Here is a 57,671-nt window from a genome sequence, read left to right as displayed (position 1 = left end):
GCGTACAGGGCGCGGGTCGCGGCCGTGAGTCCGGACCCGGGCCGGGCCGCGGCGATACGGACCGCGTCCTGCCACAGCGTCAGCTCGGCCACGGGGTCACGGCCCGTGGTGAGCAGCGCGTGCGCGCGGGCGGCGGCGTCGGTCGCCAACTGGTCGAGCGCGAACGTGTCCGGGCCCCCGGGCACGCCCGGGTAGGTCGGCGGCTGCTCGGGGTGCGCGGGCGGCGGCAGCGGTGCGGGGAGCGGCGGCAGGGCGCGTGTCGCGAGCAGGTCGCGAGCACGCACGCCGGGGACGGGTGCCGGTTCCTGTTCCTGGGCGGCGCGGGCCGCGCGGGCCGCGCTGCGCTGGGACAGCGCGTCGAGCAGCTCGCGCTCGCCACGACCGCGCAGCAGGAGCAGGACGAACGGGTCCTCGTCCAGCAGACGCGCCGCCTGGTAGCAGAGGGCGGCGGCGTGCTTGCAGGGATGGCCGGAGTCGGGGCAGCTGCACCGCGGTTCCAGCTCGCCGGGGCCGGGGAGCAGCGCGACCCCGCACTCCGCGAGCGACCTGGGCATCTGCTGGTCGAGCAGCGCTGCGATGTGTCCGGGTCGCTCGGCCGCGGCGTCCAGGAAACGGTCCCAGTCCTCGTCCGACAGCGTCCGGACCCTGACCTGCACGCGATACGGCCGCGGGCGCGTGCCGTGCACGTACGCGAGCACCAGGCCCGGAGTGACGGTGATGGCGTCCACGTGTCCGTGTCCCGCGTACGTCCGCCCGCGTGCCAGCCGTGCCGCGTCCAGTGCCCCTTCCTCCAGAGCGTTGACCCACGCGTTGCCCCACCATGTCTCCGCGAAGGCGTCGGTCTCCGACACCCGCGCCGGGAAGGCCGGAAACGTACGGCGCAGCTCGCCGTCGCGCCCCGGGGACGCCATGGAACGGGGCAGCCGGTCGCCCGTGAGCGCGGCCCGGTCCACGATTCCAGGGCGCGCCTCGCGTGCGTCGGCCGATCCGCCGTGCCCGGAGCCGTGACGCGCGGTACGGCCGCCGCGCGACGGCTCGCTCCGGTCGCCCGGTTCTCCGGACGGCGGGTCCTCGGGCGCCCCGTACCGAGCGCCGCTTCCGGCCGTGTCCACGGCCCGCGGCGTCTCGTCCTCGTCGCCCGGCTGCCCAGGCGTGGGGGGCGGGGCCGCCGGGAGCGGACCCCCGGGCAGCGCGGAGCGGCCACGGCGCCCTCCGGCGTCCACGTCCCCCGCTTCTCCGGGGACGGCGTCCGGGGCCTTCGGCGGCAGGTCCGAGGGGCGCGCGGGGTGCCCGGCCGCGGGCTCGCGGCCCGCGGCCCGAGGCCGTGCGTGCGGCCGCTCCGAGGGCGCGTACGTGTCCTCGGTGCCGTCGGCGTCGTCGGTGGGCATCCGGAACGCCCCGGCGAGCAGCTCCCGCAGTTCGCGGGCCCTCGGCTCCGGGTCCGGGCGGCGCCGTCCGCGCGAGGCCGCCCGGCGACCGGCCGTCGACTCGGCGAACCGGCCCCCTTCCTCAACTCCCTTGGAAACAGGGGCGATTGACCTTCGCCTCCCGGGTCCTGCCTCATCTGCCGCGGCATCCGCGCGGGCTCGTCGCGCCTCGTCCCGCGCCGCACGCAACGCTTCACGCGCCACGTCGCCGGGGCGCGCGGCGCCTGCGGCGGCGCTGTCCGCCGGACGGGGTCCGTGCCCGCCCGCCGCACGCACCGAACCCGATCCGTCGGCCCCGCCGGGCTCGGAGGGTTCGGAGGATTCGGAGGGTTCGGAGAGTGACGCGGCGCCCGGGGAGGCCGCGGCGTCCGAGGAGGTCTCGGAACCGGACGAAGCCGCGGCATCCGAGGAGCTCTGAGGCCCCGAGGGGTTCTCAGCGTCTGAGGGGCTCTCCGGGCCTGAGGGGTTCTTCGGGTCTGAGGGGCTCTTCGGGTCTGAGAGGTTCTTCGGGTCTGAGGGGCTCTTCGGGTCTGAGAGGTTCTTCGGGTCTGAGAGGTTCTTCGGGCCTGAGGGGTGCCCGACATGCGCGCCCGCAGCCCGCGCGCGACTCGCGGCCGTCGCACGCCGAAGGGCTTCGCGGGCCGCCTGGGCCGGCCCGGACGCGGGACGCGGCGCGGAAGCAGGGTCCGGCTCGGACGCGGAGTCCGACGCGGGTGCATGGCCGGGCGAGGAAGCGCGGCCCGGCCCGGACACGGCACCCGACGCGGACGCGGGCCCCAGTGCCGAAGCAGAGTCCGGTGCCGAAGCAAGGCCCGACACAGACGCGGCATCCGAACCAGAGTCAAGGGCCGGCGCAGGAGCAAACCCTCGCGCAGACCCGGGCCCCGTCCCGGAAGTGGGACCCGACGCAGACGAGCGACCCAGTCCGGAAGCGGGACCCGACCCAGACATGGGCCCCGTCCCGGGAGCGGAACCCCCCGCCGACGCGGAACCCGGCCCGGGAGCGGAAGCAGGGTCCGGCGTGGGAACCGGGGCCGATGTCGCTCCGTCGTCCGGCGCCGGAGCCGAGGCAGGCCCCGCTCCCCCGTCGGCCCCGGTGACGTCCCCCGGCGCGGAGGGCTCGCCCCGCACCGATGTGGCGCCCTGCGTCGAGGGCAGCTCGTCCCGGCCGATACCGGACGCCGAGGACAGCTCGTCCCGGCCGATACCGGACGCCGAGGACAGCTCGTCCCGGCCGGTACCGGACGCCGTGGACAGCTCGTCCCGGCCGATACCGGACGCCGAGGACAGCTCGTCCCCGTCGGTGCCGGACGGTGCGGGTGCGGATGCAGGGGGTTTCGCCCCGGCCCCCCTCGCCCCCCGCTCCCGCGCGGCCCGCAGGGCACGGCGGGCCTCGTCGGCGGGGCGCGCGCCGGCCACCGGGCGGGGGTCCCGCGCCGCGTCGGTCGTCGGCCGCTCTTCGGCTGCGCCACCGGTCATGCGGACCTCCGCAGCGACACCAGGTCCGACAGCTCGCGGTCGGTCAGTTCGGTCAGGGACGCCTCGCCGGAGCCGAGGATCGCGTCGGCCAGCGCCCGCTTCGCTTCGAGCATCTCGGCGATGCGGTCCTCCACCGTGCCCTCGGTGATGAGGCGGTGGACCTGCACGGGCTGGGTCTGGCCGATGCGGTAGGCGCGGTCGGTGGCCTGTTCCTCGACGGCCGGGTTCCACCAGCGGTCGAAGTGCACCACGTGCCCGGCCCGGGTGAGGTTCAGGCCGGTGCCCGCGGCCTTGAGGGAGAGCACCAGGACCGGCGTCGCCCCGCTCTGGAAGCGGTCCACCATGCGCTCGCGGTCGGCGACCGGGGTCCCGCCGTGCAGCAGCTCCACCGGGACGGCACGGGCCGTGAGATGGGCCGTGATCAGCCGGGCCATGCCGACGTACTGCGTGAAGACCAGGGCCGAACCGTCCTCGGCGAGCAGCGTGTCCAGCAACTCGTCGAGCAGGGCCAGCTTGCCGGAGCGGGCAAAGGGCCCGTGGGCGGCGGAGCGTGCCTCCTCCTTGAGGTACAGCGCCGGGTGGTTGCAGATCTGCTTGAGCGAGGTGAGCAGTTTCAGGACCAGACCCCGGCGGGCCATGCCCTCGGACGTCTCGATCGCCAGCATCGACTCCCGGACCACCGCTTCGTAGAGGGACGCCTGTTCGCGGGTCAGCGGTACGGGGTGGTCCGTCTCCGTCTTCGGCGGGAGCTCGGGGACGATGCCGGGGTCCGACTTCTTGCGGCGGAGCAGGAAGGGGCGGATCAGCCGGGCCAGACGGGCCACCGCCTCCTCGTCCTCGCCGTTCTCCACCGCGCGGGCGTGCCGGGCGCGGAAGGACTTGAGGGGGCCGAGCAGGCCGGGGGTCGTCCAGTCGAGCAGGGCCCACAGTTCGGAGAGGTTGTTCTCCACGGGAGTGCCGGTGAGCGCCACGCGCGCGGGGGCCGGGACGGTGCGCAGGGCCTTCGCCGTCGCCGAGTACGGGTTCTTGACGTGCTGTGCCTCGTCCGCGACGACCATGCCCCACTTCTGCTGGGCGAGCAGGGGCGCGGTGGACCGCATGGTGCCGTACGTCGTCAGGACGAAGCCGCCGTCGAGGCCGTCCAGGGTGCGGTCGGGGCCGTGGAAGCGGCGCACGGGGACTCCGGGCGCGAAACGGGTGATCTCCCGCTGCCAGTTGCCCAGCAACGATGCGGGGCAGACGACCAGGGTGGGCTCGCCGCGGGCGCGCCGCAGGTGCAGCGCGATGACGGTGACGGTCTTGCCGAGCCCCATGTCGTCGGCGAGGCAGCCGCCGAGCCCCAGGGAGGTCATGAGGTCGAGCCAGGCGAGGCCGCGCAGTTGGTAGTCCCGCAGGCGGGCCTGGAGGCCGGGTGGCGGCTCGACCGGTCCCACGCCCGCGGTCAGGCGGTCGCGCAGCACGGCCAGCGCGCCGACCGGCACCGCGTCGACGGTCTCGCCGTCGACCTCGGCGCTGCCGGTGAGGGCGACGGACAGTGCGTCGACCGGGTCGAGGAGGCCCAGCTCGCGCTTGCGTGCCTTGCGGACGAGGGCCGGGTCGACGAGCACCCACTGGTCGCGCAGCCGTACGACGGGGCGGTGGGCCTCGGCCAGGGTGTCCATCTCGGCCTCGGTGAGCGGATCTCCGCCGAGTGCCAGCTGCCAGCGGAACTGGAGGAGGTCCTCGCTCTCGAAGAATCCCGTGCCGTCCGTCGCCGACCCGGGCGCCGGGCGCACCACGGCGGCGGCGCTGAGGTCGTGGGCGAGGTCGCGGGGCCAGTGCACGGCGACCCCGGCGGCGCCGAGCCGGGTCGCCGCGATGCCGAGCAGATCGGACAGCTCCTCCTCGGAGAGGGCGAGCACGTCGGGCACGTCCTGCTCGGAGAGCCGGTCCAAGGGGGGCCAGACGCGGGCGGCGCGGCGCACGGCCAGGGCCGCGTCGACGCGCGCGCGGGGCCCGAACGTCGTGTCGGCGTCTCCCGCCCACAGGGCCGTGGCGTCCACGACGAGCGTGGGGTCGGCGAGGCTGTGCACCTGGACGATGGCCGCGCCGGCCCGGCGGGCGCCCTCGCCGTCGTCGAAGAGCTGGTACGCGGACAGGTCGAGGCGGAGCGAGATCCGCACGCCGGCGTCCATGCCCGCGGCGACCTCGGCGGCCCAGTCGTGGGCACCGGGCAGCCGCTGGGGCTCCCGGGCGGCGAAGGGCTTGCCCGAGGTGTGGGGGGCCGCCGGGGTGCGGGGCAGGGTGTCGGCGACCGCGTCCAGGAAGGCCCGCACCAGGGCTTCCGGTTCCGGCAGACGCAGGGGGCCCTTGCCGGGGAGGGGGACGGCGTGCCCCTCGTACGGCAGGGCGGCGGCCACGGCCCGCAGGTGGGCGATGTCGTCCTGGTCGAGGGGGCCGGCCCGCCAGGCGTCGAACCCGTCGGGGGTCAGGCCCGGCAGCAGCCGGCCGCGTGCGACGAGCCGCAGCGCGTGCAGCGCCGCGGCGCCCCAGCAGGCGGTGGCGGGATGGGCGGCGGGGTCGCGGCGCGCCCCGGCCAGCAGGGGCAGTGCCTCGGCGACCGACAGGGTCACCGCGGGGACGGTGCCTCTGCGGACGCCGGTGCCGTGCGGCCGTACGACCGTGAGGTCGGTCCGGGGGTCCGGGGGTGTGCCGTCGGCGGGCCCGGTGCCGGGGGCCGGTGTGCCGTCCGGGTCCCAGAAGGCGATCCGCCCCTCGCGCGGCAGCGGCGCCGGGAGGAAGACGGCGGCGAGCCGCACGGACGGCGCCTGCCCGGTCGCCGTGACCACCCCGTCCCCCATACGTCCTGCCACCTCCCGCCCGTCGGTCGAATCAGTTGTCTTCGACTCTACGGGCGGCCTCTGACAATCGGCCTCGCCGGCCGCGTCGCGCCGGACGGGGCCGGGGCTCGGTCACGGTCACGGTCACGGTCACGGTCACGGAATGGTGCGCGAGACCACGTACACCATGGGGTGCTCGGGTGTGCTCCAGTTCACGACGATGTCCTGGGTGGGTGCGGGGTCCTTCTGCTTGTGGACCAGGCCGGCCCAGGGGCCGGGTCCGGTGAACTCCCAGCCGACGACCTGCTGGTTGCGGGCGCTGATCGTGATGTCGTCCTTCTTCAGGGCGTCACGGCTGGTGCCGACGTCCTTGAGGAAGGTGTCCAGACCCGCCGGGGTGGTGCCGAACTGCACGTAGAGACGGCTGGTCTTCCAGTTGTTCGTCTCGTAGTAGGCGACGTCGGTGGAGTTCGTCGGGATCGGCACCTGGTAGAGGCGGCGCTGGACGCGCGAGGGCCAGCCGGCGGTGAGGCCGGTCGCCGAGTACTTCGCCTCCTTGTCCTTGCCGCTGTTGCGACTCTGGTTGGCGGAGATCACCAGGTAGCCGGCCGGCACGCCGATGAGCAGCACGATGATGAGCAGCGTCAGGGCACGGCGGTGGAACTTGTGGCGCGGGTCCTCGGGTGGCCGCTGCGGCTCGTCCGGCGGGGACGCCTGGCGCGGCAGCGAGGCGGTCACAGGGACCCCTGGGTGGTGCGGCGGGACTCGGCGTAGCGCTCGTACCGCTCGTAGCGCTCCACGCGGCGGCGCTTGGCGCGGCGGAAGCGGCGGGCGACGAGGCGGGCGAGGTCGGCCGCGCCGACCATGCCGGCCTCGGGGCCGAGCTGGGCGCGGGCGATACGGGCCTCGGGGCGGTAGCCGCGGCCCGTGAGGTGCCGGCGGAAGGCGTCCCGGGCGGGGCCGATGAGCAGGTCGTCGGCCGCGCTGACGCCGCCGCCGATGACGAAGCAGGAGGGGTCCAGGGCGGCGGCCAGGTTGGCGATGCCGACGCCGAGCCACTGCCCGATGTCCTGGAGCAGCTCGATGCACATGGCGTCGCCCTCGCGGGCCAGCTCGGTGATCATCGGGCCGGTGATGTCGCCGACGCTGCCCTTGACGTGCTCGATGATGCCGTACGCCACCGGGGAGTCGGCCGCGGCGAGTTCGCGGGCCTCGCGGACCAGGGCGTTGCCCGAGCTGTACTGCTCCCAGCAGCCGCGGTTGCCGCACGGGCAGCGGTGGCCGCCGGGCACGACCTGCATGTGCCCGAACTCGCCCGCGACGCCGAACTTGCCGCGCTTGACCTGGCCGTCCTCCAGGATCGCGCCGCCGATGCCGGTGCCGAGCGTGATCATCACCAGGTGGTCCTCGCCGCGGCCGGCGCCGAAGCGCCACTCGGCCCAGGCGGCGGTGTTGGCGTCGTTGTCGACGAGCACCGGGACGGACAGCCGGCCGGAGAGCCGGTCCCGCAGCGGTTCGTTGCGCCACGACAGGTGCGGGGCGAACAGGACACGATTGCGTTCCGCGTCGACCCAGCCCGCGGCGCCGATGCCGACGGCGTGCACGTCGTGCCGGTCGGAGAGGTCCAGGACCAGTTCGACGATGGTGTCCTCGACGACCTTGGGGCTCTTGGACTTGTCCGGCGTCTCGGCGCGGACCTTCTCCAGGATGTTGCCGTCGGCGTCCACGACGCCCGCCATCACCTTGGTGCCGCCGATGTCGATGCCGACGGTGGGGACGCGGGGCGCCGTCAGGTGCGATCGGCGCTCACGCGTCCCCACGGTCCGCAGGACGGTGGCCCGCGCGGAGCCGCGGTGTGCGAGGTCGCGGTAGGTGCTCATCGCGCCGATTCTGCCCTAAGCCCCGGCGGGGCTGCACCGCGGGAGCGCGGGGCGGCCGGTGCGCCGGGGCCCGTGTGCGGCCGGTCGCACCGTGCCGCGTACCCGGGAAGGGGTGCTTCCTAGGCGCCGCGTTCCAGCTCGTGACGGAGATCGTCCAGCTCGCTGCCCCCGGCCATCTGGCGGGTGAGCTCGTCGAGGGTGATCCCGTCGCGGGTGTGGCTGCCGGACATCGTCCCGCGCTTCAGCAGGACGAAACGATCACCCACCAGGTACGCGTGATGCGGATTGTGGGTGATCAATACAACACCCAGTCCCGCGTCCCGGGCGGCGGCCACATATTTGAGGACCACACCGGACTGCTTGACGCCGAGGGCGGCGGTGGGCTCGTCAAGGACGAGGACCTTGGCACCGAAGTGGACGGCGCGGGCGATCGCCACGCACTGGCGTTCGCCGCCGGAGAGGGTGCCGATGGGCTGGTCCACGTCACGCAGGTCGATGCCCATGCGCAGCAGCTCCGCGTGGGTCGTCCTGCGCATGTGCTCGACGTCCAGACGGCGGAAGGGGGCGACGCCCTTGCGCGGCTCGGAGCCGAGGAAGAAGTTCCGCCACACCGGCATCAGCGGGACGACGGCCAGGTCCTGGTAGACCGTGGCGATCCCGCGGTCCAGTGCCTCGCGCGGGGAGCCGAGCCGGGTCTCCTCGCCCTCGATGCGGAGGGTGCCCGCGTCGTGCTGGTGCCGACCCGCGATGATCTTGATGAGGGTGGACTTGCCCGCGCCGTTGTCGCCGAGGACGCAGGTGATCTCACCGGCGTGGACCTCCAGCGAGACCCCTTCGAGGGCGCGGATGTTCCCGTAGTACTTGCTGACGTCGTCGAGCTCGACGAGTGCCGTACGTTCCGGGGCGGCCCGACCGGCCGTCGTGTTCGCGTCGGTCGTCACTTCGTCGCCTCCGCCCGCTTGCGGACCCAGTGGTTGAGCAGGGTGGCCAGGAGCAGCATCACCCCGAGGAAGAACTTGAACCAGTCCGGGTTCCACTCGGCGAAGACGATGCCCTTGCTGACCATGCCGAAGATCAGCGCGCCGACCGCCGCGCCGACGGCGGAGCCGTAGCCGCCGGTGATCAGACAGCCGCCGATGACGGCCGCGATGATGTAGATCAGCTCGTTGCCGACGCCTTCGCCGGACTGCACGACGTCGAACGAGAACAGCAGGTGCTGGCCGGAGATCCAGGCGCCGAAGGCGACACCCATGTAGAGCCCGATCTTGGTCTTGTCGACCGGGACGCCCACCGCGCGGGCGGCCTCCTCGCCGCCGCCGACGGCGTAGATCCAGTTGCCGACACGGGTGCGCAGCAGGATCCAGGTGGCGACGGCGACCAGGGCCAGCCACCACACAATGGTGATCTTGAAGCCGACACCGCCGACGGTGATCGTGGAGGCGAAGACGTCCTTGGCGGAGGAGAAGCCCTCCATGTCGGAGATCGACTTCGTGGAGACCGTGCCGCTGATCAGCTTGGTGAAGCCGAGGTTCATGCCGGTCAGCATCAGGAACGTGCCGAGCGTGATGATGAAGCTCGGCGGGTCGGTGCGGGTCAGCATGACGCCGTTGAAGACGCCGATCGCCAGGGTCACGATCAGCGAGACGAGGACGCCGACCCAGACGTTGGCGGTCATCTGGTAGCTGAACATCGAGGAGACCAGCGCGGAGCTGGTCACCATGACGCCCGCGGACAGGTCGAACTCGCCGCCGATCATCAGGAGCGCGACCGGGACGGCCATGATGCCGATGGTGGAGGCGGCGTAGAGGACGGTGCTGAGGCTCGACGCCCGGACGAAGCTGTCGGCGAAGACGGCGAAGAAGACGAACACCGCGATCGCGCCGACCACGGACCCGAGCTCGGGCCGGTTCAGCAGCCTGCGCAGGCTCGAGGTCTTCAGGAGGCGCTCGTCGGTCCTCTCGCCGGGCGACGGCGTGGGGGCGGGTGCCGTCGTGCTCATCGGGTGCCCCGCTTCGCGTAGTCCTCCAGCTCGGCGGCCTGGTCCTTGGTGATGATCTGGGGGCCGGTGAGGACCGGCTTGCCGCCGCCGAGGACGTCGGCGTTGTACTTGTACAGCCAGAGCAGGTCGACGGCCTCGTACCCCTGGAGGTAGGGCTGCTGGTCGACGGCGAAGCCGAGCGTGCCGTTCTTCAGCTCGGCGGCCACCTTCTCGTTCAGGTCGAAGGTGTCGATCTCGGCCTTGCTGCCCGCGTCGTCCTTCGCCTTGACCGCGGTGTCGGCGAAGGGCGCGCCGAGGGTGACGACCGAGTCGATGGACTTGTCGGCCTGGAGCTTGGCGCCGATGGAGGCCTGGACGTCGGGCATGCTCGTGCCCTGGACGTACAGGTTCTGCACGTCGCCGTCGAAGGTCTTCCTGATGCCGGCGCAGCGCTGCTCGTGGCCGACGTTGCCCTGCTCGTGCAGCACGCACAGGGCCTTCTTGCGGCCGCGCTTGTTCAGCTCCTCGCCGACCGCCTCGCCGGCGATGGTCTCGTCCTGGCCGATGTGCGTGAGCGCGCCGAACGCCTTCGACTCCTCGGAGCCGGAGTTCACCGTGATCACGGGGATGCCGGCCTTCTCGGCGCGCGCGACGGCCGCCTTCATGGCGTCGGGCTTCGCGAGCGTGACGATGATGCCGTCGACCTTCTTGTCGACCGCGGCGTCCACGAGCTGCGCCTGCTGCTGCGCCTCGGCGTTGTGCGAGTACAGGAAGTTGATGTTGTCCTTGACGGCGGCCTGCTTGGCGCCGTTCTGGACGATGTCCCAGAACGTGTCGCCATCGCCCGAGTGGGTGATCATCGCGAACGTCCACTTGGGCGTGTTCACCGCGGCCCTGCCCTGGGCCGCCGCCGCCTTGCGGGCGTCCTCGGCCCGCTTCCCGCCGGTGCTGCTGCATCCCGCGAGGGACACCCCCAGCGCCCCTGCGAGCGCGATGCTTACCCAGGTCCGAGTCCGTGCCACGAGGCCGTGCCCTTCTTGCTGTGCTCCTTGTGCGCCGGGCCTTGCGGACCGGGCCGGGGGCCCTCCGTCAGGCCCTCGCGAGCCGGCGTCGCACCGGCCCAAAAGCCCAAGTATCAATCACGGGGATCATCCACCCCACCAGCGGGTCCCGCGCGTGGTGGGCCCGGCGGGTGGCCGTACGGCCTCTCCGGCGGGGTCGGCCGGGCGGCGGGGGCCCTCCTCGCGCGGCGGATCCAGGGCGCCGTTGACGGCTTCCGGAGCGGGCGAGGAGCGGGCGGCGAGGGGCTGGAGCGCGGTGCCCGGAGTGCCGGGCGCGACGGAGGGCGCGGGCGAGGGGCACGAGCGACGGACGCGGCCTACGCGGAGCCGGAGGCGGCTGCGGGCCGGCGCCGGGTCTCAGGGACGTACGAGGAGCTGGAACTCGAAGGAGTAGCGCGAGGCGCGGTAGATGTGGGTGCCGAACTCGACGGCGCGGCCGGTGTCGTCGAACGTCGTGCGCTGCATGGTGAGCAGGGGTGCCCCGGCCGGCTCGCCGAGCCGCTCACCCTCCTCGGCGGTGGCGGCACGGGCGCCGACGGACTGGCGGGCGCTGTGCAGCGTGATGCCGGCCGTGCGCATCAGCCGGTACAGCCCCGTGGCCTCCATCCGGTCGCTGTCCAGCTCCAGGAGGTCGGGGGGCAGGAAGTTGCAGAGGTACGCCATCGGCTCGCCGTGGGCGAGCCGCAGCCGCTCCACCCGGTGCACCGCGCTGCCCTCGGTGACGCCGAGCGCGGCGGCGACCTCCGTCGAGGCCTCCTCGACGGTGTTGACGAGCACCCGGGTGGCGGGGCGCTGCCCGGCCGACTCCAGGTCGTCGTAGAGGCTGCTCAGCTCCAGGGGGCGCTTCACCTGGCTGTGCACGACCTGGGTGCCGACACCGCGGCGGCGCACCAGCAGGCCCTTGTCGACGAGGGACTGGATGGCCTGGCGGACCGTGGGCCGGGACAGGCCGAGCCGTCCGGCGAGCTCGATCTCGTTGCCCAGCAGACTGCCCGGGGTCAGCGCTCCGTGCTCGATGGCGGCCTCCAGCTGCTGGGAGAGCTGGAAGTAGAGCGGGACCGGGCTGCTGCGGTCGACGCTGAGCTGGAGCGAGACGGTCGGATCCACATCTGGTTTCGGCACGGCCCGAGCGTAGCTCCGGGAAATGTTGACGGGAAGTTGTGAAGTTCGATTGTCCGGACAAAGCATTGACAGGGTGCCGGGTACGCCCTCAGTTTGTTCCCATGCGCATCGGACTCATCGGAGCGGGTCGTATCGGTACATTTCACGCGGCCACTCTCAGTCGTCATCGCGAGGTCGGCGGCTCGCTGATCATCACCGACGCGGACACCGCGCGGGCCCGCCGGCTGGCGGACCGGCTGGGGGCGACGGCGGCGCCCAGCGTGGACGAGATCTTCACCTGGGGCGTGGACGCGGTGGTGGTCACGGCGGCGACGTCGGCCCACTCCGAACTGATCGGTCGGGCAGCGCGCTCCGGGCTCCCCGTCTTCTGCGAGAAGCCCATCGCCCTCGATCTGGCGGGCACGCTGGACGCGCTGGCCGAGGTCGACGCCGCCGGAACGGTTCTGCAGCTGGGCTTCCAGCGCCGCTTCGACGTGGGCTACACGACGGCCCGGGAAGCCGTCCGTTCGGGACGGCTGGGCCGGCTGCACACCGTCCGAGCGATGACGTCCGACCAGGCACCGCCCCCGGCCGACTACCTGCCGCACTCCGGCGGGATCTTCCGCGACTGCCTGATCCACGACTTCGACGCGCTCCGCTGGGTCACCGGCCACGAGGTCGTCGAGGTCTACGCGACCGGGTCCGACGCCGGACCGTCGATGTTCCGCGCGGCGGGCGACGTCGACACCGCCGCGGCCGTGCTCACCTTCGACGACGGCACGCTCGCCGGCGCGACGGCCGCCCGGATCAACGGCGCGGGCTACGACGTCCGCATGGAGCTCGCCGGCGAGCTCGACCAGATCGCCGTCGGGCTCGACGACCGCACGCCGATCGCCTCCACGGAACCGGCCGGACCGCCGCCCGCCGACAAGCCGTGGACGGGCTTCCTGGAGCGCTTCGGCCCCGCCTACGAGGCCGAACTCGTCGCCTTCGTCGAGGTCGTCCGCGGCGAACGCGCCAACCCCTGCGACGGACGTGAGGCCCTGGAGGCGCTGCGCATCGCCGAGGCCTGCGAACTGTCCCGGCACGAGCGGCGGCCGGTGCGCCTCGCGGAGATCCCGGACGGGCGGATCTGAGCGCGGCGCCCGCCGGCGCTCCCTCACGTCGGCGGGCCGGGCGCCGCGACGGGCGCGGTGGTGTCTCACACCAGCAGGCGCACCGACGGGCTGCGGGTGTCGGCCGCGAGTTCGCGGTCGCAGTGCTTGCACGTCAGTCGGTGCGGCCGCACCAGATTGGTCTGGATGCTCGCGGTGCCCGACTCCTTGGCGCGCGGGCAGTGGTAGCCGAGATGCAGCCGGACCCAGGGATGACTGGTGGGCGCCGCGGACCTGTGGCCGTCGCGGGTGTCCGTGAAGGGCGCCCACCAGAAGTCGACCACGGCCCGCACCCCCATGCGGTCCCGGCCGCTCGTGGTGTCGAAAGCGGCGAGCCGCGCGGCCGTGTGGTGGCGCCCGAAGCCGCTGCGGCTGCCCGAGCACAACGCCCGCTCGGCGCCGCGCTCGAAGACGGTCGTACGGCCGACCCGCTCACAGACGAAGCAGTCAAGCGAGCACTCCAGCGTGCCGCGCCAGTACAGCTGGTGGGATTCCTCACCGCGTTGCTCCTCGCGGCTCAGCTCCGCGGTGATCTCGGCCGTACGCAGCACGGGCGACGCTCCTCTCGCCGGGGTCCGCTCGCGCACCCCTCGTCGGACGGCACCGGGCCGCTCACCAGCGCACCGGCAGGCTGCGCACGCCCCGCATCAGCATGCCGGGCAGCCAGCCGCCGGGCGGTCCGTCGAGCGCCAGGTCCGGGCAGCGCTCCAGGAGCGAGCGCAGCGCCACACGCGCCTCCAGCCGGGCCAGCGGCGCGCCCAGACAGTAGTGGATGCCGTGACCGAAGGCGACATGGCCGCGGGTGTCGCGCCGGATGTCGAAGCGGTCGGGCGCCGGGAAGCGCGTGCCGTCGCGGTCGGCGGCGGTGAGGCCGATCATCACCGGGTCACCGGCCCCGATCGGTGTGCCGCCGATGTCGAGCGGCTCGACGGCGTACCGGAACGTCGCGTTCTCCACCGGTCCCTCGTAGCGCAGCATCTCCTCCACCGCACCGTCGAGAAGTGTCATGTCGGCGCGCAGCGCGGCGAGTTCGCCGGGGTGGGTGAGCAGTGCGCGCACCCCGCTCGACAGGAGGTTGACCGTCGTCTCGTGACCGGCGATGAGCAGGACGAAGGCCATGCCGCGCAGTTCCTCCGGGGACAGCCGGTCACCGTCCTCCGCCGTGGTCCGGATCAGGCCGCTGAGCAGGTCGTCGCCCGGCGCGGCGCACCGCTTGTCCTCGATCAGCTCGGTGAGGTAGTCGGCAAGGCGGACGAACGCGTCGTACTCGCTCTCCGCGCTGGTGGGCGCGACCGCCTCGGTGGACATCTCGCGGAAGGCGGCCCGGTCCATCTCCGGCACCCCGAGCAGTTCGCAGATCACGGTCAGCGGCAGCGGGTGCGCGAACGACGCCACGAGGTCGGCGCGCCCGCGCGGCAGCATCGCGTCGAGCAGCTCGTCGGTGATCTCCTTCACGCGCGGCCGGAGCGTCTCCACCCGGCGCGTCGTGAACTCGCGTGCGACGAGGGCGCGCAGCCGTGTGTGCTGCGGCGGGTCCGCGACGAGCAGGTACTTGCCGATCAGCTCCTCGTCGAGGAACGTGAGCCCGATCTTCTGCCCGTCCTTGGCCAGTCGCGGGTCGGCGAGTGCCGCGCGTGCCTCCTCGTAACCGACGACGAGCCAGGTCTCGTGGTGCGCGTCGGCGCCCGGCAGCCGTACCCGATGCACCGGCCCGCGCTCGCGCAGCTCGGCGTACACGGGATGCGGGTCCTCGGTGAACCGCTTCCCGAACTCCCCGAGATCGATCATCTCTGCTCCTTCCCCCGTCCCCCGTCCCTCTGCTCAACGACAGCGGCCGCCGTTCGGTGCCCGCCCGGCGCGGAGGCCCGGGCCGGTGCCGCGTCGTGCCGCCGACCGGGGACCGCGGCCCGGTGGCCGGGGACCGCGGGCCGTCATGCCGACGGGCCGCGAAACCGTCACTTCCCGTCGTCCTCGAGCAGCCCGGCGTCGTACGTCAGCAGGGCGATCTGCACACGGTTGTTGAGGCCGAGCTTGGCGAGGATGCGGGAGACGTGGGTCTTGACCGTGGCGACGCTCATGAACAGCGACCCGGCGATCTCCGCGTTGGACCCGCCCTGTCCCACGGCGACGGCCACCTCGCGCTCGCGGTCGTTCAGGGCCGCGATCCGGGTACGGGCCGCGGACCGGCGGGCGTCGAGCGTCGAGCCCGCCGCGTGCTCGATCAACTGGCGGGTCACCGCGGGCGACAGCACCGGGTCGCCGGCCGCCACGCGCCGCACCGCCTGAAGGATCTCGGCCGGCGGGGTGTCCTTCAGGACGAATCCGGCCGCCCCCGCGCCCAGCGCCCGCAGCACCTGGTCGTCGGCGTGGAAGGTGGTCAGCACGATCACCTGGGGCGCTTCCTCCCGGCCGCGGAGCCTCTCCGTGGCGGTGAGTCCGTCGACCGTCGGCATCCGGATGTCCATCAGGACGACGTCGGGCCGGGTGCGGTCGACGAGGGCCTCCACCTCGCCGCCGTCGGCCGCCTCGCCGACGATCTCGATGTCGTCGGCACCGCCCAGCATGAGGGACAGGCCGGCTCTCACCAGGGGGTCGTCGTCCACGAGCAGCAGTCGGATCGCAGTCATGGCGTCCACCTAACCAGGTCGGGCGCCCCCGGCCGGGCCGCCGTCCTCCCCCACCGGGCCACAACCGCCCCCGTGCGAGGGCGACCTGACTGACTTCCCGGGCATCTGACGGACTGCGCCGGCCGTCCTCCCGCCCGACGCCGGGCCCGCGCAGACTCGCCAGTGCGTCGTCGGCCGACAACGCGTCCAGGGCTCCCCGGTGGAGCTCACAGATGCCTTCCCGTGTTTCGAAGAGAGGTTTGCCCGATGGCTAGCAGCGTCCTTCCCACGCCGCCCGGTTCCGACCCGGAGTGGCAGACGGAACTGCTCGATCTCGACGCCTACTTGGCCCGTATCGGATACGACGGGCCGCGCACCCCCACCCTGGAGACCCTGCGCCGGCTGCACCGCGCGCACGCCGACGCCATCAGCTGGGAGATCGTGGACTCGGCCGTGGGCCGGCGCATCGCGCTCGACATCGAGAGCGTGCAGGAGAAGATCGTGGTCCGCGGCCAGGGCGGCTGCTGCCTGGAGAGCAATCTGCTGTTCGCGGCGGCCCTCGACCGGCTGGGCTTCTCGCTGGTGCGCCACCTCGCCCGGGTGCGCCGCGGCACCCGGACCATCCGTACCCGTTCCCACGCCGTCATGCTGGTGGAGGTCGAGGGCCAACTCTGGTTCGCCGACCCCGGCTTCGGCGACGAGAGCCCGCTGGAGCCGCTGCCGTTCACGCACGACGGCACCGTGACCGTCGGCGACTGGACCTGGCGTCTGCAGCGCGACGGCGAGGACTGGGTGCTGCAGAGCCTGCACGCCGACGGCTGGTTCGACGTGTACGCCTGGCAGCTGGAGCCGCACTACTTCCTCGACTTCGACATGGTCAACCACTTCTCGTACGCGGACCCGCGGTCGGTGTTCATGCCGCCGGGCGGGCTCAGCCACCTGATCGCGCAGCGCGGCGACGACAAGACCCGGCTCGTGCTGAAGAACCAGGTCCTGACCACGCAGTACCCCGACGGCCGTCTCGAGCACGCGGAGCTGACCGCGGACGAGGTCGTCGAGACCCTTCGGGACGCCTTCAAGCTGACCATCCAGCCCGACGACGCCCAGTTCCTGCGGGAGCGCTTCGCGACCGCTGCGGCCGCCCAGCAGGCCGCGCCCGCCCAGAAGTCCGCCCAGTAGTCGCGGGCAGTCCCGACCGGCAATCGAGGCAATCGAGGAGAGACACGCAATGCCCCGGATCCCTGTACGGCGCAGCGGGCTGTATCTCGGCGTGGTCGCCGAGCATGCGGCGGCCAAGAACGCCGGCACACCGCTGACGCTCGACCACGACCTGGACGTCCTGCCCGGTACGGGCCGGGAGTTCACCGTGGCCGCCCTGGCCGAGCACGTGGACGACATGGCGGCCCGGCTGTGGGCCGCCGGTGTCCGGCCCGGCGCCCACGTCGCCCTCCACAAGACGTCCAACTTCGACATCTACATCCTGGCCAGCGGGGCGTCCCGCATCGGCGCCGTGCCGGTGATGCTGTCCCCCGCGCTGCCCGGCGAGAGCGTCGCCGCGCTGCTCGGGCGGCTGAAGCGGCCGTATCTGGTGACGGACACGGCGAAGCTCGACGGCTCGCTCGCGGACGTCCCGCTGGACGGGCTGACCGAACGGATCGTGCTGGCCGCCGGGCACCGCGCGGGGACGGTCTCGCTGACCGACCTCGCGGGTGCCCCCCGGCAGAAGCCGGTGTTCAACGACCCCGACCGGCCCGCGCTGATGACCCACACGTCCGGCACCACGGGGCTGCCGAAGCTCGTCGTGCACTCGGCCCGCACGCTGCGCGGCCGGTTCCGTCCGCAGAACCGCCTCGCCGGGCTGATCCGCAAGCGGGAGACGGTCGCCGTGCACGTCTCGTTCGTGCACTCGCGGATGTTCCTGGCGATGGCGGTGCTGCTGCCGCGCGCCTTCCCCGTCGTGCTCATGGAGCACGGGGACCCCGAGCGCACCGCCGAACTCTTCGCGCGGACCAGGCCGGGCTTCCTGGAGACCCACCCCAACTCCTTCCTGGAGTGGGAGGAGATCGCCGACGACCCGCGCCGGCCGTTCGCCAACGTCAAGTACTTCAGCAGCACGTTCGACGCGATCCACCCGGGCACGATGGACCGGCTGCTCAAGGCCTCCGAGCGGCGCTCGCCGCTGTTCTTCCAGATCTACGGACAGAGCGAGTGCGGCCCGCTGGTGGGCCGCGGCTACACCCGCAGGAACGCCCACAAGGCGAACGGCCGTTGCCTCGGCTACGCCATGCCGGGCATCACCAAGTTCCGGCTGACCGGCCGCGGGGGCAAGCGCCCCTCGAAGGCCAACCCCGGCTACATCGACGTGTACACCCCCGGCCGCGCGGTGACGTACTACGGGGAGAAGGAGCGCTTCGAGAAGCAGGCGATCGGTGACTGGTGGCGCGGGATGGACATCGGTTACCGCAGCAAGTGGGGCTGTCTGCACCTGCTGGACCGCGAGGTCGACCACATTCCGGGCGTGCACAGCACCCTGGAGGTGGAGGACGCGGTCCTCGCCAAGCTCCCCGAGCTGACCGAACTGGTCCTGGTGCCGGGCCCCCGCCAGGAGCCGGTACCGGTGGTCAGCACCCGCAAGGACCTGCCGCTGGACCCGGAGCGCTGGCGCGCGGCCGCCGCGGACTACCCGCAGCTCGCCGCCCCCGTGCAGCTGCCGCTGAGCGAGCTGCCGCGCACGGCCACGATGAAGGTGCAGCGGATCGAGCTCGCGCGCCGGCTCCAGGAGCAGACGTGAGCGCGCGGTCCGTGGTGCGGGCCGACGTCGACGTCCTCGTCGTCGGCGGCGGCCCCACCGGCCTGCTGGCCGCCTGCGAACTGCTCAGGCGGGGCGTGCGGGTGCGGATCGTCGACCGGGCCGAGGAGCCCATGACCGTGCCGAAGGCGCTGTCGCTGTGGCCGCGTGCCATGGACATCCTCGAAGACCTGGGTGTGGGGGAGGAGTTGAGGCGGTCGTCCAACCGCATCGACGCCTTCTCCTACTTCTCCGACGGCCGCCCGCTGGCCACCTTCGGCTTCGCCGAGGACCTGGCCTCGCGCACGCTCCCGCAGCCCGTGACGGAGAGCCTGCTCACCGCCCGGCTGCACGAGCTGGGCGGCAAGGTGGAGCGCGGCGTACGCCTGCTGTGCCTGGACGGTGTGGACTTCTCCGGGCGGATCGACGCGACCGACGGTGTGACCGCACTGCTGGAGCACCCGGACGGCACGCTGGAGCGCACCCATGTGCCGTGGGTGATCGGTGCGGACGGGGCGGGCAGCTCGGTCCGCGGCCAGCTCGGCATCGGCTTCCAGGGCAGTACGTACGAGATGGCGTTCGCGCTGATCGACACGCGGATCGAGGGCGAACTGCCGACGAACCGGGTGCTGTACTACCAGGCACCGTCGGGCACGCTGGTGATCGTACCGATGCCGGACGGCGTCTTCCGGTTCCTGTCGGTGATGCCGGCGGGCGGCGGCGAGGTCACCGTCCCGATGATGCAGCGGATCCTCGACGAGCGGGGCCCGCGCGGGGTGCGGATCACGGAGCCCGTGTGGCAGACCGTGTTCCGAGTGCACGCGCGGCACGCCACGGACTTCCAGCGCGGGCGGGTCTTCCTGATGGGCGACGCGGCACATGTGCACAGTCCGGCCGGCGGTCAGGGCATGAACAACGGTCTCCAGGACGCGCACAACCTCGCCTGGAAGCTGGCCGCGGTCGTGCACGGCACCTCCCCGGCCGGCCTCCTGCTGAGCTACGGCCCGGAGCGCGCGGAGGCGACCCGTCGCATCGTGCGGGACACGGATCTGCAGACCCGGGCGTGGATGGCGGGGAGCCGGCCGAAAGTGGTGGCCCGCGACGCCGCGTTCAGGCTGCTCGACCGGACCGGGCTGGTGTCCCGGCTGTACGCGCCGGTGATGGCGGGGCGCAGGCTGGCCTACCGGCCCGAGCGGGACAGCCAGGTGCCCTCGGGCAGGCGCGGCTGCGGTCGGCGCGCCCTCAGGCCCGGTTCCGTCTTCCCGCGGCCGCTCGCCGTGGAGCACGGGATGTCCGGCCCCGGCGCGGACCCGAACGCCTGGACGCTGGCGGTCACCGGCGGACCTGACGTACTCGCCGCGGCAGAGCAATTCGCGGACACGCAGCCGCGGTTGAGGGTGGTGCGGCTGCGCAAGGAGCGGGCCGCACCGCTCACCGGCTGCCGGCGGGCGGGCTACCACCTGATCCGACCGGACGGACACGTCGCGGCGCACGGGCACGCAGGGGACCTGGACCGGCTGCGTACCGAACTCGCCGTCGCGTTCACCCCCGTCGTCCCGGACTGACCTCGATTTGGAGTACGCACATGGGTACCAAGGTCGCCATCGCCTACCACTCCGGGTTCGGGCACACCACGGTCCTCGCGGAGGCGGTGCGCGACGGCGTGACCGACGCGGGTGCCGACGCCGTGCTGATCGCGGTGGACGGCATCACCGATGAGGAGTGGGCCGCCCTCGACGCCGCGGACGCGATCGTCTTCGGCGCGCCCACCTACATGGGTACCGCGTCCGCCGCCTTCCACGTCTTCGCCGAGTCGACGTCGAAGCGGTGGGCGGCACGGGCCTGGAAGGACAAGCTCGCCTCGGGGTTCACCGTGGCGGGCGCGATGAACGGCGACAAGCTGCACACCTTGCAGTACTTCTCGATCCTCGCCTCGCAGCACGGCATGCACTGGATCAACCTGGACCTGACGCCGGGCTGGTGCTCGTCGACGGGCTCCGAGCACGACCTCAACCGTCTCGGGATCACGCTCGGCGCCGGCGCCCAGGCCAACACCGACGAGGGCCCGGAAGCCGTCACCAAGGCCGACACGGAGACCGCCCGGCATCTGGGCCGACGGGTCGCCACGGTGGCCGAGGGCTTCGCGGGGGTGACACGTTGAGCTCCCCCGGGGCCACCGCGCTGGTCGTGATCGACAACGAACTGCTCAGCCACGGCGTCCGCTCCATGCTCAAGAGCATCCCCGCCATGGGGTCGGTGTGGGCCTGCGGCAAGGCGTCCGAGGCAATGGCGCTGCTGCCCGCGCAACGGCCGGACATCGTGCTGTGCCTGGGCTCGGGCCCGGACACCGCCGGCCTGGTGCGCGGGACGGTACGGCAGGGGGCGCGGGCACTGATCCTGCTGGAGGGTCCGGACCTCGACGTCCTCGACGAGGAGACGGTGCTCGCCGCGCACGGCTTCCTGATGCAGGCGGAGGTGACCGTCGACAAGCTCCGTGAGGCGGTGGACCAGGTGAACGCGGGTGACCTTCCGCTGCCGCCCGCACTCGCCCGCAATCTCATGTCGCGTTCCCGGCGAAGGCCGGAGCACAGGCCCTCGCGACGCATTTCCATCACACCCCGTGAGGAGGAGGTCCTGCATTTTCTGGCCGAGGGTCTGAGCAATAAGCAGATAGCACGCCGGCTCGGCATTTCCGAGCACGGCATAAAACGTCATGTCACCAATCTCCTGGCGAAGTTGAACGCCCCCAACAGGACACTGGCGGTCGCGCTGGCACTCCAGGAAGGCCTGATCAGAGCCACGCAACCGGCGTAGACCGTACGTCGGAGCACAGGGCGTGCCGCCTCGGCGGCACGCCCTTCCGCGTTTTCCCGGCGGCTTTATGCATGCGACCGGACCCTACCCGTTCGGGTACCCCGACCGAGCACCCCGGAAGGGCATTACCGAATCCCACGGGATACGCGAATCTATTGGTGCGGCAAGGAAATCCGGAACGCCTCCAAAAAGGACGAGCCGGAAGGCCGAGGGCCCAGAAGGCCAAGGCCGTTCCGCAGGCAGGGGCGCGGCTCCACGCGAGTCGCGCCCAGCCCGGCACCGCTTCCCCTTCTCCGCCGCACACGCCTTCATCCGTACTCAGCCTCACAGGAGTCACGTCCGATGGAACTCACCAAGAAGACCTCGCACGGCGTCGGCATCAAGGCCGTCGGAGGCCGCATCCCTGACCGGGTGGTCACCAACGCCGAGCTGGAGCAGCTGCTCGACACGACCGACGAGTGGATCAGCAAGTTCATCGGCATCAAGGAACGGCGCTGGTCCGCCCCGGACGAGTGGACGTCCGACCTCGGCGCCGCCGCCCTCCTCGACGCCTGCGAGCGTGCGGGGGTCAGCCCGGACTCGCTCGACCTGGTCATCTGCGGGACCTACACCCCGGACCACATGATCCCGGCCGCGGCCGTGGGCATCATGCGCAAGGCCGGCATCCAGGGAGTGCCCGGCTTCGACGTGAACAGCGGCGGCTGCCCGGGCGGCGTCTTCGCCCTCGACGTGGGTGCCAAGTTCGTGAAGTCCGGTGACTACCGCCGCGTCGCGGTCGTGCTCGCCGACGTCAACACCAAGCTCTTCGACCCGGAGGACCGCACGGTCGGCGTCATCTTCGGCGACGGCGCCGCCTGCTACCTGCTGGAGCCGACCGCTCCCGGCACGGGCGTCGGTTCGGCGCTGCTGGCCAGCGACCCGAGCTCGTACCACACCGCGTACGTCAAGCGCGAGGACCGCACCTGGCCGGACGGCACCCCCAAGCTGTCGGCGTTCGGCAACAACTACTCCTACATGCACGGCCGTTCGGTGCGCGACTTCGCCCTGGAGCACATCCCCGGCTTCGTCGAGCAGCTGGTGAAGGCCGAGGGCATGACGATCGAGGACATCGACCTGATCATCTTCCACCAGGCCAACTACCACATGATCCACGCCCTGATGGAGAAGATCGGCCTCCCCGCGGACCGTACGTTCACCACGGTCGAGCGGTACGGCAACACCTCGGGCGCGGGTGTTCCGCTGGCCCTGCGCGACGCGATCGACGCCGGGCGGGTCAAGCCGGGCGACAACGTGGTGCTCGTCTCCTTCGGCGCCGGCATGAGCCACGGCGGCACCGTGGTGCGCTGGGCCGCGGAAGACGACTTCCTGCTGGGCGCCTGAGATGACGGTCACCACTGCGATCGAACTCCCGGTCGGGAGCCGGGAGTTCAGCACCATCCAGGTCGCCTGGAGCGGCGGGGTGGCCCACATCCTGCTGAACCGTCCCGATCGGCGCAACGCCATCGACCTCACGCTCGCCCGCGACCTGCTGGACGCGGTGCACCTGGAGCCGGTGGCCCGCGCCCGGTGCGTGCTGCTCACCGGGGCGGGCCCGCACTTCTGTGTCGGCGGCGACCTGAAGAGCTTCCGCGCCCAGCCGGACATCCCCGGTCACCTCCTGGAGGTGACCAGTCACCTGCACGCCGCGCTCGCCCGGCTGGTCGCGAACGACGCCCCGCTCGTGGTGGCGGCCGGCGGCCATGTGGCGGGCGCAGGCCTCGGGGTCGCCAGCCTCGCGGACGTGCTGCTCACCGAGGAGGGCTCGACCTTCCGCTCCGCGTACGCGGCGCTCGGGCTCACCCCCGACGCCGCCACCAGCCACCAGCTCCCGCAGCTCGTGGGGCTGCGCCGGGCGCAGCGGATGACGATGCTCGGCCATGTGCTGGAGGCCGAGGAGGCCGTCGAGTGGGGGCTGTGCACCGAGGTCGTGCCGGCCGGGCAACTCGCCGAGCGGGCGCGGCAGGTCGCCGAGCAGCTCGCCGCGGGTCCCACCCGCGCCTTCGGGGAGAGCGGGCGGCTGCTGCGCGCCGCCTCGCGCCGGGCGCTGGCCGAACACCTGGAGGACGAGTCGACGACCCTGCGGGCCACCGCGGGCACGCTCGACGCGGCGGAGGGCATCGCCGCGTTCGTCGAACGCAGGCCCGCCTCCTTCCGGGGGCACTGACCACCGCACGCACGGACCGGACACGCCGGACGAGGCGCGCGAGACGCACTTGACGAGACGAGGAGTCATGAACATCGAAGGGAACGTCGCCCTCATCACGGGCGGCACCTCGGGCCTGGGACTCGCCCTGGCCCGGCGGCTGCTCGCCGCGGGCGCCCAGGTCGTACTGACCGGCCGCTCCGCCGAGCGGGGCGCGAAGGCGGCGGCCGAGCTCGGTCACGACATCGGGTTCGTGCAGGGCGACGTCTCCCGCGAGGAGGACGTCGAGGCCGCGGTCGCCGAGGCGACGCGGCGGGGCCGGCTCGGCATCGCCGTCAACTGCGCGGGCTCCGCCCGCACCGGCCGGGTCCTCGGCCGCGGCGGCCCGCTGCCGGCCACCGAGTTCGAGGACGTCGTGCGCGTCAACCTGCTCGGCACCTTCAACGTCGTACGGCTGGCGGCCGCCGCGATGGCGGGCAACGAGCCGCAGGACGGCGACCGGGGCGTGATCGTGTGCACGGCGTCCATCGCGGCCTTCGACGGGATGGCCGGGCAGGCCGCCTACGCCGCGTCCAAGGCCGGTGTCACCGGGATGACACTGCCGCTCGCCCGGGACCTGGCCAAGCACGCCGTCCGGGTGGTCACCGTGGCGCCCGGCCTGTTCGAGACCCCGATGGTCGCGGGGCTGCGGGACGACATGCGGGCCTCGCTGGTGGGACAGACGCCGCACCCCAGGCGCATGGGCCGGCCCGACGAGTTCGCCTCGCTGGTCACCCACGTGGTGGAGAACCCGATGCTCAACGGAGAGGTGATCCGGCTGGACGGCGCGGTGCGTCTGGGTGTCGCGTGAGACGCCCCGCCGCCGTCACCCGCGGGGCCCGGCCGGACCGACCGCCGTCGGACCGGCCGGACCCCGCCTTCCCCGGCTCCGGTCAGGCCGCCGCGGGCGACGCGGTGCTGCTCAGCTCCGCGGTGAAGCCGGTACGCCAGGTCGGGTACCGGGGAGTCCAGTCGAGCTGGAGCTTGGCGCGGGAGTTGTCCGCGCCGCGCAGCTGGGTCATGAAGGCAACGCCCCAGCCGCCGACGGCCATCCGGGCGAGCGCTGCGGGCGCGCCCTTGGGCTTGCGTGCGCCGAGGATGTCGGCGAGTTCGGGCAGCCACACGTTCATCGGCGCCGGCTCGTCGTCGACGACGTTGAGCACACCGCTGTAGTCGGAGTTGAGCGCCGCGACCACCGCGGCGGCCGCGTCCCGGGTGTGGGTGAAGGAGAAGGTGGCGGTGCCGCCGCCGACGAGCGGGACCTTGCCCGCGCGCACCTGCTGGACGAAGGAGCCGTCCTGGGCGTAGATCGTGCCCGGCCCGTAGAGGTGCCCGAGGCGCAGCACGGCACCCTCGGCGAGCAGCGTCTGCCGCTCCAGGTCACGCAGGGCGCCGAGCACCGGCACGAACTGCTTGGGCGGGTTCTTCCACAGCGGCGCCTCCTCGTCGGCGGGGCCGCTGCCGCCCGGCTCGTAGGCGTAGGCGAGTCCCTGGGCGACGACGCGTCGTACGCCGATGTCGTGGGCGACCTCGAGGAGGTTGCGGGTGCCCTCCGTGCGCAGCCGGTTGGTCAGTTCGAAGTCCTTGGCCAGGCGGCGCGGATTGATCTCGGCCGGGATGGCCGTGAGCATGTTGACGATGGCCTCGGGGGCGGCGGAGCGCAGCGCCTTGGCGACCGCGGCGCGGTCCAGCGCGTCCGCCTCCACGACCTTCGCGCCGAGCCGGTCGGCGGCCGTCGCGCTGCGTCCGGGACGGGAGAGCACGACCACGTCGTGGCCCGCCGAACGCAGCAGCGGCACCAGCTGCCGACCGATGACGCCGGTCCCTCCGGCAACGAGAACTTGCATGACTACTCCAGGAATCAGGCCCCGGCTGCCCGGGAACGATGGGTGACTTCAGGACGGGCGACGGCTCGTCGCTGCGACAGTTCGTCGATGTGATGCTGGTCACTGTCACCGGTGAACCGGTCTATCTCGTGGGCGAGTTCGGCCAGCAGCCGGGGCGGCGGGTCGAGGAAGGCGTGGTGTCCGCCGGGCAGGGTCACGCTCCGGAAGGCGCCCCGCGCGGAGCAGGCCGCCCAGCCCGCCATCCGCTCCGGCGGCACCTGGTCGTCGTCGCGCCAGCCGATGGCGTGCACGCCGACGGGCAGCGGCACCGGGAGCTGGACGCTGTAGCGCTGGGCGGCGGTGACGTCGGCCCGCAGCACGGGGAGTCCCGCGCGGATGATGCCGAGGGACTCGACGCCGCCCATGGCGCGGGTGAGCCTGCCGATCTCGGTGACGAGCTGGGCGTCGCTCATGCGCAGCAGCGGGCCCCAGGGGCCGTGGTGCGGCGCCACCTGGCCCGAGACGAACAGCCTTTGCGGCAGCGGAAGTTGCCGTCTGACCAGGTGCACGGTGAGCGCGAAGGCCTGCAGGGCCCCGGTGCTGTGGCCGAGCAGGGCGAAGGGCCGGTCGAGCAGCGGCAGCAGTGCTTCGGCGGCCCGCGCGGCGAACGCCTCGTACGTGCCGTAGTGCTCCTCGCCCCGGCGCGCCTCCCGGCCCGGCGGCTGGACACGGCAGAGTTCGGCGCCGGCGATCCGGTCCGGCCAGTGCCGGTAGGCGGAGGCGCCGAGCCCGGGGAACGGGAAGCAGAAGACACGGGCGGCGGCCTCCGGCGCGGGCGTGCGGGACAGCCAGGGTTCGGTCGGCACGGGGACACCTCCAGACGCGGTGGGGGGCGGTGCCGGGTCAGCTCCTGTCCGTGCGGTCGGGCCCGGCCGGCGGACGGGTCCCGGGGTGCGGCCCTCGGTCGCGAAGTCGCCCGAGCGATGCCGTCGACAATTGGGGGCCCCGGGCATGGTTGGAGCCTTCCACAGCGGGAATTTGACTTCCGTAGTCAAGTCCATGCACCTCGGACAGTCAATCAAATCTGACACAGTGTGGCGATCCGCTACGGCACAGCACGTCGGAGTGGGTGTGGCGGGAAATGGAGAGGAACAGACTTCGGCCATTGCCCGGGTACCCGCATTGACACGCTGACAATTGGCGGTAAACAAGAAGTCGCACCGTGCCCGCAACCACCCCCCATGCTGTACAAGGGCATGTCAGTAAGCCCCTGGAGAAACATGAAACCGCCATTGAGCGCGTCCAGCGGCATCGGCCGGCGTCTGCGCGAGCAACGCCGACGGCGCGGCCTGAACCAACAGGACCTGGCCTCGGAGGACATCTCCGTCAGTTATGTGTCCCTGATCGAGACGGGCAAGCGGATGCCGTCTCCCGCGATCCTCGAAGCACTCGCCGACCGGGTGGGCTGCTCCGTGGAGTACCTGCGCACCGGGCGCGACGACAACCGGCTCAAGGAACTCCGGCTCAAACTCGCCTTCGCCGACATCGCGTTGCGGGGCGGCTCCCACGGGGAGGCCCTCCAGGCCTACAGCGAGGTCCTCGACTCGGCCCGCCTCCTCGACGGTCCCGCCCTGAGCAGGGCGAAACTCGGCCAGGCCCTGACCATGGAGAGACTGGGCCACACCGAATCCGCCCTCCAACTCCTGCACTCTCTCTACGATTCCCCCGACACCACGCCCGGCTCGGCGGAGTGGGCCCAGCTGGCGACCGCGCTCTGCCGCTGTTATCGCGCCGCCGGCGACCTGGACATGAGTATCGAGATCGGCGAGAAGGCCACACGCGTGCTCGACGAGCTCGGCCTGGAGTCCACCGACGACCATGTGCAGCTGGGCACTGCCCTGATGGGCTGTTACCAGCTGCGCGGCAATCTGCCGCGGGCCCACATGCTCGCGGCCCGGCTGGTCGAGACCGCGGAGCACACGGGTTCGCGGGTGACACGTGGCTCGGCATACTGGAACGCGGGTCTGGTGGCCCACTCCCACGGCCGGACCAGTGAGGCCCTCGCCCTGATCGAGCGGGCCCTGGTGCTCATGGCGGAGACGGACAACGCCCGGCACCAGGCGATGCTCAAGAGCTCGTACGGCATCCTGCTGCTGGAGTCCCTCACCCCCGAGCCCGAACGGGCGTTGCGGCTGCTCGAGGAGGCACGGCGGGAACTGGCCGAAGTCGGCTCGGGGACGGAGCGCGCGCTGGCCGAAATGGGTGTCGCCTGGGCCACGCTGCGCTGCGGCCGCGCCGCGGAGGCGGTGGAACTCGCCGAGCGGGCGCTCGGCCTGTTCGGGGCGCTGGACTCCCCGGAGGCAGTCGAGGCACGGTTCATCCTCGGCGAGGCCCTGTTCGCCACCGGGGACACCGGCCGCGGCGAGTCCGCGTTCCAGGACGCGGTGCTCCTGCTCGACGGGATCCCGCCGAGCAGGAAGACCTCGAAGCTCTGGCGCCGCATCGGCGACCTGAGACAGCACCAGGGCCGGTCGGCGGAGGCCCTGGGCGCCTACCAGCAGGCGCTCGCGGGAGTCGGGCTGCATCCACTGCCCGCGTCCGAACCGCTGTCCCTGGAACAGCTGCCGATGCGCGAGGTGGTGCTCACGGAACCGCACCTGTGAGACGGGGGCGGCCCTCCCCGCCTCCCGGCTCGCGGGCCGGGGGCTCGTCCCGGTGCGCCCGGGACGAGCCCCGTTCGGGCCACGGAGCGGGGTGGTTCATCCCTTGAGGATGTCGGCGGCGGCCTGCTCCCCGGACCGGACGGCACCCTCCATGTGACCGTTCCAGAAGGTGGCGGTCTCGGCGCCCGCCCAGTGGATGACGCCGCTCGTCTTCCTGATGGCGGTGCCGAACCGGGTGAGGACACCGGGCGGCGTGAAGCCCGGCGCGCCGCCGCGGGTGTACTCCTCGGCGTCCCAGCGTCCCAGCACGAACTCGGTGGGCGTGGCCGCCTTGGAGCCGAAGTACCGGGTCAGGTCGTCGAGGATCAGCTGCTTGACGGTGGCGTCGCTCTTGTCCTCGACCGCACGCATCTGGTCGCCGTCGAGGAAGGCGAGCAGGGCGCCGTACGAGCCGTCGGGCGGCGAGTTGTCGAAGGTGCTGCGCGTCGTCCCGGTCAGGGCCGCCACCTGGCCGTTGAGGCCGGCGTCCCGCCAGAAGGGCTTGTCGTAGACCGCGATGGCCTTGCCGATGGAGGAGAGGGGGAAACGCTGGGTGAGCTGGTCGCGGGTCGCGGGCAGCGCGGGGCTGTAGACGATGCGGCCGGCGAGTGTGGGCGGCAGCGCGACGACGACCGAACTCGCCGACACCACGAGGTTGTCGGCGACGACGAGGGCGGAACCGCCGGACTGGACGATGCGGCGGACCGGCGTCTTCAGGACGACCTTGCTGCCGAGGGCGGCGGCCATCTTCGTGGCGATCTGGTAGGGGCCGCCGACGAAGCGTGAGTCGCGGGCGCCGCCGAGGGTGCTGATGAGGCGGGTGAGGTTGCCCGGGTTGGTCTCGTTCCCGGAGACGGCTATGTAGTAGAGGATCCAGAGCAGCGAGATGTCGCGGGACTCGGCGGAGAGCGCGCCGTTGGACATCAGGTGCAGGATCGTCTTCGCGTTGGCGTTGGTGACGTTGCCCTCGATCCAGCTCGCGAAGGTCTGGCCGTCCAGCTCCTCGGCCTTCGGCGCGGCCCAGGGTGTGTCGACGGGAACGGTCGAGGCGAGCGTGTCGAGCTGGTAGATGGCCTGACCGAGCGCCTGGTAGGAGTCGTTGTCCATGGGCGGCAGCGCTCCGGTGTAGCGGATCGCCGTGCCGTCGGCGGTGTAGTAGATGCTCTCGCCGGTGTTGTAGCCGGTGAACGTCTTCACGCCGAGTTCGTCGGCGAGCGCCTGGAGCCGGGTCTGGGTGGGACCGGTGAACTGACCGCCGCGCTCGATGGTTCCGCCGTTGGCGAGGCCGATGTCGTGGACGCGCCCGCCGACCCGGTCACGGGCCTCCAGGACCAGCACCTTCTTGCCGGCGGCGACCAGTTTGCGGGCCGCGGCCAGGCCGGCGAGTCCCGCTCCGACGACCACCGTGTCGACGATGGCGTCGGCGCCGTCGACGGCCTGCGCCCTCGCGGGGGTCGCCACGGCGGTGGTGGCGGCGCCGGCGCCCAGGGCGACACCGGCGCCGAGGAGGCTTCTGCGGTTCATTTGCGGTCTCATGATTCCCCTTCGAATGCGTGGCATGGCTTGCGTTGTGTGCTCGGGACGTGGGCGTGCCCGTGCGGTGCTGCGCGGTGCGTCGTGAGGAAAGGGCTACGCGTCCGTCCTATCAGGACCGGACCAAGTGTTTCGAAATCCCGTGCGGATACGGGAAATTGTCCGGGGGCCGCCTTCGCACTGCGTCAAGTTCCGTGGACAGGAATATGCGTTGTGGATACAACGGCAGTCACCGGATTTCTCGGGAGGGTAAAAGGATGTCCGCATTCCGCCACGAACCCGTTCTCGTACGGGGCGCTGGGGCCGAGACCATCAGCCATGCCACAGGCGCCGCTTTCCTGCTCACCGACTCAGCGAGCACGGCGGGCGCGCTCAGCTGCCACCGGGTGCTGCTCGCCGCGGGAGCCGACGGTTCCGCACCGCACTACCACGCCCGCTCCTCGGAGCTGTTCTACGTCGTCTCGGGCGCCGTGCAGCTGCTCAACGACGACAAGGTCGTCGAGGCGGGCCGCGGCGACCTCGTCGTCGTGCCGCCGTTCATGCCGCACGCCTTCGCCGCGGTGCCGGGATCGGAGGCGGAGCTGCTGATCACCATCACGCCGGGTGTCGACCGCTTCGACTACTTCCGGCTGCTGGGCCGCATCGTCAACGGAGAGGCCCCGTACTCGGACCTGCTGGCCGTCGAGGACAGCTTCGACAGCCACTCGGTGCAGAGCGAGATCTGGGCGGCGGCACGTTCCCCACAGGCCGCCTGAGGGTGCGTCGACGGCCCGTACGCACATGTTCCACGAGGGCCCGCGGCATCCGGACCGGCAGGACGTCTGCACTGCCGGTCCGGGCGTCCGCGGGTCTTGCCGTGCCGGCTCGGAAGGCCTAGTCCCAGGGGCCGAAGCCGGTCACCCGGTCGACGGTGGTGCGGACGACGAATCCGGTGGCTCCGGCGAAGCGGTCGGCGGGCCAGGTCCTGCCGTCCTCCAGGTACGGTGCGGCGATCCGGCCCAGCAGGGCGACGGCGCCGCCCTCCAGGACCTCGGCGGTGCCGTGCGCCACGAAGTGGTATTCCATGCCCTCCGGGCTCCTGACGCCCGCCGCCATGGACAGGGCGACCCGCGGGTCGCGCCGCAGATTGCGGATCTTCTGCTGCGCGTAGAGGTGCCCGGAGACGATCCGGTCCTCCTCGTCGAGCCCCACCCAGACACAGGCCACCTGCGGACTGCCGTCGGGGTTGAGCGTGACCATGTGCGCGAGACGACCGGAGGTGAGGGCCCGGCGCACCGGTTCGGTCAGTCGGTAGGCCTTCGTGGTGGTCAAGGTGGTCCCTCTCTCACTAACTAACCAGCCGGTAAAAGGGAAACAGCTCCCGCCGCCCGACCCCTGGCGGCGGGAGCTGTGCGGGGACGCCGCTTCGGAAAAGCGTCCCCGGTCCGTGGGGGGAAATCGCGGGAGACCGCCGGAGCGAATCCACCGGACTCCTGTGTTCCGGTCCTCCCCTATTTCCGACCTGTTCGTTCCGAGTTTCCCGGGTATTCGGATCGACAAGTCCTCGGAGAATCACGGAAGTTCCCTGGCCCCGGTCGCGACGCGGGGCCGGTGATTCCTGCCCGTACGGTGCACCGTGCGGCACCGCGTCGGGTGGTGCGGGTTCTTCACGGGGACATGGCGGCCACCGCGGGCATCGCCGGGATTCCCCCGTGACGGCGCAGGACACCGGCCGCCCGCCGGGCAGCGAGCCGCTCCAGGGCCTGGAAGCCGTGGGCCGCGGAGGCCAGCGTCACATGGTGGTGCCAGCCCCGGAAGGAGCGCCCCTCGAAGTCCACGAGCCCGCACTCCTCGCGCAGCCGGCCCAGGTCGTAGCGGGAACGCCAGCGCAGTTTCGCCGTGGAGACCAGGTCCGGCAGCCTGCGCGAGCCGAGGTTGGTGACCCAGTAGGTGCGCGGCTGCGGGCGTCCGGCCGGCCATTCGACCAGGAGCTGGCGGGGCCGGCGGAAGCGGCGCTCGCCGTGCCGGGCGGTGGGCCCGCCGGGTCCGGCCGGAATCTGCGCGGCGAGGAACTGCGACTGCCGGACCCGGCTCTCGACGCCCTCCCGCCAGGCGAGCGTGACACGGGCGCTGCGCCGGCCGGCGGTGTGCATCATGTCGGCGGCGGTGCCCAGCACGACCGGCGATCCGTTCGTCGAGGGTGCCGCGAGCAGCGGCGCACCGCCGGAGACCTCGACGAGATAGCCGAGCCCTCGGGCCTCCAGGCCGTCGAGCAGCGGCAGTACGTCGGGCTCGTGCCGCCAGTCGGCGAGGATCGGGGCGGGCTTGAGGTCCCACTCCTGCACCATCTCGTCGAGGCTGTCCAGGACGTGCCGCCAGCGCGGCTGATGGCGCTCGACGTCCGGCACCCGGGCGGCGCCGCGCCGCCGGTCGTCGTCGTCCCAGTGCGGTGGCATCAACAGCCGCCAGTTCACCGGGATGCTGGCCTCCTCGGTGGCGAGGGAGACGGCCAGACCCAGCTGGCAGTTGGCGGTGCGTCCCTCGGCCGGCACGTACTGGCGGGCGACGCCCGCCGAGTGGTTGCCGTTCTTCGGGAAGACGACCTCGTCCACGACCCAGGCGTCGGGCTCGGCGGCCAGGAACACCTGCTCGGCGAGCCGCTTGCGGACGTCGGTGCATTCCCAGGGACTTTGGCTCACGAACTGTTGCAGCGACTGCGAGGCGCGGCGGCCGAGGACGTGCTCGGAGATACGGGCCGGCGTCTTGCGGCCACTGGCATCGAGCAGTCCACGCACATAGACCTCACCCCAGCGACGCTGGTCGGAGCGGGCGAATGGCGAGAAGAGATACGCGCAGTATTCGGAGAGACCGTCTCCCCAGCCCCGCTCCCGCGTGGCGTTCAGGTCAGCGTTCAAAGACATGGAGACCCCCTGCGTGAAGCATCAATGACAGTTAACTCTCCTTGTGAAAATCTGTCAAGTCACCAGTAAAGCAGGGAGTTGACCCGGCGTCACACAACAACGGGCGGAGCCTCCGACCTGCGGAGACTCCGCCCGTTGCGGAGGGAGAACGCGTTTTACAGGGACGCCGAGCCCTCCATGGGGTCCAGATCGTCCACGATGTACGTCTTCACCAGCGGGCGGCCGTCCTCACCTGCCACGACGATCCAGGTCTGGTAGGCGTCGAAGCCGAGCCACTGGCTGCGTGCCGCCGGCGGATTCCAGATGTGGGCCTGCCAGTTGACAACCACCTTGACAAGCGTTTCACCGCCGACGGCGGGCTCCACCTCGACGCTCTTGAGCTCGTGCACCTCGTCGAAGAAGCGATTGGTCACCGCCTCGTACCAGCCCTTGAACTCGTCCAGGGTGGTGAGCGTCGCCTCGGGGAAGCGCATCTCCAGGCCGTCCTGGACGAGATAGGGCAGCACCTGCTCCAGCGGGACGTGCTGGTCCAGTGCGACGTACCAGTCGCGGACCGCGTCCTTGATGGACTGTTCGGTCAGCGAGGCGCCGAGCAGCGTGGATTCGGTCATGGGAAGCCTTCTTCCTCGTACGCGTGTGATCGGTCTCTTTCAGTCAAGGCAGACCCCTGGTCGCTTCCAACGACTTGGCGGTTCGTCGCGCGAACTGTGCCAACTCCCGGGCACAGAACCCGACGACGGCCTGCCTGCCTTCTCTCCGCCTCTCCGCCGTGCGCGGCCCGCGCACAGTCAGGAGGCACCGCACGGTCCGGGTCACGCACGGGACGCGACCACCGCACGGTCCGCGACCACCGCACGGTCCGCGACCACCGCACGGTCCGGGGGCGCCGCACGGTCCGGGGGCGCCGGACGGTCCGAACACCGCACGGCGAAGGGCGGGCCGGCCGTCGCCGCGGCCCGCCCGCCCCCGCCGGTGGTCAGGAGGCGTCCCGGTACCCCTCGCTGACCTCGACGATCACCCCGTCCGGGTCGGTCAGCCAGACGGTCTGCCACCCGGGGATGAAGTCGTCGAAGTGCAGCGGTCCCAGAGTCACCGGAACCTCGTCGCCCACCTCGGCCAGGAAGGCCTCCAGGTCGTCGGTCTGGAAGGCCAGATGGCGGGCCACGCCCGGCTGCGCGGGGCCGTCGCCGGCCGGCTTCACCAGCGGCTCGGTGTCGGTGTGGAACAGCTCCAGGTACACGTCGCCCTGCCGCAGGAACACGATCCGGTCGTCGTCCAGTTCCACGGTGCGCGCCCGGCTGAAGCCGAACCACTTCTCGTAGAAGGCCTCCGTCGCCCCCAAGTCACGGCAGTTGAGCCCCACGTGGGACCACCGAAGGGTCATGCGTCCCCCTTGATCAGGTCGGCGGCGCGCTCGGCGATCGCCGCGATGGCCGTGTTGCAGTTGCCCGACGGCACCGCGGGCATCACGCTCGCGTCGACGACCCGCAGCCCGCGCACCCCGTGCACCTTCAGGTCCGGGTCGACGACCGAGAGGTCGTCGATGCCCATGCGGCACGAGCCGGCCTGGTGGTGGTAGCTGTCCGCGCGCTCGCGCACGAACCGCTCGATGTCGGCGTCGGTGCGCACGTCCGGGCCGGGCAGCAGCTCCCCCTTGAGGTGCTCCTTGAAGGCCGAGGTGGCGAAGATGTCGCGGGACAGCTTCACCGCCTGCACCAGACGCTCCACGTCGGAGCGGTCCCCCAGGTAGTTGGGGTCGACCAGCGGCTTGGCGAACGGGTCGGCGCTCGCCAGCCGCACCGTGCCCCGGGAGTTGGGGCGCACCACACCGGGCAGGATGCTGACCGCGTTCGGGTGCTGCTGGCCGACGATGATGTCGAACGGCACGTGCACGAAGGCGATCTGCAGGTCGGGGGCGATCATCCCGGGTCGCGAGGTGGCGAAGAGCGCCGACTCGGAGAGGTTCTGGTGGCCCTGTTCCACGGGCTCCGTGGTCTCCGCGATCAGACCGGTGAGCACGTGGTTGTGGAAGTTCTCGCCCACACCGGGCAGCGCCTCCGTCACGTCGATGCCCAGCGGCCGCAGCTGCTCGGGGGATCCGATCCCGGACAGCAGCAGGATCTTGGGCGATTCGATCGCGCCCGCGCACAGCAGGACCTCGGCACCGGCCCGTACGGTGTGCTCGCCCGGCTCACCGGGCCCCGCGTTGGGCACGGTGCGACCCTCACCGGCGGGGACCACGTCCTGCTGGACGTAGGTGACGCCGGTGCACCGGCCGTCCTCCACCACCAGCCGTGACACCTGCGCTCCCGTACGCAGCGTCAGGTTCGGCCGGTTCAGGGCGGGTTCGAGGTAGGACACCAGTGCACCGCGTCGCCGGCCGTCGCGGGCGTCGAGGTGGTGCCAGCCCGCGCCGATCATGCGGGAGCCGTTGAAGTCCTCAAGCTCGGTGTGCCCCAGCTCCACGCACGCGTCGATGAAGGTGCGGGAGAGCGGATTGGGCCGGTGCGCGCCCGCGTTGGTGACGACCTGGGGTCCGCCGACGCCCGACTCGGGGCCGTGCGGGTCCTCCTGGTCCTCCATCCTGCGGAAGTAGGGCAGCAGGTCCTCGTACGACCATCCCGCGGCGCCCTGGTAGGCCCAGGCGTCGAAGTCCGAGGGGTGCCCCCGGACGTGCATCATGATGTACAGGTTGCTGCTGCCGCCCGGGATCTTGCCTCGCGGCTCGTACGTCGAACGTCCGCCGAGGGCGGGCTGTGGAACACTCGTGTAGCCCCAGTCGACCTCGGAGCCCAGCAGCGTGAACCAGAGCGGTGCCTGGTCGACGTTGGCCGGGATGTGGTTGCCGCCGGCCTCCAGGAGCAGGACCCGTACCGCGGGGTCCTCCGTGAGGCGTGCGGCGAGCACGGAGCCCGCGGTGCCCGCGCCCACGATGATGTAGTCGTAGTCCTTGTGGTCCTCGTGTTCCGCCATGGCGGCTCCCGCCTCTAGTCGGTCCCGAGCACGGGCCGGAACGGGACGGTGTCGTGGTGGTTGGACATGTACGAGATGAGACCGCCCTCCACCCGGAAGTAGTTGACGACGTCGGCCTCGATCGGCTCGCCGGCGTGCGTGGCCGCCGAGATGTGCGAGACGACGGCGGCCTGCTCGCCCTCGACCACGATGTGCCGGGGGGTGTTCGTGAACGAGGCGTACATCGCCGGGAAGCCCTGCATCATGGCGCGCAGGGTCTCCCGCCCCTCCACGTGCCCCGCGAGCTGCTCGTCCATGGTCTGGCGCTCGGCGAACAGGTCCGTCCAGGCGTCCCAGTCACCCTTGTTGGCCAGCTCGTAGTAGCTGTTCACCACTTGCCTGGTGTCCACGTGAGTCTCCCTCGGGCAGGGCTCAGACGGCGATGCGCTCGTCGATCGACTTGAGCTGGAAGACCGTCCACATGAAGCGGTCCACGCTGTGCTGGTCCGCGGTGTGCACCTGGACGTCGGCGATCTTCCCGTCGCGGATGCCGTACGTCGTGGACGTCGGGAACAGGTACTCCTCGGTGTCCGCCTTCGCGTGACCGAGGTGCTTCTCGACGACGGTGCCGTCGTCGAGCTCGCCGAAGTGGACGTTGTCGACGGTGACACCAGCCTTGAACAGCTCGCCGAAGAAGGCCATGACCTGGCCGGCGCCCCGGTGGTCGCCGGAGAGCGGGTGGTGGCCGGGCATCTTCCAGGAGATCTCCGGGTGGAACAGCTCCTCCTGGATGCGGTCCAGCTGGCCGGAGTTGAAGTACTCGTACATCTTCAGAACCAGGTCGGTGTTCGACACAGCGCTCTCCTCGGATCGTGGTGGTTGTCTCGCAGCGGCGGCCGGGCCCGGCGGGGGGTTCGCGTTACCGGGCCCGGCGGCCGCTCGGCGGGACCCCTGCGCCGTGAAGGGGGGATCGGCGCACGCGGTCCGGCCGGCTCGGACGAAGAACTGGTCGTTCCTGAATTTCGGGAGACCCTCGAAAGCGGCATCCTGTGAATCCTGCGGAAAGGCGTTCCCCTTCCCGTGCCTTTCTGCGGGATCGCCGCCGAGTAAGAGTGAAACGGCGCTCCCTCTTCTCTTGCGACAACATGGGACTACGTCGGTGACACTTCGGCAGGTCCGCGACGTACTCGCTCTCCACGCACGAGACTTCCTGCATGTTGAGCGCACAGCGCGGCAGCGGGCGCCGCTGGGTGAGCCTCGCAGTGATCCTGGCCGGCGCATTCATGGCCATTCTCGATGTGGCTGTCGTCAACGTCGCCATGCCGTCGATCCACAGTGATCTCCATACGAGCCTCGGCGCCGTGGAATTGGTGGTTTCCTCATACACCCTTCTCTATGCGAGTTTCCTGGTGACCGGCGGGCGGCTGGGTGATGTCATCGGCCGGAAACGCATGTTCATCACCGGTCTCGCGGTGTTCACGGCGGCGTCCGCGCTCTGCGGCTTGGCCCCCGACATCCGCGTCCTCGTCGCGGCGCGCGCCCTGCAGGGCGTGGGCGGCGCGCTGTTGTACCCACAGGTCCTCGCGATCATCCAGGTGACCTTCGAGGGCCCCGAACGCGCCCGCGCCCTGGGCGTGTTCGGCTGTGTGGTGGGCGTCGGTGCCATCGCCGGGCAGATCGTCGGCGGGCTGCTGCTCGCCTGGAACGTCTTCGGCCTCGACTGGCGGCCGGCCTTCCTGATCAATGTGCCGATCGGTGTGGCGACCATCGTGGCGAGCCGGACACTCCTGCCGCCGGACGAGCCGCCCCGGTCGCGTCCGCACCTCGACGGGCGCGGCTCCGCGCTGTCGGTGCTGACCCTGGTGCTGCTCATCGTGCCGCTGCTGATGGGCCGCGACGCGGGCTGGCCGCTGTGGATGCTGCTGTCGCTCGCCGCCGCTCCCCTGACCGCCGTGCTGTTCCTGCGGCACGAGCGCGCGGTCGCCGAGCGGGGACTCGATCCGCTGATCAGGCTCTCGCTGTTCCGCAACCGCGGTTTCGCGGGCGGGGTGCCGATCGCCGCCATGTTCAGTTTCTCCTACGTCGGCTTCATGCTGGTCCTCGCGCTGTACCTGCAGATCGGTCTGGGCTTCTCACCGCTGCACGCCGCCCTGGTGTACACGCCGAACGCCGTCGGCTTCCTGATCACCTCGCTGCTGGCCGCGCGGATCGCCCGCCTGCTGGGGCGCCATGTGCTGACGCTGGGCTATCTCGTCGCGGCCGTCGGACTGTGCTCGGTGGCCGCCACCAGCGCCGCCCAGGGAGCCGGGCTCAGCGGCTGGGAGCTCGGGCTGCCGATGTTCATCGCGGGCCTGGGCCAGGGACTCGGCATGACCCCGCTCATCGGCACCATCATCGGCAGCCTCGCGCCACGCGACGCGGGAGCCGGCGCGGGCGTGGTGACCACGACCCTCCAGGTGGGCAACGCGCTGGGAGTCGCCCTGATGAGCCTGCTGTTCTTCGCGGTGCTCGGCGACGGCACCGGTCACGCCGCCTACGCGACGGCCTTCTCGCAGGTGCTGCCGGTGGCCGCGCTCGTGACGCTGATCGCCGCGTTCATGGTCACCCGGCTGCCCCGCGGCACCGGCGCCGGCAACGCCCTGCTGGAACGGCTGCCCGGCCACACGGTGGGCTTCGCCTACTCCATGTACCTGATGACCGGCGGCCGTATCGGTGACCGGCTCTTCCACGAGATCCTCGGACACGTCACCGAGCGCCGCGAACGCGAGATCCGCGAGGCTCCGAGTGCCGCCGGCGACTTCTTCGTCTACCACTTCGAGTCCGCGCACCACGACGCCGCCTGGCTGACCTACCTCACACGCGAGGCGCTCGCCTACGGCAGTGCTCCCGTACCGCACGAGGAGGAGCGGCGCGCCGTCATCAAGTCGCAGGTGGACGAGATCCGCAGGCGGCAGTCCGGCGGAGAGCTGCGCCCGGAGCTCGATCCCGAGCTGCTGCGGCTGCTCACCTTCGCCCTCACCAACTATCCGCGCCTGCTGCCGCAGATCACCCGGATGGCGACGGGCCTCGGCCCGGACGACCCCGGGTTCACCGCGCGCTGGGAGCTGTTCCTCCAGCAGTTGGGAGATCTGCTGCACGCGGGCCCGCCCACCACGTCCCTACCGCGCGTGAGCGCATCCTCCGGAGGACAGGAATGACCACCATCGATCCCTTCGACCCGCTCGAACCCTTCGATCCGTTCGACTCGTTCGACGTGATCAGCCCGTTCGACGAGAACCTCGTCATCGATCTGCCGGTGTACGAGACGGTGCTCGGCGAGGCCGCTGCCCGCGGCACGAGCCCGGCGTTGATCGACGGCGTGACCGGCCGTGCGATCGGCTACCGGGAACTGGAGCGGGCCACCCGCCGGCTCGCGGCGGGACTCGCCGACGCCGGCGTCGAGCAGGGCGACGCCGTGGCGCTGTTCGCCACCAACACCCTGTGGTACCCGGCCGTGCCGCACGCCTGCGCACGCGCCGGCGCCGTGGTGTGCGTGCTGGACAGCCAGGCCGACGAGGCGGAACTGGCCGCCCAGCTGACGGAGAGCGGCGCGCGGTGGCTGTTCACCACGCCCGCGCTGCTGCCGATCGTGCGTGAGGCGCAGCGCCTGCGCGGTCCGGGACAGCAGCCGGTCGAGGAGATCTTCACGCTGGAGCCGGTGGACGGCCACCGATCGGTCCAGGACCTGATCGCCTCGGAGTCCCCGGAGCCGATCGTGGACATCGAGCCCGTCACGGACATCACCGTGGTGCACCACGCGGTGGGTTCCCGGCGGCGCGCCCAGCTCACCCACTCCGACATCGCTGCGGACCTCGCCGTGCTGGCCTCGGACAATCCGCTGGAGAAGGGTGAACGGGTCCTGGCGGGCGTGCCGTTCGCGCAGCAGGACGGCCTCGCCTTCCTGACCCAGCACGCGCTGCGCTGCGGTGCGGCCGTGGTGGTGGTGCCCGAGCTGATGCACGCGCCCGAGCTGCTCGACGCGATCCGTGCCCAGCGGGTGCGTACGGCCTTCGTCACCCAGTCCGTGCTCTACAGCCTGGTCGCCTCGGCGCCCGAGGACGTCGACGAGCTGGGGCCGCTGGAGCGGGTCGTCTGCGTGGGTCCCGAGCTGACGCCGGACACCGCGGAAACCTGTGCGGCCCTGCTGGGTGTGGAGCACATCGAGTACCTGGGCCGGCAGGCGTTCGCCGGGATCGCTCCCCCGCTGCCGGGGGCCTGAGCCGCATGGGGGTGCCCCCGCCGGAGATCCGGCGGGGGCACCCCCATGTGCGCGCTCACAGGTGCAGATCGCGGCTGAGTGCCGCCTCCTCGAAGTCGAGCTGGTGGACGACCTGGCGGGCCACCTCGTCGTCGAGGCGTCCCTGGTTGCGCATCATGATGAACGCCTCGCGCTCGGCCGTCAGCATCTCCCGGCGCAGCAGCCGGTAGGCGGCGGACGGCGACTGGCTGCCGAGCCGGCCGTCGTCGCGCAGCCGCTCCCAGGCGGCGACGCGGCGGTACTCGGCGACCTCCCGCAGTCGCAGCACCACATGCTGCGGACAGTGCTTGTGTTCGTGCGCGACCAGTTCCTCCAGGCGGTGCTGCGCGAGCCGGGCCGCCTCCTCCTGTGCCTTGGCCTCGGCGAGGTGGTCGTCGTGCTCGCCGTTCGTGCCCGCGAGCCCCAGCAGGCGCACGAACGCCGGGAACCCGAGCCCCTGCACGAAGAGGGTGCTCAGGGTGACGGAGAAGGTGAGGAAGAGGACGAGTTCGCGGTGCGGCATGTCGTCGGGCAGCGCGAACGCCGCGGCCAGTGACACGACGCCGCGGATGCCCGCCCAGGACAGCGTCGCGGGCAGCTGCCACGGTGGTGAGGGGTCCCGGGCGCGCAGCCGGGGCGACAGCCATCGCGGCAGATAGGTCGCCGGGAACACCCACAGGAAGCGGCCGAGCATGACGGTGGCGGAGACGGCGGAGGCGTACCAGATCAGGGACGCGGGCGGAATGCCGTCCAACGATCCGAGGACCGGGCGGAGTTGGAGCCCGATCAGGGCGAACACCAGGGATTCCAGCAGGAAGACGATCAGCTTCCAGGAGGCCTGCTCCTGGATGCGGGCCGCGTGCGAGGCGCGGTTGGAGTGGTGTCCGAGGTACAGCCCGGCGGCGAGCACCGCGAGCACACCGGAGGCGTGCAGGTACTCGGCGAGGGCGTAGGTGACGAAGGGCACCAGCAGGGAGACCGCGGTGTGCGCGACGGCGTCGCCGAGCCAGCACTGGAGCCGGCGTACCGGCCAGGCGATGAACAGGCCGAGGAAGAGTCCGCCCGAGCAGGCGAGCACGAAGTCGCGGACGCCGTCGAGGAGGGAGAACCCGCCGCCCGCGATGATCGCCACGGTGATGCGGTACGCGGTCAGGCCGGTCGAGTCGTTGAACAGCGACTCGGCGGTCATGATCCGTACGAGTCTGCGGGGCAGCCCGAGTCTGCGGGCGACGGACACCGCGGCGACCACGTCGGTCGGTCCGAGGACGGCGCCCAGCACGAAGGCGACGGGCCAGGACATGCCGGGGACGACGGTGTGCGCGACCAGCGCCACCAGCGCCATGGTGAACAGGACGAGCCCCACGGACAGCAGGGCGATGGGGCGCGCGTTGACCCGGAAGCTGAGGAAGGAGCTCTCGCAGGCCTCCGAGTACACCATCGGCGGGATGAACAGGAACAGCACGACGTGCGGGTCGAGGTGGTAGTCGGGCACGCCGGGCACGAAGGAGGCGAGCAGACCCGCGAGGACCAGGCTGACCGGTGCGGAGATCTCCGCCCGCCGCACCACCACCGCGAGCAGGGTCACGGGGACCACGAGAAGCAGGACGTCGGTCACAGGGCATCGCCCGGCGCGGAGTACGACGGGGCGCTGCCGCCCGACGCCGGATGCAGATGCTGGACGAGTCCGGCCAGCCGGTGCTGCTTCGGCCGGCAGCCGCAGTGGCAGCTCGGCGCCATGCCCACCAGGGCGGTCTCGACGACGGCCGCGGCCGTCACCGGCACGGTCAGCAGGCCGAGCGCGAGCAGGCCGGAGCGGCCGTCCGCCACGAACGGGACGACCAGGGCGACGGCGGCGACCGTGAGGCGCACGGTGACGACCGAGCGCGGCAGTCGCCAGCGCGGCCAGGCGAACACGGTGTGGAAGCCGACGGCTCCGGCGCACATCAGCCACAGGACGGGCGTCTCCGGCGCGGCCCGTGGGTGTGCCACGGCCGACCACACGCCGACGGCGATCGCGGAGACCGAGCCGAGGAGGCAGTAGTGCCCGTAGGCGAGGAGCTCGCGCACCACGCGGCTCTGGTTGTCCTCGGTGCGCAGCTGGTGGGCGATGCGGCTGTTGCTGAGGTGGAAGTAGATCCACCACAGGGAGGCGACGAGCAGGAACGCGGTGCCCAGCGCCACGGCCTGGCGCGCGGAGAAGTCGTGCGGGATCTTCCCTCCGGCGTCCACGAAGGGCACGCCGAGCGCCAGGATGACGACCAGGCCGAAGCGTTCGGGCAGGTGCAGCACGTCGACGCGTATGTGGGTGAGGCGTCTGCGCAGCAGGAAGGTGCTGGACAGTTCGACGGCCATCAGGACGGCCCAGGCCACCCGCTGCTGCTCGTGGCCGAGCCCGGCGGTGAGCAGCAGCAGCGGCGCGGTGAAGAACGCCGACACGGAGAACGGGTTCAGCCGCAGCCCGCCGAAGACGTCGATCGCCCACCACAGCAGCAGGGCGCGCAGCAGCAGGTAGGCGCCCGCGAAGAAGAGGCCGTGTCCGTGCAGGGCGGTGGGCGCGGCGATGGTCATCATCGAGGTGATCAGCGTGATGGCGAAGAGCCGCAGACGGTTCTTCACGTCGTGCAGGTCGGTCAGGTTCGACAGGATCCCGGTGCCCACCCACGACCACCAGAACGGTGTGAACACGGCCCAGGCGTTGACCAGGCCGGTCCAGGAGACGTCGTCGGCGAGGGTGTGGGTGACCTTGTTGACGGCGAAGACGAGCACCAGGTCGTAGAAGTGCTCCGCCACGTTGATGCGTTTGGACTGGATGAGCGGTGCGACGCGGCTCGTCGCCATGTCAGCCTCCGGCGGTGGGCCTCACCCGGTCGAAGCTGTGGCGGAAGTGCGCGTCGACCGCCTCGACCGCGGAGCCCACCTGGGGCTCCTGGTCGTAGAAGTCGAACTGCGTGCCCTCCAGCCACAGCACGCGGGCCGCCGTGGGCAGCAGGGTCGCGAAGCGCCGTACGCCGTCGGGCAGGGCGGCCTGCTCGCTGTGCACCACGATGGTGGGGACGTCTATCCGGGGCGCCGAGGGGATCGGGCTGAAGGTCAGCCAGTCCCACCAGCCCATCACCGCGAACCGGTTGGGCCACTCGGGCACGCCCCCTCTCTCCGGAGAGAGGTAGTAGTCGTAGGGCCCGTACATGGCGGCCTCGGGGTCGGTCTCGCTGACCGCCTTCACATAGCGGACGGTGCCGGTGCGGGCGTACTCCTCGCGGGCGAGTGCCGCCTCGTCGAGCTTGCGGCGCACGGCGTCCTGGCCGCCGTAGACCTGGTGCACCAGGGAGGCGTCGTGCAGCCACGGGGCGACGAGGGCGAGCGAGCGCACCCGGGGGTCGTTGGCGGCGGCGACCGCCGCGTAGCCGCCGCCCGCGCAGACGCCGAGCAGGCCGACCGACTCGGGGTCGACCATCGGGTTCTCCAGGAGGTGGCTGACCGCGTTGCTCATGTCGCCGACCTTGCGGCCGACCAGCTCGGTGTCCCGGGGGTGCCCCGTGGACTCCCCGTGGCCGGTGAAGTCGAAGGCCAGGGCGAGGTATCCGAGCCGCGCGAGGCGTTCGGCGTACAGGCCGGCCATCTGCTCCTTGACGGTGGTCCAGGAGCCTGCGACCACCACGGCGGGGCGCGGTTCGCCGTCTTCGGTCTGCGCCAACTGGTAGAGGGTGCCGACCAGTTGCTCACCCTCGCTCTCGAAGGTCACGCGTGCCCTGCGCACCATGGGCGTCTCCTCGATGCGGCGGTCCGCTTCCATGACTGTCATCCTCACGAGCAGTTAAACGGGGAGTCAAATCCGTGCCCGGCCAAGGGGCGTACTCTGTCGAGTCACGCTCCGTGGCCGGATCAGGCGGCCTTCAATTCGGCCGGGTACAGGAAGTAGTTGGCCGCCGAGGCGGCCTGGGAGCCCTCGTGGACGGCGGCGCTGACCTGGTGCGAGTGGAGCGAGGAGACGTCACCGGCCGCGTACACCCCGTCGGCCGACGTCTTCTGCTCGGTGTCGACGGCGATGTGGCCGCTCGGCGCGAGCGCGAGACCGAGGGCGCCGGCCAGGGCGACCTCCGGGGTGGCGCCCTGGATGCTGAACAGGGCGTCCGCCTTCAGGTGGTGTCCGCCGCGGGTCACGACGGTGCGCAGCACACCGTCCTCCCCCTCCACCGAGTGGATCCGGTCGTGCAGGACGGGGATGCCGGCCGCGTCCAGGCGCCGCCGGTACAGCGGGCTGATCTCGTCGCTGCGGCTGTTGGTGAGCAGTTGGATGTCGTCGGTGAGGCTGTGCATCTGGAGCGCCTCGGCGGCGGTCGCGTCGGTGTGGCCCGCCATGAGGACGCGTTTGCCGCGGTTCTCGTAACCGTCGCAGGCGATGCACCAGAACAGGGAGCGGCCCACGTAGGACTGCCAGCCGTGGAAGTGCGGGAAGTGGTCGAGCACACCGGTGGCGATGACCAGCGTGCGGCCGGTCCAGGAGCCGGTCTGCGCGCGCACCGTGAACCCGCGCCCGGCATCGCCCTCGGCGCGCACGACGGCGTGGTGGACGATGCGGGCCTGCGGGTAGGCGGCCAGTTGCGCGCGGCCCAGCTCGCGCAGTTCGACGGTCGGGATGCCGCCCGGGAAGCCGAGGTAGTTCCGGTTGACCTGGTGGTGGGTGGAGCGTCCGTGTCCGGTGTCGAAGACCAGCACCCGGCGGTTGTAGCGGGCCAGGCACAGGGCGGCGGACAGCCCGGCGGGGCCGCCGCCGACGACCAGGGTGTCGGCGTCGGGAACCGGTGGGGCCGTGGTGGCCATGGGGTGAACCTCTCCGTCCGTCCGGGACTTCGGATGCCGGCGCCGCCCCCGCCGGGGCGGGCGGGGGCGGCGCCCGCGACTCAGGGCGGCGGGTCTCCCGCCGCCCGTTCCGTCACTCGTCGTCGCAGCGCGCGTGCGGGTCGGTGAGGAAGGCGTCCGTGGCGGCCAGGGCCCGGGTCACCTCCGGCGGGACCTCGCCGACGATGACGAAGTCGACGTCCAGACCTGCCTTCGTGCGCTGGAACAGCAGCTCGTTGATGGGCTCCCGGGAGATCTCGGTGACCCGGCACATGTGGAACTCGACCCGCTCGGGCCGGGCCTCCAGCGCTTCGTTCAGCGTGCGCCGCAGCTTCTCCAGCGAGTCCCGGCCGAGGACGCCCTCACAGGAGACCCGCGCGGTCCTGCCGTCGAAGCTGCTGGAGATCCGCATGGGCATCTCGGTGGGCTCGATCTCGACGCGCACCCTCAACCGCTCGGTGGACTCGGGCAGTTGCACGGTGAGGTTCTTCGGGTCGAAGTCCTCGTAGCGCTCCCCGTCGATCCACACCCGGGCGAGCCGGACGGCTTCCCTGGGCAGCAGGTCGGGCGCGACCCGCAGCGTGCGGCCCGGGAAGGACGCGGGCAGCGGCCGGAAGTGCAGGGTGAGCACGTTGTCGCCGACCAGCAGGTTGCCGTAGGTCGCGGCGAGGTAGCACAGCTCCATGGAGTGGTAGCCGGCCATGGCGTGGCTGCCCTTGAGCCGCTCGGTGCCGAGCAGGTAGGGGATGCCGTTGGCGAGGACGTTGAAGTACACGCCGCCGTCCTCGTAGTCGAGGAAGGAGGCGTTGTAGAACGACGCGGCCTCGCGGGCGAGCCGCCGGTGGTCGGGGTCGCCGGTCGTGCCCGCCAGGATGAGATAGGCGAGGATCGACTGCTCCTGCTGCCACCAGGCCTTGCGGTCGTGCCAGACGAGCCGGTGGTCGCCGAAGCGGGGGTCGGCGCGCCGCTCGACGACGTCGTACCAGCCGCCGCGCTGCTGGTCGCTGCCGACCGCCGGCATGATCTCGGCGATCCGCTCGGCGAGTGCCACGTACTCCGGCTTGGCCACCAGGCTGTTGATGCGCATGAGGTTCCACGCGATCTTCAGGTTGTGGCCGACGACCGCGCGGTCCTGCTGCCAGCCCCAGGTGCGGTCGGGGCTCCAGTCCTCGTGGAAGCGTTCCTGCACGAAGGGGCTGTTGGGCTCGTCCGGGAAGTGCCGGACGATGGTGTCGGCGGTCTCCTCCAGCATGTCGGCCAGGTCGGAACGGCCGGTCGCCAGGTAGGCGTTGATGAGGTAGGCGGGGGCGTGGTCGCCCACCGAGTTCCAGTTCTTGCGGGCCCGGTTGCGTCCCAGGGAGTCCGCGCGCGGGTCCATGGTGATCGGGTCCAGGTGCGAGAAGTAGCCGCCGCGGACGTAGTCCTTGAAGTAGCGGTGGAACAGCTCGACCGTCCGGTCGATGTCGGCGGCGATCCGCGGATCGCCGGTGATCCGGTACGTCTGGGTCGGCCCCGCCAGCGCGTAGATCTGCTCGTACATGGGGATGGCGTCGAAGTCGTCCCCGAACTCCGAGGCGAACACCTTGCGCTGCCCGGCCCGGGTGATGTCGATGCCGTGGTACCAGTAGACGATGCCCTCGCGGTCGTCGGCCACCTGCATGTGTTCGCGCAGGTACTCCGTGCCCGACTCGGCCGCCTCCAGGAAACGGTCCTCACCGGTCAGCAGGAAGGCGGTGGCGAGACCGTACACGAGGCGGGAGATCGTGTCGGTCTCCTGCCGCACGTCCTGTCCGGCGCCCTCGGGAAGGTGGGTTCCGCTCAACGTCAGGTGCGTGCGGAACTTGCGCCAGTCGTAGACCTCGTCGGGGAACTGACCACGCAGATAGAAGTCCGCGATCTCGCGGGCCTGATGGACCCACCATTTGGGGTCCTCGAAGACGTAGGAGCCGCGGTGTTCCTCGGGGAAGGTGATGTTGCGGGCCTCGATGCGCGCCCCGCCGTCCCATTCGTAGAAGATTCCGTAGACAAAGACGTAGCGGCCCTCGGCGAGCATGTCGAGGGTGGCCTCGCTGGTGTCGCGGTACCCCTCGGCGAGATTGCGCACGATCTGGGAGCCCAGGAGGCCGTCCAGGTGGATCGTGAACTCACGCCCGTCGGTGGTCCGCAGACCGAAGCGCTGGTGAGCGGGCTCGTAGGCGCTGACATATCCGGCGATGCTGTCGCTGTACGTACGGCGTATCTCGGGTGCACTCATCGAAGGGTGCCTCCATCATCGGGGGGTGCCATGAGCAGCACGGCGCTGTCTCCATGGGGGGTGGAAAGGTGTGGCCGTGGACAGGGGTCTCCCGTCCCCGGCTCAGCCCACGGGAATCCGGTCCCAGTCCAGTGCGGCGAAGGAGGACTCCCAGTCGGTGACCGCGGGTCCGGTCTCGTTGAAGAGTTCGAAGGTCACGCCGATCGCGGAAGGGCAGTACATGGCCTGGATGCAGGCCTCCGCGGCATGCTGCCGCGAGACCTGGCCCGTGGCGCGGTCGCCCTGCACCAGGCGTACCCGGGAGCCGGCTCGCTGGTCGTCCACGAGCCAGCCGGGGCGCACCACGGTGTGCGAGAGGCCCGACTCGCGGACCTCGTCCTCTCCCGCGCGGCGCCAGTCCAGCACTTTGCCGTAGGCGTTGAGCGGGTGGCCGTAGTGCGTGGCGTGGATCTGGCTGACGAGGACGACGTGCGGACGGCGGCCCGTGCGGACGGCCGAACGGAGCGCATGGCGCACGCCCAGGTACATCGTCGTCTCGGGCCGGTCCGGCCCCGTGTCGTCGGTGCCGGGAGAGACGCAGTAGACCAGCGCGGAACAGTCCGCGAGCGGTGCGTCGAGCGAGCCCGGTTCCCGTACGTCGGCCGCGGTGTAGGGCACCCCCGCGGGCAACGCCTCCCCGGGCGCGCCACGGCCGACCACGCGGACGCGCTCACCCAGGTCCAGCAGCCTGCTCACGACCAGACGCCCGAGCCGGCCCGAGCCTCCGATCACCACCACCGGGCTGTCCATCGATTCCTCCTCGTACTGGGGCGGTTCATCCAGGGACGGTTCATCTGGGTACGGTTCGTCGCGGAACGTTTCGTCGGGGGCGGCGCCACGATCGTGGTGCCGCGGGTCGTCGGGGGCGGCCGGTGCCGGGCGGTGTCAGGCGCGCCGGGCCGTCGGCAGGGCGTCCGGCCATGCCGGTTCCCTCCGGTCACCACCGGCCGGCATGGTGGCCTCGGTCCGGCTCGTCGCCCCAGGCATGCAGGCCTCCCCGCTAGTCGCAGCCTCTCCGTTCGAGATGGAACCCCGCAGTGTCGAATGCTGTCAAATGCCTTGTAAATTAAGGTTGGACCTCGTCAACTCGGCTTCGACGAATCTCATGTGGGGCCGCGGAGGCGGGAAATCCCGTCCGGCGTACGACCGGTCGACCACGGCGCCCGGCGAGTGTCGCGGGCGGACCGGCGACGCCCGTCGAGGCCCGGGCGGACACCCCGCGGCTCACGCGAGCCGAGCACCGGCAGCCGACGCGGGGCCGATCGCCGGTGACCCGCTGCCCGCTGCCCGCTGCCCGCTGCCCGCTGCCCGAGTCGAACTCCCCCGCACCGAACACGCATCGCGGCGTGATCCGGAGTCGGCACTCCGCCGGAGCGGTCTCCCGTGGCCGGCCGCGGGACGGGATCCGGAGCCGACGGACCGTCAGAATCCCTCTCCAGGGGTCCGGATGCGGTGGTCCGGACACCGTCCGGAGGGGCCTCGTGGTGGGCTCCCCACCATCGCGGCCCGGGGCGGTTGCGCGGCCACCGCGACCACCCCCAACCGTGTGTCCGGACCACCTGGGCGTGGCACTGAGTGCCGCGCACTGTGGAGCCAGCTCAACAGAGCGACTCCGAACCGAGGTGGGATTCCGATGAGCGGCACCGAACTCTCTTCCACGTTGTTCGCGACCTTCCCGCGCAGCGATCAGCGCAGGAAGGGCGAGGAATACATCCAGGGCCTCCTTGCCACCGAAGGGCGCAAGTCCATAAGGAACATGGCGGCTCCGGCCGGCGGCTCGGCCCGCGAGCAGAGCCTCCACCACTTCGTTTCCAGTTCAACATGGCACTGGATGCCGGTCCGCAAGGCACTCGCCCAGTACGTCGCACGGACCGTCACCCCGGAGGCCTACGTGATCCGCCGCATGGTGATCCCGAAGGCGGGCGACAACTCGGTCGGCGTGTACCGGCGTTACGTCCCCGAGCTCGGCCAGATCCGTGGCGTGCAGCAGGCCGTGGGCGTGTGGGCGGCGGCGCAGGAGTCCAGTGTTCCGGTCAACTGGCGGCTGGACATCCCGCAGGACTGGCTGGACAACGGCCTCCGCCGCCGCCAGGCCGCCATCCCGGACAGCGTGCGCGAGGAGTCGCCGGAGGAGGCCGCGGTCGAGGCCATGCTCGCCGTGCGGGACTGGGGGCTGCCGGCCCGGCCGGTGGTCATGGACGCCCGCGACATGGACGCCATGTCCGTCGTGCGCCGCTTCCGCTCCTCCGGTGTCCCGCACCTGCTCCGCGTCAGCGGCTCGCTGCGGCTGACGCCCGCGGACCCGGCGCAGATCGGCCGCCCGGCACCGGAGTCGCTGCCCGCGCAGCAGATCATGTCCGCCGCCAAGCTGCTGCGCCGTCCCGCGGTGTGGCGCGACCACAGCCCCGAACACGCCATGCGCACCAGCCTGGTGGCCGCCGTCCGTATCCGCGGCGCCTCCCGTGCCCCGGGCATGCGGGGCGGCGGGGACATGCTGCTCATCGGCATCGGCGACAGCGGCAAGGCGTGGCCGGCCGAGCTGTGGCTGACCGACCTGGTCGACATGAACCCCGTCGCCCTGCTGCGACTCACCAAGCTTCTCGGCCGGGTCGACCGGGACTTCACGGAGATCTCCGAGCAGGTGGGCATCCGCGACTACGCGGGCCGTTCCTTCAACGGCTGGCACCGGCACGCCACGCTGGCCTCGGCCGCCCACGCCGTCGCGGCGCTCGACGGGACGTACGGAACGTACGACGAGGAGCTGCGTAGCGGCGGGGGCGTGCGCCAGGCCTCCTGAGGGGCCGCGGCCCGCCACGCCGCCGGGCCTCGCCCGTGGGGGACGAGGTCCCGTCACGGCCCGGACCCACGGAACACACGCGCCGCCGGCGGCCCCCGGACCGCAGCCCACGCCCTACGCCTCGTGCCCTAAGCCTCGTGCCCCACGGCCCACGCCCCACGGCCCACGCCCCACGCCTCACGCCTCACGGCTCACGGCTCACGGCTCACGGCTCACGGCTCACGGCTCACGGCTCACGGCTCACGGCTCACGGCTCACGGCTCACGGCTCACGGCTCACGAGATGGTTGCGGATTCTCAACAGCCGCAAGGCCAATTGCACTTCGAGCGCCCGTCCCGGCTGCTGCCAGTCCGGGCCGACCAGTTCACTGATCCTTTCGAGCCGCCGGGCGACCGTGTTGGGATGGACGTGCAGCCGCCGTGCCGCGTACGTGGGGCTGGCCCCCGCCTCGAAGAAGGCCTCCAGCGTGTGGGTCAGCTCGGAGAGCCGCTGCTCGTCGTAGGCGAGAAGCGGTCCGAGGACCGACTGGATGTACTTCTCCGCGTCGTGGGTGTCGGACAACAGCAGCCCGAGGAACCCCAGTTCACCCGCCGAGCCGGCCCTTCCGACCGCCCCCAGCGCCGTCATCGCCTCCAGGCAGCGCACCGCCTCCTGGTAGCTGTGCCGCACCCCGGCCGGGTCCGCGACGGGCCCCGAGGCGGCCACCGTCACCGGACGGCCGAGCAGCGGCGTCAGCTCGCCGGACAGCGCGCGGGCCGCGGCGCCGGGATCGGTGCCCGGCAGCAGGAACACGGCCGTGCCGTGCCGGATGCTCTTCAGACCGCTCTTGCGGTACGCGTACGAGGCCGCCCACACCGAGGCCCTGGCCGGCGTCTCCTCCTCCGGCCGGGCGACGACGACCACGTGGGGGCCGTCCAGTTCGACGCCGAGCCTGCGCGCCCGGGTCCGTATCTTCTTCGGTGACAGGTCGGGATGGGTGAGCAGTTCGTCGAGGAGGTCGTCGCGCACCTGCCCCTCGGCGATCGCCGCCCGGCTGTTCTCCAGCAGCATCAGCACCGCCATCGCCTGGGTCGCGAACCCGAGCAGCTGCACGGCGTGGTCGGTGAGCGGCCGATTGGGGTGCACCAGGACGGTCCCGAGGTCGACGGTGCCGGTGCAGATCGGCGCGGCCCACATGCCGTCCTCGTCCAGCGGTACGGGATGGCAGGCGCCGTGCGCGTCCAGTGCACCGGCCGCCGCGTGCTCCCACTCGACCTCCGGCACCTCGCCCGCGGTGGCGAGGACCACGCCGTCGGAGCCGCAGATCCGCACGGCGCCGTCGAGGAGCTTGCTGGTCTCCTCCGCCACCTCGTTCAAGTCGCCGCCGCCGAGCACCAGTTGGAGCATCCTGGCGTGCGCGTCGCCGGACTCCCGCAGTGCCGCCGCCCGGTCCAGGAGCCGGGCCCGTTCCAGGGTGGCGCCGGCGAGTTCGCCGTACGCGCTCATCAGCGCCACCTCGTCGGCCGTGAAGTGCCGCACGGTCCGCGCGGCGATGTGCAGCACGCCGAAGGGCCGGGTCTGCCGGTTCAGCGGCACCGCCATCACGGTGCGCAGTCCCTCCGCCCCGATCACCTCGTCGACCGCGGCACTGCGCTCGATCCGCTCGTCGGCGAGGTAGTCCGGGGTCCAGAAGGGCACCGGGTCCGTCATCGCCATGCTGCCCGGCCCCTCGCACACCGGCAGGGTCAGCCCGACGTCGAGGCCGGCGATCCGTCCGTCCGAGGCGTGGACGCGCACCCGTGCCGTGGCCGGCTCGCCGGCCCGCGCGTCCTCGTCCCGCGCCCCGGTGGGAGGCGCCTGGTCCGCGAGCGCTCCGTTCCGCGAGGTCGCGGGGGCCCGTGACGCAGGCTCCGAAGGGTCGCCGCCCCCGTGCGCCGAAGGGTCGCGCCGGCCCGCGTCGTCCTCTTCGGGGAAGCAGACGTACGCCATGTCGAGGCCCAGCAGCAGCCGTGCGCGGCGGGCGATCGCCTGGACCAGTGTGCTCTCCGGCTGGTGCACGGCGCCCAGGTCGCGCGCGGCCTCCAGCAGCGTGGACAGACCGCTCTCACGTTGCCGGTGACGCTCCCAGCGCGAGGAGATGCTCAGTCCGAGCCGGGCGGCGCGCTCCAGCTCCGCGAGCTCCGCGGCATCCACGCCACGCACCCTGGCCTCGTCCACGAGGGAGGTGAGACGGTCGCCGGAGGCTCCCGCCGCCAGCAGTTCCAGTACGGCGGAACTGGCGTCCCGCGTCGGCTCCTGGGACACACTGCCTCCCACTCCCCCGCGCGTGTGCTCTGGTGTGTCGCTATCGGGCGCCGTGCAGCCGCAGTTGGGTGCCCACCGTCCCGCGGAGTGCTTCCCACGAACGGACCAGCCGTTTCTCGCCATGGGCGGCGAGCCTCCCGGCGACCGCCTCGAAGCGTAGGCCGGTCCGTTCGAATTCGTCCAACACGCGAAGGGCCTCCCCGCGGCGGCCGTCGAGCGTGTCCCCGCACGGCGTTCCCCACCGGTCGGCGGCGACCAGCGAGCGCAGCGGCAGAGCCAGCGCGGTGTGCCATCCGACCAGCCGGGCCGCGTATCCGGCCTGGTCAGGAGTGTGCGGTCCGTCCACCGTCCAGAGCAGCCGCTGCGGCCGGGCGCCCGCCGCGGCGAGCCTGCGCCAGCGGTCACTGCCCAGCCGCTCGTCGTAGTCGTGGTACATCAGCCGGGCGAGGGCCAGGGCGGTGCCGCCGCGCAGCGCGTCCGCGGCGGGGGTACCCAACTCGGCCAGTCGCGCGTCGCATTCGCTGTCGATGCGGTACACCGGCGCCGAGGCCAGCGAGACGATGCCGTGCAGTGACCGGCCGGCGTCCCGGGCGATCTCCAGTCCCGCGCAGTAGGCGTCCGCGACCTCCTGGTGGCGGTGGGGCGTGTAGATCTCCACCGCGTGCACTCCGATGCCCCGGCCCACGCAGTCCCTGATGGCCGTGAGCCCTTCGGCGGTGGCCGGGATCTTCACCAGCGCGTTCGGGCGGGCGACGGCGGACATCAGCGCGGTGGCCGCGGCGACGGTGGCCGCGGCGTCGTGGGCGAGCCCCGGGTCGAGGTCCAGGGAGACATGCCCGTCGCGGCGGCCCGTGGCCTCGTGGACGGCGCCGAGGTCGTCGCAGGCCAGGCGCGCGTCCTGGGTCTGCAACGCCCTGAGCGCGGCGCCGACGTCGGTCCCGTCGCGGGCCAGCCGGGCCAGCTGCGGGCGGTAGGCGTTCTCCGCGGACAGGGCCGCGGCGAGCAGGGCGGGCTGCGCGGTCGCGCCGCGCACGCCTTCCTCGGCCGCCAGCGCGGACAGCCGCCGTGCCTGGAGAAACCCCCGGTGAAATCCGTTCAGCCATGGGGAAACGCCCTCGTGAATGAGACGACGCAGAATTCCGCCCCGCATAACCCCTCCCGGCGCCGTGATTGAGGACGACGGGTCAGCATGCGCGGTCCTTCCGCACTGCGCGACCTCGCTGCGCGGACAATGTCAACTCGTGCTGTGCGGGCGCCCGTCGGGAAGCGCGGGCGACCTGATGGACATGCGCTTCATCTGACGTATTCACCGATGCGTCGTTGGCCGATACCCGCCGCCCTCGCACCCTTTGTCACCAAGGAGCACCCGTAGGAACAGCCTTGGAGACAACCGTGGACATTGATCTGCCCAGTGTCCGATCGCGGACTGCGCTGCAGCAGCCGGATTGGGACAGGACAGAGTTGATCCGTTCGGTCAGAGGGGAGTTGTCGAACAGTCAGGCACTCGTCGGCCACGACGACGTCACCGCTTTGCGCGATCTGCTCGCGCGGGTGGCCGTCGGTGAGGCCCATGTGGTCCAGGCCGGGGACTGTGCGGAGGACCCCACCGAATGCACCGCGGGCTATGTCGCCCGCAAGGCCGGCTTGCTGGACGTGCTCGCCGGCACCCTAAAGATGATCACCCATACGCCCGTGGTCCGGGTCGGCCGGATGGCCGGCCAGTTCGCCAAGCCGCGTTCCCGGCCCACCGAAGTGATCGGAGGCACCGAACTCCCCGTCTATCGCGGGCACATGGTCAACAGCCCGGAACCCGACCCGGAGCTGCGCCGACCCGACCCGCGCCGGCTCCTCGACGGCTACGCGGCGGCCCAGGAGGCCGTACGTCATCTCGGCTGGCTCGACGACGGACGCCCGTCCGTGATCTGCCCGCCGGTGTTCACCAGCCACGAGGCTCTGCTGCTCGACTACGAACTCCCCATGGTCCGCCGGGACGAGGAGGGGAGGCCGCTGCTGACCTCCACCCACTGGCCGTGGATCGGCGAGCGCACCCGGCAGCCGGACGGCGCCCATGTCGCCCTGCTGTCCCAGGTCGTCAACCCGGTGGCCTGCAAGGTCGGTCCGAACATGTCGGTGCGCGATCTGCTGACGCTGTGCGAACGGCTCGACCCGGAGCGGCAGCCCGGCCGGCTGACCCTCATCGCACGGATGGGGGCCGACCTGGTCTCCGAGCGACTGCCCTCGCTGGTGTGGGCGGTGCGCGCCGCCGGCCATCCGGTCATCTGGCTCACCGACCCCATGCACGGCAACACGGTGACGGCCCCCGACGGGCTGAAGACCCGCTTCGTCGAGACGATCGTCCGGGAGGTCGAGGGCTTCCAGTGCGCGGTGCGCACCTCCGGCGGCATCGCCGGCGGACTGCACCTGGAGACCACTCCGGACCACGTCACGGAGTGCGTCACGGGCGTGGACGACATCGACCACGTCGGCGACAAGTACACGAGCTTCTGCGACCCGCGGCTCAACCCGGTCCAGGCCGCTTCCGTGGTCTCGGCCTGGCGCGGATGACCGGACCAGGGAGGTCCCGCACATGGAGAACCAGCAAGGAAACGAGGAATGGGAGAACCGGGTCGCCCTCGTCACGGGCGCCGCGGGCGGCATAGGCGCCGCGGTGAGCCGCGCGCTCGCCGAGCGGGGCGCGACGGTCGCGGCCGTCGACCGTGACGCCGACGCGCTCGGCGAGACGGTGGAGAAGTTGCGGGCGGACGGGCTGCGGGCCGAGGCGTTCGCCACCGACGTCAGCAGCAGCGCACCGGTCGAAGCGACGGTCGACGCCGTCGAACGGCGGCTCGGCCCGGTCCAGTACCTGGTGAACGCGGCCGGCGTGCTGCGCCTCGGCGAGGTGCGCGGCTTCAGCGACGAGGACTGGCAGACCACGTTCGCGGTCAACGTGAACGGCGTCTTCCACGTCAGCCGCGCGGTCGTGGACCGCATGGCGGAGCGCGGCAGCGGGGCGATCGTCACGGTCTCCTCGAACGCCGCGGCCACCCCGCGCACCGAGATGGCCGCGTACGCCGCGTCCAAGGCCGCCGCCACCATGTTCACCCGGAGTCTGGGGCTGGAGGTGGCCCGGCACGGCATCCGCTGCAACGTCGTCGCGCCCGGCTCCACCGACACCCCGATGCTCAGCTCGATGTGGCACGACGAGTCGGGCCCGCGGGGCACCGTCGAGGGCCGCGCGGACGCCTTCCGTGTCGGCATCCCGCTCGGCCGCATCGCGCAGCCCTCGCACATCGCCGACGCCGTGGTCTTCCTGCTCTCGGACCGCGCCGCACACATCACCCTGCACATGCTCACCGTCGACGGCGGCGCGTCGCTGGGCGCCTGACCCACCGCAAGGCGCCCGACCCACGCAGATCCGAAGGGACTTCCACTGCCATGGCAGGCATTCCGACCATCGAGCCGTACGCGATGCCCGCGCCGGGCGACCTGCCGCCGAACACGGCGGCCTGGTCCGCGGACCCGGACCGCGCGGTCCTCCTCGTCCACGACATGCAGCGCTACTTCCTCAAACCCATACCCGACCAGGGGCCGGCCGACGAACTCGTGGGCAACGCCTCGGCGTTACGGGACCGCTGCGCCGAACTCGGCGTCCCGGTCGCGTACACCGCACAGCCGGGCGGCATGGACGCCGGGCAGCGCGGACTGCTCGCCGACTTCTGGGGTCCGGGCATGCGGGTGGACCCCGCGGACCGCGAGGTCGTCGAGCCGCTGGCGCCCCGGGAGGGCGACTGGATGCTCACCAAGTGGCGCTACAGCGCCTTCTTCAACACGGATCTGCTGGAGCGGATGCGCGCGGCGGGCCGCGACCAGCTGATCATCTGCGGTGTGTACGCGCACGTCGGTGTGCTGATCACCGCGACCGAGGCGTTCTCGCACGACATCCAGCCGTTCGTCGTCGCCGACGCCGTCGCCGACTTCTCGGCCAAGGACCACCGCACCGCACTCCACTACGCGGCCCAGCGCTGTGCCGTCGTCATCCCCGCAAAGGAGGTCTTCGCATGACCGGCGCTCCGCGCGACCTGCTCGACCAGGTGCTGTCCGGGCAGCCGCCCGCGTACGCCCTGGTCCACCGGCCCGCCGCCACCGGCCGCGCCGCACTGGAGGTGCTCGTCGGCGAGGTGAGCGAGCCGGAGACCCTCGACGGCATCCCGCTTCCCGCCGCGTCCTCGCCCGGCCACGAGGTGCTGGCGCTCGTCCCCTACCGGCAGATCGGCGAGCGCGGGTTCGACGTCGCCGACGACGGGGCGCCGCTCGTCGCCATGGCGGTCACGGGACAGCAGACCCTGCCGGTGGCCGACGTGCTGGCTCGCATCCCCGACGTGCCGATCCGGCTGGCCGGCGGGCACTTCGACATCGACGACGCGACGTACGCGGACACGGTCCGCCGGATCATCAAGGAGGAGATCGGCGAGGGCGAGGGCGCCAACTTCGTCATCAAGCGGTCCTTCACGGCCGACATCACCGGCTACTCGCCCGCGAGCGCGCTCACGCTGTTCCGCAGGCTGATGGAGCAGGAGTCCGGCGCGTACTGGACCTTCCTCGTGCACACCGGGACCCGCACGCTGGTGGGCGCGAGCCCCGAGCGGCACATCAGCGTGCACGGCGGTAGGGCGGTGATGAACCCCATCAGCGGCACGTACCGCTATCCCGCCGCGGGTCCGACCCTGCCCGACGTCATGGACTTCCTCGCCGACCGCAAGGAGGCCGACGAGCTGTACATGGTCGTCGACGAGGAACTCAAGATGATGGCCCGGATCTGCGCGACGGGCGGCCGGGTGGTCGGGCCGTATCTGCGGGAGATGGCCCGGCTCGCGCACACCGAGTACTTCATCGAGGGCGAGACGGACCGCGATCCGCGCGAGATCCTGCGCGAGACGCTGTTCGCCCCGACGGTCACGGGCTCCCCGCTGGAGAGCGCGGCCCGCGTCATCCGGCGGTACGAGCCGCACGGCCGCGGCTACTACAGCGGTGTGCTGGCCCTCATCGGCCGTGACGCGCAGGGCGAACGGACGCTGGACTCCTCGATCCTGATCCGTACGGCGGACATCTCCGCCGAGGGCCGGCTCGCCATCGGTGTGGGCGCCACCCTCGTGCGCCACTCCGATCCGGACTCCGAGGTCGCGGAGACGCGTGCCAAGGCGGCCGGGCTGCTGGCGGCGCTGGGCGCGGAGGAGCCGGCGCGGTTCGCCGAGCACCCGAGCGTGCGGGGTGCGTTGGCCGCGCGGAACACCACGATCGCCGGGTTCTGGCTGGCCGAGGGCGCACGGCAGGCTCCCGTGGCGGACGGCCGCAAGGTCCTCGTCGTGGACGCCGAGGACACGTTCACGGCCATGATCGCGCACCAACTGCGGTCCATGGGGCTGCTGGTGACGGTCCGTCGGTTCGACGAGCCGTACTCCTTCGACGACTACGACCTGGTGGTCATGGGCCCGGGGCCGGGTGACCCGCGGGACCTGGCGCACCCCAAGATCGCGCATCTGCGCGGGGCGGTCCGTACGCTCCTGGACTCCCGCAAGCCGTTCCTGGCGGTCTGCCTCAGCCATCAGGTCCTCAGCCTGGAGCTGGGGCTCGACCTCAACCGGCGTGCCGTGCCGAACCAAGGGGTCCAGCGGGAGATCGACCTCTTCGGGCGCCTCGAACGGGTCGGCTTCTACAACACGTTCGCCGCGCGCAGTGCCGCGGACCGGCTCGACGTCCCCGGTGTCGGGGAGATCGAGGTCTGCCGTGATCCTGGCAATCGCGAGGTCCACGCGTTGCGGGGGCCCGGGTTCGCGTCCATGCAGTTCCACCCGGAGTCGGTGCTCACCCAGAACGGGCCGGCCGTGATCGCCTCCCTGATCGAGGACGTCCACGCCCACCTCCGGACGGAGGACGTCGACGCA

General features: G+C 71.9%; 47 protein-coding genes (1 of these 47 running past the window's edge). 18 read left to right on the top strand and 29 right to left on the bottom strand.

Features of this window, described 5'->3' with window-relative positions:
- The 8 genes from BKI49_RS30430 to BKI49_RS30395 form a co-directional block, all read right to left on the bottom strand.
- On the bottom strand, positions 1 to 1,703 hold the 5' portion of the coding sequence (locus BKI49_RS30430; RefSeq protein ID WP_095937495.1) for an SWIM zinc finger family protein. The gene continues 352 nt to the left of window position 1, outside the view; 1,703 of the gene's 2,055 nt are visible here — the first part of the coding sequence; the start codon lies at positions 1,701 to 1,703; its stop codon lies off the left edge, out of view.
- 1,199 nt (positions 1,704 to 2,902) lie between these two features.
- Complete coding sequence (locus BKI49_RS30425) at positions 2,903 to 5,746, bottom strand: DEAD/DEAH box helicase (RefSeq protein WP_095937494.1); 2,844 nt, start codon at positions 5,744 to 5,746, stop codon at positions 2,903 to 2,905.
- A gap of 135 nt (positions 5,747 to 5,881) precedes the next feature.
- Positions 5,882 to 6,463, bottom strand: coding sequence for a sugar kinase (locus tag BKI49_RS30420; RefSeq protein WP_095937493.1), 582 nt, complete (start codon positions 6,461 to 6,463; stop codon positions 5,882 to 5,884).
- On the bottom strand, positions 6,460 to 7,605 hold the full coding sequence (locus BKI49_RS30415; protein WP_095937492.1) for an ROK family glucokinase: 1,146 nt from the start codon (positions 7,603 to 7,605) through the stop codon (positions 6,460 to 6,462). The genes BKI49_RS30420 and BKI49_RS30415 overlap by 4 nt, the downstream gene beginning before the upstream one ends.
- Positions 7,606 to 7,724: 119 nt before the next feature.
- Positions 7,725 to 8,546, bottom strand: a complete 822-nt coding sequence (locus BKI49_RS30410; RefSeq protein ID WP_095937491.1) for an ATP-binding cassette domain-containing protein — start codon at positions 8,544 to 8,546, stop codon at positions 7,725 to 7,727.
- Entirely contained in the window at positions 8,543 to 9,604 is a 1,062-nt protein-coding gene (locus BKI49_RS30405) for an ABC transporter permease (RefSeq protein ID WP_095937490.1), read from the bottom strand. The genes BKI49_RS30410 and BKI49_RS30405 overlap by 4 nt, the downstream gene beginning before the upstream one ends.
- Positions 9,601 to 10,605 carry a sugar ABC transporter substrate-binding protein gene (locus BKI49_RS30400; protein ID WP_095937489.1) on the bottom strand — a complete coding sequence of 335 codons (1,005 nt, stop codon included), beginning with the start codon at positions 10,603 to 10,605 and terminating at the stop codon, positions 9,601 to 9,603. Before BKI49_RS30400 ends, BKI49_RS30405 begins: the two co-directional genes overlap by 4 nt.
- Before the next feature lie 396 nt (positions 10,606 to 11,001).
- Positions 11,002 to 11,751: a GntR family transcriptional regulator gene (locus tag BKI49_RS30395; RefSeq protein WP_257005029.1), complete on the bottom strand. Its 750-nt coding sequence runs from the start codon at positions 11,749 to 11,751 to the stop codon at positions 11,002 to 11,004.
- Positions 11,752 to 11,867: 116 nt separating this feature from the next.
- On the opposite strand from BKI49_RS30395, the gene BKI49_RS30390 reads away from it, so the two are divergent.
- The gene (locus BKI49_RS30390) at positions 11,868 to 12,881 is read left to right on the top strand and encodes a Gfo/Idh/MocA family protein (protein ID WP_095937487.1); all 1,014 of its coding nucleotides are present in this window, start codon (positions 11,868 to 11,870) and stop codon (positions 12,879 to 12,881) included.
- Between the two features lie 65 nt (positions 12,882 to 12,946).
- Here the strand turns inward: BKI49_RS30390 and BKI49_RS30385 are convergent, their stop codons facing one another.
- The 3 genes from BKI49_RS30385 to BKI49_RS30375 all read right to left on the bottom strand — a co-directional run bounded on the left by BKI49_RS30385 (position 12,947) and on the right by BKI49_RS30375 (position 15,526).
- Positions 12,947 to 13,450, bottom strand: coding sequence for a hypothetical protein (locus BKI49_RS30385; protein WP_095937486.1), 504 nt, complete (start codon positions 13,448 to 13,450; stop codon positions 12,947 to 12,949).
- 61 nt (positions 13,451 to 13,511) lie between these two features.
- Entirely contained in the window at positions 13,512 to 14,687 is a 1,176-nt protein-coding gene (locus tag BKI49_RS30380; RefSeq protein ID WP_095937485.1) for a cytochrome P450 family protein, read from the bottom strand.
- Positions 14,688 to 14,854: 167 nt separating this feature from the next.
- Positions 14,855 to 15,526, bottom strand: a complete 672-nt coding sequence (locus tag BKI49_RS30375) for a response regulator (RefSeq protein WP_095937635.1) — start codon at positions 15,524 to 15,526, stop codon at positions 14,855 to 14,857.
- Between the two features lie 246 nt (positions 15,527 to 15,772).
- On the opposite strand from BKI49_RS30375, the gene BKI49_RS30370 reads away from it, so the two are divergent.
- From BKI49_RS30370 to BKI49_RS30335, 8 genes are all read left to right on the top strand, one after another.
- Positions 15,773 to 16,684 carry an arylamine N-acetyltransferase family protein gene (locus tag BKI49_RS30370; RefSeq protein ID WP_095937484.1) on the top strand — a complete coding sequence of 304 codons (912 nt, stop codon included), beginning with the start codon at positions 15,773 to 15,775 and terminating at the stop codon, positions 16,682 to 16,684.
- 49 nt (positions 16,685 to 16,733) lie between these two features.
- Positions 16,734 to 18,296 carry a class I adenylate-forming enzyme family protein gene (locus BKI49_RS30365; RefSeq protein ID WP_095937483.1) on the top strand — a complete coding sequence of 521 codons (1,563 nt, stop codon included), beginning with the start codon at positions 16,734 to 16,736 and terminating at the stop codon, positions 18,294 to 18,296.
- Positions 18,293 to 19,858, top strand: a complete 1,566-nt coding sequence (locus BKI49_RS30360) for an FAD-dependent monooxygenase (protein WP_257005018.1) — start codon at positions 18,293 to 18,295, stop codon at positions 19,856 to 19,858. The genes BKI49_RS30365 and BKI49_RS30360 overlap by 4 nt, the downstream gene beginning before the upstream one ends.
- 20 nt (positions 19,859 to 19,878) lie before the next feature.
- Complete coding sequence (locus BKI49_RS30355; protein ID WP_095937482.1) at positions 19,879 to 20,454, top strand: flavodoxin family protein; 576 nt, start codon at positions 19,879 to 19,881, stop codon at positions 20,452 to 20,454.
- Positions 20,451 to 21,107 (top strand): response regulator transcription factor, encoded by a 657-nt coding sequence (locus tag BKI49_RS30350; protein ID WP_095937481.1) that lies wholly within the window; start codon positions 20,451 to 20,453, stop codon positions 21,105 to 21,107. Before BKI49_RS30355 ends, BKI49_RS30350 begins: the two co-directional genes overlap by 4 nt.
- 342 nt (positions 21,108 to 21,449) lie before the next feature.
- Positions 21,450 to 22,487 (top strand): 3-oxoacyl-ACP synthase III family protein, encoded by a 1,038-nt coding sequence (locus BKI49_RS30345; RefSeq protein WP_095937480.1) that lies wholly within the window; start codon positions 21,450 to 21,452, stop codon positions 22,485 to 22,487.
- 1 nt (position 22,488) lies between these two features.
- Complete coding sequence (locus BKI49_RS30340; protein WP_095937479.1) at positions 22,489 to 23,310, top strand: enoyl-CoA hydratase/isomerase family protein; 822 nt, start codon at positions 22,489 to 22,491, stop codon at positions 23,308 to 23,310.
- A 67-nt stretch (positions 23,311 to 23,377) separates the two neighbouring features.
- Positions 23,378 to 24,139, top strand: coding sequence for an SDR family NAD(P)-dependent oxidoreductase (locus tag BKI49_RS30335; protein ID WP_095937478.1), 762 nt, complete (start codon positions 23,378 to 23,380; stop codon positions 24,137 to 24,139).
- 82 nt (positions 24,140 to 24,221) lie between these two features.
- Here BKI49_RS30335 and BKI49_RS30330 read toward each other — a convergent pair whose 3' ends face one another.
- Positions 24,222 to 25,175 (bottom strand): NAD-dependent epimerase/dehydratase family protein, encoded by a 954-nt coding sequence (locus BKI49_RS30330; protein WP_095937477.1) that lies wholly within the window; start codon positions 25,173 to 25,175, stop codon positions 24,222 to 24,224.
- A gap of 14 nt (positions 25,176 to 25,189) precedes the next feature.
- On the bottom strand, positions 25,190 to 26,020 hold the full coding sequence (locus tag BKI49_RS30325; RefSeq protein WP_257005017.1) for a thioesterase II family protein: 831 nt from the start codon (positions 26,018 to 26,020) through the stop codon (positions 25,190 to 25,192).
- 426 nt (positions 26,021 to 26,446) lie between these two features.
- Between BKI49_RS30325 and BKI49_RS30320 the strand changes: the two genes are divergently transcribed.
- Positions 26,447 to 27,817 carry a helix-turn-helix domain-containing protein gene (locus BKI49_RS30320; RefSeq protein ID WP_257005016.1) on the top strand — a complete coding sequence of 457 codons (1,371 nt, stop codon included), beginning with the start codon at positions 26,447 to 26,449 and terminating at the stop codon, positions 27,815 to 27,817.
- Positions 27,818 to 27,913: 96 nt separating this feature from the next.
- On the opposite strand, the gene BKI49_RS30315 is transcribed toward BKI49_RS30320, so the two are convergent.
- On the bottom strand, positions 27,914 to 29,380 hold the full coding sequence (locus BKI49_RS30315) for a flavin monoamine oxidase family protein (RefSeq protein WP_257005015.1): 1,467 nt from the start codon (positions 29,378 to 29,380) through the stop codon (positions 27,914 to 27,916).
- 266 nt (positions 29,381 to 29,646) lie between these two features.
- On the opposite strand from BKI49_RS30315, the gene BKI49_RS30310 reads away from it, so the two are divergent.
- Entirely contained in the window at positions 29,647 to 30,144 is a 498-nt protein-coding gene (locus BKI49_RS30310) for a cupin domain-containing protein (protein ID WP_095937473.1), read from the top strand.
- Positions 30,145 to 30,262: 118 nt separating this feature from the next.
- On the opposite strand, the gene BKI49_RS30305 is transcribed toward BKI49_RS30310, so the two are convergent.
- The 7 genes from BKI49_RS30305 to BKI49_RS35445 form a co-directional block, all read right to left on the bottom strand.
- Positions 30,263 to 30,700: a TIGR03618 family F420-dependent PPOX class oxidoreductase gene (locus BKI49_RS30305; RefSeq protein WP_218835054.1), complete on the bottom strand. Its 438-nt coding sequence runs from the start codon at positions 30,698 to 30,700 to the stop codon at positions 30,263 to 30,265.
- 335 nt (positions 30,701 to 31,035) lie between these two features.
- Positions 31,036 to 32,289: an IS701 family transposase gene (locus tag BKI49_RS30300; protein WP_095937472.1), complete on the bottom strand. Its 1,254-nt coding sequence runs from the start codon at positions 32,287 to 32,289 to the stop codon at positions 31,036 to 31,038.
- A gap of 155 nt (positions 32,290 to 32,444) precedes the next feature.
- Positions 32,445 to 32,900, bottom strand: coding sequence for a hypothetical protein (locus BKI49_RS30295; RefSeq protein WP_095937471.1), 456 nt, complete (start codon positions 32,898 to 32,900; stop codon positions 32,445 to 32,447).
- Positions 32,901 to 33,265: 365 nt separating this feature from the next.
- Positions 33,266 to 33,673: a VOC family protein gene (locus tag BKI49_RS30290; protein WP_095937470.1), complete on the bottom strand. Its 408-nt coding sequence runs from the start codon at positions 33,671 to 33,673 to the stop codon at positions 33,266 to 33,268.
- Positions 33,670 to 35,262, bottom strand: coding sequence for a GMC family oxidoreductase (locus BKI49_RS30285; protein ID WP_095937469.1), 1,593 nt, complete (start codon positions 35,260 to 35,262; stop codon positions 33,670 to 33,672). Before BKI49_RS30285 ends, BKI49_RS30290 begins: the two co-directional genes overlap by 4 nt.
- A 14-nt stretch (positions 35,263 to 35,276) precedes the next feature.
- Positions 35,277 to 35,651, bottom strand: coding sequence for a nuclear transport factor 2 family protein (locus BKI49_RS30280; protein ID WP_028800567.1), 375 nt, complete (start codon positions 35,649 to 35,651; stop codon positions 35,277 to 35,279).
- Positions 35,652 to 35,673: 22 nt separating this feature from the next.
- Positions 35,674 to 36,096 (bottom strand): nuclear transport factor 2 family protein, encoded by a 423-nt coding sequence (locus tag BKI49_RS35445; protein ID WP_179332629.1) that lies wholly within the window; start codon positions 36,094 to 36,096, stop codon positions 35,674 to 35,676.
- A gap of 359 nt (positions 36,097 to 36,455) precedes the next feature.
- Here BKI49_RS35445 and BKI49_RS30270 point away from each other — a divergent pair, with 359 nt between their 5' ends.
- Together BKI49_RS30270 and BKI49_RS30265 are read left to right on the top strand one after the other, a co-directional pair.
- Positions 36,456 to 38,438 carry an MFS transporter gene (locus BKI49_RS30270; RefSeq protein WP_095937468.1) on the top strand — a complete coding sequence of 661 codons (1,983 nt, stop codon included), beginning with the start codon at positions 36,456 to 36,458 and terminating at the stop codon, positions 38,436 to 38,438.
- Positions 38,435 to 39,499 (top strand): AMP-binding protein, encoded by a 1,065-nt coding sequence (locus tag BKI49_RS30265; protein ID WP_095937467.1) that lies wholly within the window; start codon positions 38,435 to 38,437, stop codon positions 39,497 to 39,499. The genes BKI49_RS30270 and BKI49_RS30265 overlap by 4 nt, the downstream gene beginning before the upstream one ends.
- 55 nt (positions 39,500 to 39,554) lie before the next feature.
- On the opposite strand, the gene BKI49_RS30260 is transcribed toward BKI49_RS30265, so the two are convergent.
- From BKI49_RS30260 to BKI49_RS30235, 6 genes are all read right to left on the bottom strand, one after another.
- Positions 39,555 to 41,132, bottom strand: a complete 1,578-nt coding sequence (locus BKI49_RS30260) for a Na+/H+ antiporter (protein ID WP_095937466.1) — start codon at positions 41,130 to 41,132, stop codon at positions 39,555 to 39,557.
- On the bottom strand, positions 41,129 to 42,355 hold the full coding sequence (locus BKI49_RS30255) for a low temperature requirement protein A (protein WP_095937465.1): 1,227 nt from the start codon (positions 42,353 to 42,355) through the stop codon (positions 41,129 to 41,131). The genes BKI49_RS30260 and BKI49_RS30255 overlap by 4 nt, the downstream gene beginning before the upstream one ends.
- 1 nt (position 42,356) lies before the next feature.
- Entirely contained in the window at positions 42,357 to 43,310 is a 954-nt protein-coding gene (locus tag BKI49_RS30250; RefSeq protein WP_257005014.1) for an alpha/beta hydrolase, read from the bottom strand.
- A gap of 89 nt (positions 43,311 to 43,399) precedes the next feature.
- Positions 43,400 to 44,338, bottom strand: a complete 939-nt coding sequence (locus BKI49_RS30245; RefSeq protein WP_095937464.1) for an NAD(P)/FAD-dependent oxidoreductase — start codon at positions 44,336 to 44,338, stop codon at positions 43,400 to 43,402.
- A 112-nt stretch (positions 44,339 to 44,450) separates the two neighbouring features.
- Positions 44,451 to 46,610 (bottom strand): AGE family epimerase/isomerase, encoded by a 2,160-nt coding sequence (locus BKI49_RS30240; RefSeq protein WP_095937463.1) that lies wholly within the window; start codon positions 46,608 to 46,610, stop codon positions 44,451 to 44,453.
- A gap of 102 nt (positions 46,611 to 46,712) precedes the next feature.
- Entirely contained in the window at positions 46,713 to 47,399 is a 687-nt protein-coding gene (locus BKI49_RS30235; protein ID WP_095937462.1) for an NAD(P)H-binding protein, read from the bottom strand.
- Between the two features lie 883 nt (positions 47,400 to 48,282).
- Between BKI49_RS30235 and BKI49_RS30230 the strand changes: the two genes are divergently transcribed.
- A complete protein-coding gene (locus tag BKI49_RS30230; protein WP_257005013.1) occupies positions 48,283 to 49,446 on the top strand; it encodes an IS701 family transposase in 1,164 nt (387 codons plus the stop codon).
- A 261-nt stretch (positions 49,447 to 49,707) separates the two neighbouring features.
- On the opposite strand, the gene BKI49_RS30220 is transcribed toward BKI49_RS30230, so the two are convergent.
- Both BKI49_RS30220 and BKI49_RS30215 read right to left on the bottom strand, forming a co-directional pair.
- Positions 49,708 to 51,729 (bottom strand): helix-turn-helix domain-containing protein, encoded by a 2,022-nt coding sequence (locus BKI49_RS30220; protein WP_179332628.1) that lies wholly within the window; start codon positions 51,727 to 51,729, stop codon positions 49,708 to 49,710.
- Positions 51,730 to 51,769: 40 nt separating this feature from the next.
- Complete coding sequence (locus BKI49_RS30215) at positions 51,770 to 52,879, bottom strand: transaldolase family protein (RefSeq protein WP_095937459.1); 1,110 nt, start codon at positions 52,877 to 52,879, stop codon at positions 51,770 to 51,772.
- Positions 52,880 to 53,121: 242 nt separating this feature from the next.
- On the opposite strand from BKI49_RS30215, the gene BKI49_RS30210 reads away from it, so the two are divergent.
- The 4 genes from BKI49_RS30210 to BKI49_RS30195 all read left to right on the top strand — a co-directional run.
- Positions 53,122 to 54,294 carry a 3-deoxy-7-phosphoheptulonate synthase gene (locus BKI49_RS30210; RefSeq protein ID WP_095937458.1) on the top strand — a complete coding sequence of 391 codons (1,173 nt, stop codon included), beginning with the start codon at positions 53,122 to 53,124 and terminating at the stop codon, positions 54,292 to 54,294.
- Between the two features lie 22 nt (positions 54,295 to 54,316).
- Positions 54,317 to 55,114, top strand: coding sequence for a 2,3-dihydro-2,3-dihydroxybenzoate dehydrogenase (locus BKI49_RS30205; RefSeq protein ID WP_095937457.1), 798 nt, complete (start codon positions 54,317 to 54,319; stop codon positions 55,112 to 55,114).
- Between the two features lie 50 nt (positions 55,115 to 55,164).
- A complete protein-coding gene (locus BKI49_RS30200) occupies positions 55,165 to 55,791 on the top strand; it encodes an isochorismatase family protein (protein WP_095937456.1) in 627 nt (208 codons plus the stop codon).
- Positions 55,788 to 57,671: anthranilate synthase family protein (locus BKI49_RS30195; protein ID WP_107469445.1), on the top strand; the 1,884-nt coding region annotated here is incomplete at its 3' end. The genes BKI49_RS30200 and BKI49_RS30195, both read left to right, overlap by 4 nt.

It is taken from the genome of Streptomyces sp. Tue6028 (genome assembly GCF_002300165.1).
GTDB lineage: Bacteria > Actinomycetota > Actinomycetes > Streptomycetales > Streptomycetaceae > Streptomyces > Streptomyces siamensis.
Note: the sequence above shows the minus strand (reverse complement) of the source record. Positions and strands in the feature narration are given on the sequence as shown.

Excerpts from the sequence above, each read along its gene's own strand:
- BKI49_RS30425 (WP_095937494.1), bottom strand. The coding sequence starts at position 5,746 with ATGGGGGACGGGGTGGTCACGGCGACCGGGCAGGCGCCGTCCGTGCGG.
- BKI49_RS30415 (WP_095937492.1), bottom strand. The coding sequence starts at position 7,605 with ATGAGCACCTACCGCGACCTCGCACACCGCGGCTCCGCGCGGGCCACC.
- BKI49_RS30405 (WP_095937490.1), bottom strand. The coding sequence starts at position 9,604 with ATGAGCACGACGGCACCCGCCCCCACGCCGTCGCCCGGCGAGAGGACC.
- BKI49_RS30390 (WP_095937487.1), top strand. The coding sequence starts at position 11,868 with ATGCGCATCGGACTCATCGGAGCGGGTCGTATCGGTACATTTCACGCG.
- BKI49_RS30380 (WP_095937485.1), bottom strand. The coding sequence starts at position 14,687 with ATGATCGATCTCGGGGAGTTCGGGAAGCGGTTCACCGAGGACCCGCAT.
- BKI49_RS30375 (WP_095937635.1), bottom strand. The coding sequence starts at position 15,526 with ATGACTGCGATCCGACTGCTGCTCGTGGACGACGACCCCCTGGTGAGA.
- BKI49_RS30370 (WP_095937484.1), top strand. The coding sequence starts at position 15,773 with ATGGCTAGCAGCGTCCTTCCCACGCCGCCCGGTTCCGACCCGGAGTGG.
- BKI49_RS30365 (WP_095937483.1), top strand. The coding sequence starts at position 16,734 with ATGCCCCGGATCCCTGTACGGCGCAGCGGGCTGTATCTCGGCGTGGTC.
- BKI49_RS30355 (WP_095937482.1), top strand. The coding sequence starts at position 19,879 with ATGGGTACCAAGGTCGCCATCGCCTACCACTCCGGGTTCGGGCACACC.
- BKI49_RS30345 (WP_095937480.1), top strand. The coding sequence starts at position 21,450 with ATGGAACTCACCAAGAAGACCTCGCACGGCGTCGGCATCAAGGCCGTC.
- BKI49_RS30340 (WP_095937479.1), top strand. The coding sequence starts at position 22,489 with ATGACGGTCACCACTGCGATCGAACTCCCGGTCGGGAGCCGGGAGTTC.
- BKI49_RS30335 (WP_095937478.1), top strand. The coding sequence starts at position 23,378 with ATGAACATCGAAGGGAACGTCGCCCTCATCACGGGCGGCACCTCGGGC.
- BKI49_RS30330 (WP_095937477.1), bottom strand. The coding sequence starts at position 25,175 with ATGCAAGTTCTCGTTGCCGGAGGGACCGGCGTCATCGGTCGGCAGCTG.
- BKI49_RS30315 (WP_257005015.1), bottom strand. The coding sequence starts at position 29,380 with ATGAACCGCAGAAGCCTCCTCGGCGCCGGTGTCGCCCTGGGCGCCGGC.
- BKI49_RS30310 (WP_095937473.1), top strand. The coding sequence starts at position 29,647 with ATGTCCGCATTCCGCCACGAACCCGTTCTCGTACGGGGCGCTGGGGCC.
- BKI49_RS30300 (WP_095937472.1), bottom strand. The coding sequence starts at position 32,289 with ATGTCTTTGAACGCTGACCTGAACGCCACGCGGGAGCGGGGCTGGGGA.
- BKI49_RS30295 (WP_095937471.1), bottom strand. The coding sequence starts at position 32,900 with ATGACCGAATCCACGCTGCTCGGCGCCTCGCTGACCGAACAGTCCATC.
- BKI49_RS30290 (WP_095937470.1), bottom strand. The coding sequence starts at position 33,673 with ATGACCCTTCGGTGGTCCCACGTGGGGCTCAACTGCCGTGACTTGGGG.
- BKI49_RS30285 (WP_095937469.1), bottom strand. The coding sequence starts at position 35,262 with ATGGCGGAACACGAGGACCACAAGGACTACGACTACATCATCGTGGGC.
- BKI49_RS30270 (WP_095937468.1), top strand. The coding sequence starts at position 36,456 with ATGTTGAGCGCACAGCGCGGCAGCGGGCGCCGCTGGGTGAGCCTCGCA.
- BKI49_RS30265 (WP_095937467.1), top strand. The coding sequence starts at position 38,435 with ATGACCACCATCGATCCCTTCGACCCGCTCGAACCCTTCGATCCGTTC.
- BKI49_RS30255 (WP_095937465.1), bottom strand. The coding sequence starts at position 42,355 with ATGGCGACGAGCCGCGTCGCACCGCTCATCCAGTCCAAACGCATCAAC.
- BKI49_RS30250 (WP_257005014.1), bottom strand. The coding sequence starts at position 43,310 with ATGGAAGCGGACCGCCGCATCGAGGAGACGCCCATGGTGCGCAGGGCA.
- BKI49_RS30245 (WP_095937464.1), bottom strand. The coding sequence starts at position 44,338 with ATGGCCACCACGGCCCCACCGGTTCCCGACGCCGACACCCTGGTCGTC.
- BKI49_RS30240 (WP_095937463.1), bottom strand. The coding sequence starts at position 46,610 with ATGAGTGCACCCGAGATACGCCGTACGTACAGCGACAGCATCGCCGGA.
- BKI49_RS30235 (WP_095937462.1), bottom strand. The coding sequence starts at position 47,399 with ATGGACAGCCCGGTGGTGGTGATCGGAGGCTCGGGCCGGCTCGGGCGT.
- BKI49_RS30230 (WP_257005013.1), top strand. The coding sequence starts at position 48,283 with ATGAGCGGCACCGAACTCTCTTCCACGTTGTTCGCGACCTTCCCGCGC.
- BKI49_RS30215 (WP_095937459.1), bottom strand. The coding sequence starts at position 52,879 with ATGCGGGGCGGAATTCTGCGTCGTCTCATTCACGAGGGCGTTTCCCCA.
- BKI49_RS30205 (WP_095937457.1), top strand. The coding sequence starts at position 54,317 with ATGGAGAACCAGCAAGGAAACGAGGAATGGGAGAACCGGGTCGCCCTC.
- BKI49_RS30200 (WP_095937456.1), top strand. The coding sequence starts at position 55,165 with ATGGCAGGCATTCCGACCATCGAGCCGTACGCGATGCCCGCGCCGGGC.